The organism is Streptomyces sp. NPDC031379 (genome assembly GCF_055569615.1).
In genome coordinates this window covers 229,932-287,602 of the sequence record NZ_JBVIIT010000009.1, presented here as the reverse complement: position 1 = coordinate 287,602, position 57,671 = coordinate 229,932, and the positions used below count along the sequence as shown (strand labels likewise).

The following is a 57,671-nucleotide window of genomic DNA, read 5'->3' as shown; positions in this document are numbered from 1 at the left end:
GCTTCACCGGGGCCCTCAACTGGTACCGCAACCTCGACCGCAACTGGGAGCTGACCGCTGCCTGGCACGGCGCCGTCGTCACCCCGCCCGCCCTGTACGTCTACGGCGACCGCGACCTGGTCCCCGCCTTCCCCGGCACGCCCGAACTCATCGCGCGCCTGCCCGAGCTGATGCCCAGCCTGTGGCGCGACCCCGTCGAACTGGCGGGCTGCGGGCACTGGACCCAGCAGGAACGCCCGCGCGAAGTGAACGCGGCCCTTGTCGAATTCCTCAAGGCCTGCCCCTGAGCCCGGCCTCCGAATCGTCGGATCTGCCGCGTCATCGCCTGCCTTTCGCGTCGCCCGGTGGGGCAAGCCGCTGCCCGAGCAGCCGACGGAGGTGATATGGGCCGTCCATGGCGATGCCCGACGACGTACCAGATGCCAAGGTCGACGTACGGGCCGCCGGGCTCCTGGACATGGCGGTCGTCGCACGGCGAGGTCTGCCGGCACGTCGAGTCCGCCCGGCAGTGGTGGTGGGCGGGCCACGCACGCCACCTCGCGCCGTCGTCCGCGCCGGCGCCCGCTTCGAACGCGGGCACCTCGTCGAGCGCCGCGAAGTCCCCGCGCATCGAACCATGTCGACTGATCCGCATGCCTTTCCTGCCCACCCTGGCGGTGCCTGACCCGGAAGGGGCTCACCACCGGATCGGCAGGTCCACCAGGGCGAGCTTGGCCGGGTCGATCACGACCTTGATGTCGGTGATGCGGCCGTCGACCACGGTGAACGCGAGGACCGAGAGCGGGGTGCCGTCCTCGCGCCATGAAGCGATCCCGGGCAGGCCGTTGACGAGCACCGCCCGTCCCTGCGCGGCCGTGCCGCCGGCCAGTCGCGCTCCGGCGGCGACCTTGGTGGCGCCGAGGGTGACGACCACGCCATCGGGTGTGTCGACGGTGAGCCTCACCTCGGGGTCGAGTACGCGCAGCAACTCCTCGAAGTCGCCGTGGCGAGCCGCCGCCACGAACGCCTGAACCACCTTGCGCTGCTCCCGCCCGGAGGCCAGCGGCCGCTCGATCGCCTGCACCTTTCTGCGGGCGCGGCTGGCGAGCATCTTGGTGGCGTCGGCGGACTTGCCGAGGATCTGGCCGATCTCGTCGAACGGCACGGCGAACAGGTCGTGCAGCACGAACGCCAGCCGTTCGCTCGGTCGCAGCGAGTCGAGGACGACCAGCAGCGCGAGTCCGACCGAGTCGGCGAGCACCGCGTCGTCCTCCGGCGCAGGGCCCTCGTCGAACGTCAGCACAAGCTCCGGCATCCGGTCGTCGTAGGACGCCTCGGGGCGGGCCTGGCGTGATCGCAGGACGTCGAGGCTGATCCGGCCGACCACTGTGGTCAGCCAGCCGGCGAGGTTGTGAATGGTCGCCGCATCCTGGCGGGACAGTCGTAGCCACGCCTCCTGGACCGCGTCCTCGGCGTCGGCGTGCGACCCGAGCAGGCGATAGGCGACCGCGCGCAGGCGGTCGCGCTGGGACTCGAACGCCCTGGCCGTCGGGTCCGCCGGGCTGGTGTCGGACATGTTGTTACCTTCCTCGGATCCGCTCCGTCATGGGGATGACGGGCCCGGAAGGGCGCAGGTAACCGATGAAGGAGCAAGGACGATGGAAGCACGTACGAAGGGCTCGGGAAACCCCGCGGTGATCACAGCAATTCAGCAGCTCAACAAGGCGATTGACGACGGGGGCGTCGACAAGCGACTGCTGGCGCTGGTGCACCTGCGGGCCAGTCAGATCAACGGCTGCAGCCCGTGCGTCTTCGCCGGGGTCCGGGCGGCGAAGCAGGCCGGTGAGACGGAAGAGCGCCTGCACAATGTGGCCGCGTGGCGCGAGACGCCCTTCTACGGCGACGAGGAACGGGCGGCGCTCGCGCTGACCGAGGCGGCCACCCGGATCCAGGACGGCGCGCCGGGCGTGACGGATGAGATCTGGGACGAGGTCGCCGACCACTTCACCGAGGAGCAGCTGAGCGCGATCATCCTGGAGATCGCGATGACCAACTTCTTCAACCGGATCAACCGCACGGTCCGGGAGCAGGCCGGCAAGACCTGGTGATCCGGGCGGGGCGTCATCCGCCCGGAGGCCACGCCTCCCCGGCGGACGACGGATGACGCCCCGCCGACCGGGACACCTGACGTCGTGTGGTCGACGCCGACGAAGCCCGTGTGCCCGCCGGGGCGGGCGGCGCCGATCGCCTGCGCGGTCGGCTCCTGCGTCCCGACGGCCTCGACCACCGAGTGCGCGCCGAGCCCGCCCGTCAGTTCCTCGATCTTCGCCACGCCCGCGTCACCGGGGTCCTCGACAATGTCGGTCGCGCCGTAGAACCGGGCCGTAAGTGGCGTCAGAGGGTGGTCAGGATCTGCGGCGAGAGGACTTAGATCATTGTGTTGGTCCAGCGGATCTGCCGGACAGTCTGTGGGTGACATTGCGTAGCCAGGGCCAGGAGCGCCTCGTCCTTGGTGGCCCGCGCGACCTGGGCGAGCATCTCCCTCGGACCAGCGGGCGAGGTCGGTGGCGGCGTGGTGCACCCGGGCCTGGTCGTTGCAGGGCCACTGGATGCCGCTTTCGCCGCGCCGCTTGTCGTAGGTGAGGCCGGTGTAGTCGCACGGCCGGCCGGCGCTGCAGCGTTTCCACGCCTCGCACGCGGACTCCGCGTCGTGCCAGGTGATCAGCGGGCCGCCGTCCTTGTCGCGGAAGTCCATGCGGGCGGCGTAGTCGGGGAAGATGTCGAGGTCGGACTTGGCCTCGCCGGGTCGGCGGACGGCCTTGTCGGACAGGTGCACGGTGCGGTCCGCGTCGGTGAACGTGCCTGTCTTCTCACCCCAGGTGGCCGCGGGCAGGACAAGGTCGGCCAGCTCAGCGGTCTCGGTGAGCTGCATGGCGTGGGTGGGCGGTGCGAAGTGGGGGATCGTCTTCGGCTCGACGTTCCACACCCGTGCCAGGTCGGCGACGTGGCTGTCGTTCTGCCAGTTACGGAAACCCGGCAGGTCGCCGTCGGCGCCGCGCTCACGCGTGTTCTCCGCCTGGGTTGCCCGTTCATCTGCAGGACGCCGGCGCCGGGCCGGCCGAGCATCCCGCGGATCAGGTGCAGGCTGTTGATCTGCACGGCCGCGGCCGTGGCCTGATGGGATCCGTAGACCCCTTGCAGCACCGTGGACAGGAGCCTGTCGGCCGAGCCGAGGAGTTCGGCCGCCTCACCGATCCGCGCGGCCGGTACGTCACAGATCGCGGCGGCCCACTCGGGCGTGCGCCGCTCCACCCGCCGCACCAGTTGCCAGGTGCACGTGGGGGATGACGGGCGACCTGCGTGGGCCGCGGGTCGACGCACAGCAGACGGTCGAGGATGCGCATCCACTGCACGGGCTGGGTCTCGGCGATGTTGTGCCCGAACAGCGCGATGACATCGGCGTGGTCGGTGTCGTCGTGGCAGCCGGGCCGGCCGTCGCAGCCGAAGGCTCCTTCAATGCCTCGCCCGCGGTTGCCGTGCACTGACGGGTGTTGCCGTCCAGGTGGTCGGTGCCGATCCCGGCCCGGGCGAGCACGGCGAGGGTGTAGTACTCCTCCAGGAAACCCAGTGGGGGCCCGATGCTCAGAACGCCCACCGCGTATGGGTGTAGACCCCGCTGTCCCGACCGAAGCCGTACGCGGTGGTCGGGGCCACCGCAAACACCACCGCGTCCCCCTTCCGGAACGCATCGCCGATCCCGTGGAAAGTGCCCTCGGGCGACGTGATGTGCGGCCCGTACTTCGCCTCGTACGCCGCGATCACCTCTTCCAGTACCGCTGGATCCGCAACCGGCTCCGCCTTGCCCTCAACCACGAGGTCGAGCCCTTCGGTGAGCGAGTTCCCCCCGGTGGTCAGCGCGCAGTGCGCATGGTGTGCGAGGTTCCTCGCCTTCTGCTCCCCCGGGCCCGTGGAGAAGTACAGCACCCCGTCGTGCCAGGCGGCGATCACGGGCGTGACGTGCAGCCTGCCGTCGGGCCGCACCGTGGAGACCCAGAAGATCTCTGCGGCCTCCAACTGCCTCTGGGCCTGTGCCCACGTGGTGGCGGTGACGTCCGCGGCACCTGGGCGGGGATTGAGTGCGGAGCTGTAGCGGGTGTCCAGCTCGGTCGTGGGCTGCTTATCGGGTCCCTGTGTCGGCATTGCGCGCCTCCTTCTTCTCCTCCCCATAACGACCCGCAGCCCGCGCCGAAATCATCGCCGCGTCCGTTTGGGTCAGTCTGCGCGCCCGATCAGGAACGGCTGGGCCCCGGCGGGCGGCACCGGACGCCCCTGACCACCTGGTCGAGAGCGAAGCCGCCGCGATCCATTGTGAAGGTGGACCGCCAGCTGGATGGGCTACGACGTTTCCATCGACGTCCGTGATGCTGCGCGCCACGGGGGACGACACGCCCCCCAGGGATGTGGCAGCGCGAAGCGAGGGAGCAGGGCGGGAACAGGGCGCAGATCGCAGGGCGCTGGGCGCGCTGGGACCGGCTGTCGTATGCCGTGGCGCGTGAGCGTGCGGAGGGGGCCGCCCGGTCGGACGGGAAGCGTGCCGCACCGCCCACCGGCACGCACGGCACAGCGCCCCGGCCAGGCAAGAGCTGATGTCGCAGCCGTACCCCCCGTTCGGCATCCGCCGGTACGGCGCGGGGCCGCACCGGGACCGCGTGGGGATCACGCGGTCAGATCGGTCCTGGGGGTGCCGCTTGCGGCCGGTGTGACGCTGGTTGCCACCCTGCCCAGGCCCCGGGCGGGGCTCGCGCGGGCGTCAGGCCGGCGCCCGTGGCGTCCTCGGGGCGGCGCGAGTCCCCAGGGGTGAGGTCGACGCTCACCCCTGGGACGCACCCTGATGCTCGCCGTGGATGGCGAGGACGGGAGCCGGTACAGGGGCCCAGCCTCTGCCCGACCGGCCTACGGCTGCCGGTGGGACGAGCTGGCGCGAAGACGAGTCAGCATGCATGCGCGAGTTCTTCGATCTGCTCGGCCATGCGCTGGTCTGGCTGGTGGAACTCGCCGGGGACTCGTACGTGCCAGATGGGTGGGTACGCGTTCGCCGGGTGAAGCTGGAGGCGTGAGCATCAGTAGCGAGCGCCCGGTAAGTGCTGAGCAGATCTACGCAGCGCTGGCCGCTCTGGCGGCTGAGCCGGAGCTAGATCAGAAGGAGCGACCCGAGGGGCCGCAGGAAGAAGACCGCCTGCACCTGCTGGGCAGTCTGCTGGCGAAGACGGAACTCGAGATCACCACCGCAACCCGTCTGACCGAGGAAGAGGAGATCGAGGACGTCCTTGAGACGTTGCTCGGCTGGGGGGAACAGCTGGGAGCGGATCCCGACGTCGCGGTCAACGTCGTGACGAACCGGCTGCAGCGCACCGCAGTGCAGGTCTCCGAACCCGAGGCGGAGGAACTGCCACCCGGGCGGGAGGCCGCCTTCGCTGCAGTCATGACCGCGGTGTACGCGCTCGGCGCCCAGCTGCACGCGGAGCGTGGCGATACGGAGGGAACTCGACGTGCTCTGAGTGGGGCGGAAGAAGCCCTCATCGACATTCTGCAAGGCATGCATGACCTGCGTGTGGCCATCGGCGACGCGGCCGAGCCGGTGGACGAAGCCGGCGGCTGACCCGCAGGCATGTGCCCCGGAAGAGTCAAGAACAGGAGTCGGCACGAGCCCCCAGCCGCTCCCCAGCCGCTCCCCGGCCGGCCGGTGGCGGCCGGGGAAGGAGCTGTCGCGGAAACGGGTCGGTAGGCGTCGGCGAGTTCTTCGAACGGGTCGGCAGGCGCTGGTCGGGGTGGGAGACTCCCCGCAGGCGTCGTCGGTGGTACCGGATGCGGTGGTGACCCGAAGGGGGCGCGGGTTTCGATGAGCAGGCCAGTGCTGGGGACGGCCTGTCGGCGGGCCTTTCGCGGATACTGGCTGACAAGTGGGCCCTCGCGGTGTCCCGTGAGCGCTGGGCGAGGTCAGAACCCTCGCGTCTGGGGCCGCCGCGCCGTTCCTGTACGCCATGGGGACCCGGCTGGCGTAGGCCGTGAGCCGGCGGGCTGCCGCTCGCGCTGCTCGGCCACGGCGAGCTGCTGCTCACGCTCCATGACGGTGGCCTCCTGCGCTGGGGACGGTGTCAAGGGGGAGATGGAGACCGGACCGGCAAGGGCGAGGAGGGCGAAAGTCGCCCCGTCCAACTTCTCGGTACCTTTCGTCTTCGGCCGGTCCCAGCCCGGTCGACCGCGTACGCCCGGGCAGCGAGCTCTATCTCACGGCATGCGAGGCACTCGGTGTGGTCCCGAATCGTTCCGTCGCCTTAGAGGACTCGGCCCAGCCGTCGTCCAATCGCCCGGAGCAAGGCGCGGAACACATCGAATCGATCATGGCCCTGCAGCTCCCTCAGATCCGAAACTCGGCGTCAGGCGGGCCGGACAGCACCGCCTCCGCCCGAGGCACTGGCATCACGACATCGCCCTCGGAGTACTGGCACTTCCGGGAGGCGGCCCCGCCGCTGCCGAAGTCGATGTCCACGAGAGCGGGAGGCATCCCGTTCCTGGCAAGCGTGTTTGTGGGTCCCGGGCCCGTCGATGAGGGTGCGCCGGGCCGGTGGGTTGATCGATCCGCGATTCTTGATCGCCGGCGAGCCTGCTGATTAGCTGGCCGGCATGACTGACCTCGGTCCCGTCGCCTGGCCACCCGCCCCGATCACGACCGCGAGGCTCGTGCTCCGTGAGCCCGAGGCCCGGGACCGTGCGGCGCTCATCGAACTGCTGGCCTCACCAGAGGTGGGCACCTACCTCGGCGGCCCTCGACCGCGTGATGAACTCGAGCGCGCGATGCCCGGGGCGCCTAGCCGGCGCCCCGGCCTTTTCATAGTCGATCTCGACGGAACGATGATCGGCCAGATCACGCTCACCAAAGCAACGGGGCACATTCGTCAGGCTGCCGGGAAGGCCGAACTCGGCTACATGTTCCTGCCGAAGGCGTGGGGGTGCGGGTACGCCGCCGAGGCGTGCGCAGCGGCACTCGACTGGTTCGCCGGCGCTCTTCCCGACGAACCAGTGGTGCTCGCCACCCAGACCGCCAACCTCCGCTCGATGCGCCTCGCGGCGAAGCTGAGGTTCATCGAGGTAGAGCGGTTTGAGGCTTACGGTGCCGAGCAGTGGTTCGGCATGTGGTCCCCGGTCGCGCTGTCCGATTGAGTTCGAGTGTGATGGCCGAGCGCTCGCCCGCCATCTGAAGGACAACCCGGGACTCGATGCGGCGGCTCTACTCGAGCACCACCACGACACGAAGGAATCCGCTGCCCAGGCCAAGGCCTTGGAGAAGGAGGCGGTCACCGCGATCCGCCAGGGTTTGTTGTCCGCGGACAACAAGCCGAAGGTGTCCTCGCAGGCACACCATGAAGACGGGGAGCCGGCACCGGCATCAACTGAAGCAGCCAGTCGGCCTCTCGACGACCGAAAGAGGGACGGGGTTCGAGGCGGTGGCCCGATCAACAACGGCGGCCATCGCCGCCGCCGACTGCTCATCGTGGCGTCTTCCAGGCCATCCAGTACGCCACTCAGGCTGTACCACTCCGGCAGGTCACGCCACAGGGCACCGGTCCGCAACCGCCACGACACCCCATTGATCACCTGTCGGTGATCCCGCCACGGACGACCGACCATCAACACCCGGTAGCAGAGGCGCTGTCCGCTCCCACGCCGCATCCGTCAGCTCACCACGACCCACCGCAAGATCAACTATCAGACGGGTCCTGGCGGCTGGCGAGTGAGGCGAGGAAGGAGTCGACCATCGCGGTCTGCACGTCCAAGGGGAAGCGGTCGGGGTCGAAGAGAGCCTGGACGACGAGGCCGTGGGTGAAGGCGACGGCGGTGCCGGCGAGTTGCTCCGGGTCGGCGGTCGCCGGGATTTCGCCTGCGTCGCGTGCGGCTTCCAGGTGGGGGCGGATCGTCGAGCGCAGCCGGGTGTAGCGGCCGGCCTGCTCCGCGGCGAGGGCGTCGTCGGCGAGGGAGAGGTCCCAGGAGCTGACCCAGATGCGGTTGCGTGCGGTGTCGCCCGGGGTCAACGGCAGGATGTCGAGGAGCATCGCGCGCACCGTGCCGAGCCCCGGCGCCGGGCGCGCTCTGCGGGGCCGCTGCGCGGTGTCCTTCTCCAGCAGGTCCAGGGCGTGCGTGACGAGGGCCCGTTTGGTTGGGAAGTAGTGCATGAGCATCCCGGTCGAGACGCCCATCGCGGTGGCGACGGCGCGCAGAGTCAGCCCGCCGAACCCCTTGTCGGCGAGGACACGCCACACCGCCTCGGACACGTCCTTGCGGCGGGCTTCACGGTCTCCAGGTGCGGGCGGCATGCTGCTAGCTTACGTACCGAACGCTTGTTACGTACCTGGAGAGCGAGGCCCCATGTTCACCCTGCCGCTCGGCGACCGTGCTCAGCTCCGCCCCCTGGAGCCCTGGCAGGCACCGGAGTTCCTGGCCCACATCGACCGGGCCCGGGCCACCGTCGACCCGTGGATACCCTGGGCCTCCCTCAGCACCGACCTCACCTCCGCCACGGCCACCCTCCAGCGCTACGCCGACCGGCAGGCCACGGACGGCGCCCGGATCCACGGCATCTGGCTGAACGGCACCCTGGTCGGCGGCGTCATGTTCCCCCGCTTCGACGCCGCCTCCGGGGTGTGCGAGGTCGGCTGCTGGCTGGAGCGGGCGGGGGAAGGGCAGGGGCTGGTCACGCGGGCCTGCCGGGCGCTGATCGACTGGGCCTTCGCGCAGCGCGGGATGAGCCGGGTCGAATGGTGGGCCGCCTCGGGCAACGCCCGCAGCATCGCGGTCGCCCGCCGGCTCGGCATGAGGCGCGACGGTGTGCTGCGGCGGCACTCCGTCCACCGGGGCGAACGGCGCGACATCGAGGTGTGGTCGGTCCTCGCCGAGGAGTGGCCGACCGCCGGTGACGCGTCCGAGGCCGCCGTCCGCGCGGAACTCGACCGGCTGATGGGCGTGTTCGTGGGCGCCTTCACCAATACCGGCGGCAGGCGGCCGGACCTCGGCGTCATCCGTGACGTCTTCGTACCGCAAGGACGGATCATCGCGAACGTCGGCGACGAACCCGTGATCTACGACCTCGACGGGTTCATCGCACCACGCCAGAAGATGCTCACCGACGGGACCCTGACGGAGTTCTCCGAGTGGGAGGTGGCCGAGCGCACCGAACTCTTCGGGTCGATCGCCCACCGGTTCAGCGAGTACCGCAAGTCCGGTTACCACAACGGCGAGTGGTTCGAGGGCCGCGGCCACAAGACCACCCAGTTCCTCCGCACCCCTGCGGGCTGGAGGATATCCTCCCTGGCCTGGGACGACGCCCCCGCGAGGCCCTAAATGTATTGACCCGCAGGGCTGTTCACGCGGGTGATGGGTGGCTGTCCTCCGAGTGCGGTGTGGCATCGGTGATGGTTGTGGCTGTGCAGGAAGCTGTCCAGTGCAGCGGTGCGCTCGGCATCCGGGCCGCGTTGTGGGTCGGGGCCGGCCTCCGGCCGACCCGTGGCCTCCGCTACGCTCCAGCACGCTCCGGCGTCACTAGGCATGCCACGCTTCGCGCGGCCCACCGGCGTGGCCAAGGCACGGGCCATGGCCGACGCGGCACGGGCAGGAGATCCTCCCTCGCTGGGAGCCTTCCGCACCTTTCAGGTGCCGGTGGCCGGTGTCGCCGAGATCACCGGCTTGGGCCTGGGCCCGCTTCCGGCAACAGACCGACTGTCTGCGCACGTGCGCGCCGGAAAGCGGTGGACCCAATTGGAGACGTTCGAGGACTTCGTCGTGTAAGTCACGAAGCAGCAGCATCCGAGACCGCCCTCGCGTACCCAGCTATCGGCCTGCCCCGGGGGGCAGAACACGATGCAGCAGGAAAGCGAGCACGGCCGGCGCCTGGTCGGAGGAGCGGCGCGAGCAGCCGGACATCGACCCGTCGTGGTGCCCGGCTTGGCCGGTGGAATGGCAGCGGGCCTTCCATCTCACCCGGCTGCACCTGGACGAGGGCGGCACGCTGCCGACCGAGGCGGGTGACGTCATTCGCCAGGGCGAGGATCTGGGGCGGTAGGTGCGGTCGGTGCCGGTCGGCTGCAAACGGCGTGATCTTCGTAGCGGGTCGCGCAGGCGACCCGCCCGGTGCCCGGGACCCGCTCTACCCGATCAGGCGGTAAGTGCGATCGTCGACAAACGGCTTGAGCACGAGACCTGCTTGCGACTACTACGACCATGTGTCACCCGCGCGGCGGACCGTGAGGGCCGAAATACACGCCCTGTCCGGACGGTGCAGCAGGCTGTCCCTGCCGGGCGCTGACAGAGGCGGCCGCCCGCACCGCCCACGGCTGATGGAGCTGACACATGTCCCACGGGCCCGCCGAACTCAAGTACCCCTACGACCACGAGTGGATCCGCACCGACGACGGGACCGTCACCGTCGGCATCACCGACCACGCCCAGAAGACCCTCGGCGACATCGTCTTCTTCCAGCTGCCCTCCGTCGGCAAGGTGGTCGAGGCGGGAGACGCCGTCGCCACGGTGGAGTCGGTCGAGGCGGCGTCCGACCTCTACACCCCGGTCAACAGCGCCCCGTACGGAATGTGGCTCTTCAAGGTCATGGCCGCCAAGGGCTCCTTCGACGTCCTGCTCGATACCGAGGCACACCAGAACTTGTGTCGTCCACATGGAGGAGTCGGCGTGTTCGGCGCCCCGACCACGGCCGCGACCACCGCAGAGGCTCACTCCGCCCCCTAAGGTCCTCATCCTCACGGAAGGCAAGACGACGAAGATCAATCGAGAGCGCCTCGTCAGAACGCTGACGTTCTGGCTGCGGCCTGTGTTCGCGTTGCGGGTCATCAACCGGTTTCAGAAAATCGTGGGTTTCGACCGCTCGATGGCCCTGGCATCCAGCGCCCTGACAGCGTTGGTCCCGGTCTCCATCATCCTTGGCACTGTCTTCGGGCACTACGACGCCGCCGAGCGGATCATCAAGCGCTACAACCTCACCGGTGCAGGCGCCAAGGCGGTCAGCTCACTGTTCTCTCCCGCCGAAGAGACCAGCGCGAGTGTGGGAATCTTCGGCGTCGTGTTTCTGACGATCTCCATGCTGAGTTTCACGCGAGCCTCACAGCGACTCTTCGAACAGGCATGGGAACTCAAGCCCCTCAGTGTGCGCAACACGCGTAACGGCTTGTGGTGGATCCTCAGTCTCGGTTGCTACGTAGCAGTCATCACGTTGCTCTCCGCGCTTCTCGGCGAGCACGGGCTGGGTCTGGCCGCCTTGGTGTGTGAGGTACCGGTGACCGCCGCGTTCCTCGTCTGGAGCGGCTGGATTTTGTCGGCGAAGCGGATCAACTGGCCGGACCTGATTCCGTTCGGCGTCACCGGCGCCGTTCTGACGGCGGCGTATTCAGTGGCCGCGGCCATCTACATGCCACGTCTCTTCAACTCCTCCGCCACACGTTACGGAGTGGTCGGTGCGGTCTTCGCGATGATCTCCGCCCTCTTCACGGCCATGCTCGCCCTGGTCGCGTCGGCGGCACTGGGACGAGAAGTACGAGACGAACTCGGCCGGATCCGTGCGGGCCACCGCACGTCCGACCTTGAGGTGCGCCGGCAGTGGGACAAAGTGGTCGAGCAGACGCGGTCACAGTGGCGCACGGTTCGGGACCAGGTCTCTCATCATCCGACGAAGAACTCGAAACACTGACGCGCGCCACCGCCGGCCTTCCACGTTTCCAGCTCCATCAGCCAGGAAGATGGAGGTGGCGAACGCGACTTGATGATCCAGGTCACAGCACCGCGCAGCCAGCGGGGACGAGGTCCGCCACCCACTGCGCAGTACCGGAGACGGCACCGGATCCGGAATCGCACGCTGCGGCAGACCACGAACACTCTGGCTACATGCTTCGGTGAGGAGCGAAGGCCAGGGTGCGCTCACCTCAAGTCGTCATGCCCGTCCTGTAGGGCGGGAGGCTCCTGCCAGGTCAAGGTGTCCAGGGGCGACAGCAGGCCCCGGGCCGGAGCGGGCAGGGGCCTCATCACGGCGGACGCCTCGTCGCTGAAGAAGACGACGGGCTTGTCCGGGACGCGGACGGGCACGGGCACGGGTGCCATCGTGCGCGAGGTCTTCCTGGCGGTCATCTGTTTCCCCCTGTGTCGGTGCGGGCCATGCCCGGTTGAAGGCCGGCACACGGGCCGGCTGCGAAAGCGTATCCAGATCGGAATCGGCGTCCCGAGGCATTTCTCCGGGCCGTTCCAGCAGGATTGCTCCGCTTCCGCTGGGCAGGGCGTCCCGCCGACGCGTCGTCAGCGCTCGGGCGCATCACCCGGGTGGGGCCTGGCCGCGGACAGGGCAGGACCGGCGGTACGGCACGTCGGGCGCGTACACCGACCACTCCCAGTCGAGCAGGTCGCCGCCCGCGACACGGCAGGCCATGCCGATGGTGTCGGCGGCGATCTGTGGCTCGTCGCCGAGGTCCCAGATGAAGACGTTCTTCCCACTGGCGGTGACCAGGGTGTGTCCGTCCCGGCCGAAGAGCAGGTCGGACACGTCCTCGGGGTGCCTGCCGAGGAGGGTCGCCAGGTGTGGTTCCGTGCGGGAGCCGACGCTCCACATCCAGACGGCGCCGTCCCGGCCCGCGGCGGCCACCAGGCTGCCGCCGGGGTCGAAGGCGGCACGCTGGAAGGTGACCTCCTTTTCGTCCTCCGGGGCGACGCTGCCCAACGGGCGGGGATGGCGTGGGTCCCGAACGTCGAACAGCGCCAGCGTGCGGCGGGGCACCGAAGCGCTGCTGACGCCCGCGCCGACGATGGCGACCGTGCCGCCGTCCGGGCTGAAGGCCGTCGCGCCGTACACGCCGTACGTCGAGACCTTGTCGCTGTACGGATTGACGGTCCTGGGGTCCAGCCGGACGAAGGCCTTGGGGCCGGCCGACACGTCCCACAGGTCGGCGTTCTGGAGGGGCCGGTCCATGTCGATCACCAGACGGCGGCCGTCGGGGCTGAACGACATGTCGGTGAGAGAACCCACTCTGGGCACGTGGGCGGTGCGTTTCGGCCGGGCCGGGTCCGCCACGTTCCACAGGGTGAGGTTCTCGGTTCCTCCGCTGTCGCTGCGGACGGCGAGGAGCGGGGCGCGGGGCGCGAAGGCGAGTTCGTGCGCGTACGACGCCTGGGTGCGGATGCTGCCGACGATGCGCGGACGGGTGCGGTCGGCCACGTTCCACAGCACGACCTGCCCGTTGACGTGGACGCTCGCCAGCAGGGTGCCGTCACTGCTCAGGGCGATGTCGTCGACGATGCTCTGCGGGCCGGTGAGCGACGCCTGCGCCTTGGGGTGGGTGCGATCGGTGATGTCCCACAGGTGGACGTCGGTGATCCCGCCGACGGCCAGCGTTCTGCCGTCGGGGGCCAGGGCCAGGCGCGACGACGAGGCGTCGTTCGGAAGCTTTCCCACGACATGGGCCTTCTGCGCACTGCCCAGCTTCCAGTGGATGACCTCCGCCTCCTCACCACCGTAGGTGTTCACGGAGACCAGGGTGCGCCCGTCCGGGCCGAAGGCCAGCGCGTCGACGTCGACGCCGGAGTTGATCTTCGTCCGTACGCTCTTGTGACCCACCAGCCGGTCCCGCTGCTTCGGCGATCGCCGATCGTGGACGTCCCAGACGCCGACCGTGCCGTCCTCGCCGACGGCGGCCAGTTCGGTTCCGTCCCGAGAGAAGGCGAACCCCTCCACCTCGTCGGTGTAGAGCGGCCACTCGGCCAGCCGGTCCGGGTCCAGCGGCTCGGAGAGGTCTATGAGCCGGGCGGCGCGGCCGTCGACCGTGGCCAGGACCTTGCCGTCCGGGCTGAACCGCAGCAGGCCGTTCGACCCGATGACGCGGCCCCCGCGGCGGGGGTGGCGGGGATGTGAGACGTCCCAGGTGCGCACGCCGGTGACCGTGTAGTTCTTGCCGATGTCGAGGCGGCTGCCGCGGCTGCGGACGACCCGGGACGCGGTGGCGAGCGTACCGCCACGGGGGGCGAAGGCCACGCTGTCCGCCTCGTAGACGCCCCTGGTGACCGACACTCTTCTGGGCCGGGCGGGGTCGGAGACGTCCCAGAGGACCAGCGTGCCGCCGTTCCGCGCCGCCGCGTTCTCGTTCTTCTCGTCCCACCAGCCGGTCGCCGCGAGCGTTTTGCCGTCGCCGCTCAGCGCCAGTGCGTCCAGTGAGCCCGGCAGGCTCGCGGCGCCGGCGTCCAGCGTGGTGAGCCGCCGGGGGGCGGCGCCGGTGCGCAGGCCTGCGAGGTCCCACAACGTCACCCTGTCGTCGGTGCACCGGGCGGCCAGGATGCGTCCGCCGGGCCCGCCGAAGGAGATGTCGTCGCGTGAGGAGGGGGTGCAGTCCAGCCGGGCCAGGGGGCTGCGCCGAGCGGAGCCGGGGGAGACGTCCCACAGGGTCGTGTCGTGCCGGCCCATCAGGGTCAACGTCTGCCCGTCGGGCGCGAGAACCGCGTCCCCGCCCCGCGACGGCAGCAGGGTGCGGCCGCGGAAGGGGCTGTCGTGGAGCGTCTCGAAGATCACCCGGCGGGACTCCCCTGACGGACGCAGCGCGTGTGCGGCCAGTCCCAGTTCCAGGGAGCTGCGCGCATCGGTGTCCCGCAGGTTCTGCGCCTCCGCCAGCAGCGCCCGGTAGGTGGCCAGTTCGCGCTGCCGTTGTGCACTCGTGCGCTGTTCCCTGGCGGTGTCCGCCTGCCGTACGGCCACCACGGCTGAGGTGACCGACGCCACGAGCAGGACGACGAGGGCGACGACCGCCGACTGGAGCAGTCGGACCCGGCGCCGCGCCCGGCGCCGCGCGCTCTCCGTCGCTTCCTCGCTCGCGGTCAGGAACGCTGACTCCCGCTCGCCCGCCAGCCCCAGACCGTCGGAGCGGCGCAGCTGGAGCGCGGCCTGGAGCCGGCTGCCGCGGAGCAGGAAGGCGGGGTCGCGTGCGGCGGTGTGCCACTCGTCGGCGGCGGTGCGCAGTTGCTGCCGCAGCAGCAAGGTGGCGGCGTCCTGGCCGATCCAGTCGCGCAGCCGCGGCCAGGCCCGCAGCAGCGCCTCGTGGGCGATCTGCGCGGTGTCGTGGCCCACGGTGATCAGCCGGGCGTCGGCCAGTCGGTCGCGGATCTCCCGAGCGCTCGGCGGCAGTCCGTCCAGCAGACCGGCGAGCGGGGCCGGGTGACGGATGACCACCGGGGTGCCGGTGCCCTCGGGCGGCAGGTGCACCATGCGCAGCAGCAGTTCGCGCAGGGTCCTGCGGCCGTCGTCGTCGAGCGCCCGGTACAGGTCCTCGCCGGTGGTGGCCACCGACCTCCGAATGCCGCCGGTGGCCTGGTATCCGGTGAGGGTGAGCCGTGCGCCGCTGCGCCGCAGCCAGGTCTCGCGCAGGGCGTGCGCGAGAAAGGGCAGTGCGCCGGTGTCGTCGTCGCCGAGACCTCCCTCGCTCAGGTCGTGCAGAAGCCGGTCGGACAGGCCGCGATCCAGTGTGAGCCCGGCCTCGGCGGCGGGCTGCTCGATCGCGGCGCGCAGGTCCCGCTCCCGCATCGGCGGCACGGTGACCTGCCCGTGCTCCAGAGCCCGTTCGAGTTCGGGGTGGGCGAGGCAGCTGCCGTAGTGATCGGCGCGCAGCCCGAGGACGACCCGAGGGCGGGGGCCGGGGCCGTCGCCCGCCAGGGCCGCGACGAATGCGGCCCGCTCCCCGGCGTCGTGACAGTGTGTGAACAGCTCCTCGAACTGGTCGACGACCAGCAGCCGGCACGCGGGCCGCCCGCCTCGCGGCGGCGGGAAGACGCCTGCCTCCAGCTGCGTGCGCACGTCGTGTGTGTCGCGCCCGGTGGCTCGCGCCCAGGCCTTCGCCAAGAGGTGCATCGGGCGGGGGCCGGGGGCCGGAACGAGCAGCGCGGGCCAGGGTGCCGTGTCGTCACCGGCCGCCTGCCTCCGCTCGAGTCCGGCGAGCAGCCCCGCCCGCAGCAGGGACGACTTGCCCGCCCCGGAGGCACCGACGACGACCACCGGCCCGCCCCGGCCGCCTTCACCGCCGTCACCGCCGCCTTCACCACCGTCACCGCCGCCTTCACCACCGTCACCGCCGTCGGACGCGGCCGTCGGCCCCCCGGTGCCGTCCTCGGCCGCCGGGTCGGACCCGACGGCCTTCAGCAGGCGTTGCACCAGGTCGTCGCGGCCGAAGAAGTGGGCGCTGTCCTCCGCGCGGAACGCGGCAAGGCCCGGGTAGGGGCAGGGTACGTCGGCCGGCGGCTCGGCGGCATCGGTCATGTCCGGGGTCTGGTAGGCGCGGTTGCGGGCGACGACGAGGCCGCCCAGTGTGCCGTCGCTCTGCCGGGCGGGCCTGACGCGCGTGTCGTCGGCGAACTCCCGCTCCAGCGCCGCGTGGAGGCGGTCGGCGGTCAGCCACAGCGGCCCTGCCGGATCGCCCTCGGTGAGCAGCCGCAGCAGCCTCCCGCTGAAGAGGGTGTGCCGCTCGCCCTTCGGCGCGAAGGACAGCTCGTACTGCGAGGCAGAGCTGAGCAGGAAGCTGCCGCGGGGCCGGGCGGAGGCGAACGGCCGCCCGAACGCGCCGTCCCCCCGGGGCACCCGGGCGCGCCCCGAGAAGCAGCAGTCCAGGACGACGAGGCTGCCGTGGGCCGCCTCGCCGAGGAGGTCGCGCAGGGTGCGGTAGGGGACGGCGCCGGCGACGCTGCGGTCGGAGGGGCTGAAGCAGGTGGCCAGGTACAGCTCGTCGCCGGGGCCGAGCAGGCCGTGTCCGGCGTAGTGGAGCAGCACGGGGCCGGTCGCCCCGTCGACCGCGCGTTCCACGGCCGCCACGATCTCGGTGGAGGCGGCCCCGGCCGAAACCCGCGTGATCCGCTCGGCCGGCAGGCCGCAGGCGTCGTGGAGAGCGTGCCGCAGATCGTCCAGCGTGGCGTCGACCGACGGCAGCGCGGACAGCGTCGACTCGGCGACGAACGTGCCCGTGCCGATCAGCACGGCCCGCGCACCGTCGAGCGCCGGTCCGTCGGTCACGACGACGGGTCCCCATCGCCGGTCCCGCCCCGCCGCCGGTCGCCCTGCCCCTCACCCGCCTCGTGCATACTGCCGTGCGGCCGCTCCCCGCCGGGCGGCTCTGCATGGTCCCCGCCGTCCTCCCCGTCCCATGGCCCGGCCAGGCGTTCGGCCAGATCGGCGAGTTCCTGTGGGCTGAGGCTGCGGGCCTGCCGGGTGGAGATCTCGATGGTCGTGCCGTCCGTCCGGGTGATGCTGACGGTGTGGTTGCTGCGCCGGCTCTGCACCCAGGCGACGACCGCCCCGGCGAACACGGCGGCGACCCCTCCCGGCTCCAGCAGGGCGACCAGGGCGTCGGTGGCCGGTCCCATGGCGCCCGGCGGCTCCGCCGCAGGCCGCTGCCGGACGATGCGTCCGCGCAGTTCCGGCTCGTTAAGCAGCCAGCCCCGAAGCTCCTCGACGCCCTCCGGGCGCCCAGCCGCCTGCACTGTCATGACCGTACGCATGCGTCGTTCCCCCCACGACGTCCGCCCTCTCCCGACTGGACCGGGCCATCGGCTCACAGAGGCTACCCATGTGGCACACGGGCGTACCAGAGGCGTACGAATCCCATGACCCACCCCACCGACTCCCCTCTCCCACACGGCCCTTGCCGTCACGCGCGCATCCCTCCGCTCTGCCGCGGCATCATCTCGCCCATAGCAGAGCCGATGACCTCGACCGAGGGCGCGTCCGCGAGGAGGCACCTTCAATGCCCTCCTCGCCACCCGAGGAAGTCTCCTGGGCGAGCTGTACGCGCTCGCCCGGACCGCTGACCTCCCTCCCGCATCGATGGCGGGGCCGCGTCCAGGCGCGGCCCCGCCCCTCCCCCGTTCACGACGTCTAGAGGAGCATCATGACCAACACGGCCACCGGCGCCGAGACGACGAACATCCGAGCGTGGACCGCGTACGGCGCACACCACCTACAGCGCGGCACACCGGTACCCGAAGTCGACCGACTGGCCTGGGGATTCTGGCCCACCGGCCCAGGTGCCGAAGTCCGTACCTCTCCACTTGGCGGACCTGGCGTCCGCCCACCAGATGGCGTGTAACTGAGAGGTGCTCCCCGCCCGTCCGGGGATGGCCCCCAGACCATGCCCTTGGCCAACTGTTCGCGAGCGTGCGCCGGCGGCGGGCGCCGATGCCTTCCGCCGCGTGACCACGGACCCGGCGACCGTCTCCGCATTCGACGCCGAGTTCGGCGCCCCTGCGGTCCAGCCCGCCCTTGGCGAGCGGCTGGTGAGGCATCGTCCTGTACCCGGTCCGCAGACCGATCACCGTCACCGGACGACTCGGGGCGGGGGAGCGGCCGGCCTGAACGACCTGGTCCAGCGCGCCCACGCGGTTGCACAGACGTGCGGGAATCACTGGCGGTGTGCGCACCCAGCCCCCCGTATACGACTCCAAGGATCTCGCGGCCTTGCGTGCCTTCGCCGCCCAGCATGCGGCCGCTCATGCCAAGGCGGCCACTGCCCGCCCCCACGCCTTCTGTCACTGCGGCTCCCAGCAGTGTGCTGCCCACCCCGGCTCGGTGCACTGCTCGGGCGCCGTGGTGATGATCCTCAGGCACGATGCGGCCAGGTCTACAGCGGCGAAGGGGTCTGCGCAGCGTGCGCCCCGCTGATTCCCAACGCCACCGTCGTTGCCCGTGCTGCGCGACCGCGGCGCGTCGACGAGCGGCCTGCCGCCACGCTCCCGCCGCCCGCCTCCCGCAGAGGGGGCACCCACGCCGCTGCGCTCTGGCCGGCGCTCGCTACGGCCCCAGTACCGACGCTCGAGTGAGCAGCGCTGAGGTCGTCGCGTTGATTCAGCCCAGCATTCCGACGAGTATGGCGGCGGTCACCTACGACCACGACAAGTACCGGCGGCTGCTCCGCCAGCGCGGCATCCGTCCCGTGATCGCCGAACGAGACCAGCCACACGGCACGGGCCTGGGCATCTTCCGCCGGACCATCTCCTGGCTCCGCGGATTCCCGGCCAACGCATCCGCTGGGAGCGACGCGACGACATCCACGAAGCCTTGCTCCGGGTCGCCACCTGCCTGATCACCTGCGGCACGTGCAGCGGCTTTGTCAGTACCTCTGAGAACCCGAGCCCGGTCCCTGGGGCTCGGACTTGTGTGTTCACTCTCCTTCCCGGGACGGTGCAAGTTCCTGGAGCTGTCCGTCGTCGTCGATGTAGCGGACGCCGATGCCGTACTGAACGCGCACCCCGGCGCCGCGGAGCTGGGCCGACTCCCGTGAAGGGAAGAGATACCAGACGTCGGTGATGCTGGCCGAGGTGCCGTCGACGGCCTTCAACGTGTGGCCTTTGGCGCACCATTCCAGCATCGCCTGGTAATCCTCCAGTTGGATTTCGTCCAGCCTCGTTCGTGGCGATGTGGCGGCCTTGGTGTCGTGGACGACGCCGTCAGCGAGCTGCAGAAAGTCCAGACGGTGCTCATCGGCTCGCATCTCCAGGCCAGGGTTGTCGGCGGCCCGGATGGTGAGCTGCTTACGAAGTGTTGTCTTTCGCCAGAGGAGGATGTGGTGTTCGACCCATTCCTCGAAGAAGAACCCCTTGCTGCGGAAGTCGAGCTTCTTGAGCAACGCGCGCATGGTGCCTACTGGGCTGATGCCGACAGCCAACGTTCTGGCGTCCTGCCTGGTCATCGGTTCCCGAGCTGGCCGTTCCCGGCTTGCCTGGGGCGGGCGTGTCTTCCCAGGGCGTCCAGGTGGACCTCCAGGGGGCGGCCCTGCAGGTGGACCACCGGAGGGCCCGGCGAGCCGGTTTCCAGTCGATGTGGTGCCGAGGGCGGCTCTGGCGGGCAGCGGGGTGGAACCACTGGGTGGGCGGCCCACAGCCGGTCTGGTGGCGACCGGAGCCTGGCCTGGTGTCAGGGGCTGCTCGCCAGGTGCCGCTCGAAGAGCTGGCCCCGAAGGGGGCTCCGGTTCCCCGCGGCCTTCCGTGCGCCGACGGGTAGGGGCGAGATTCGCCTGGTCCATCTCGATCAGCACGCACAGGTTGTAGACGAGCCGAAGGAAGCCTTCCGGGGTCCGGAGGGACTCCAGGAAGCCCCACCAACCCATTTGATAGATGTCCACTGCGGTATCGACTGCAATCTCGAGGATCTGGAGTAGATCGGGCCACCGTCCGCTGAGTATCAGGCCCTGGATCTGAACGGCGGCGATGCCCCAGAGCCGCCCGAGCGCACCCGCAGCCTTGCCGACGAGTGCGGCGGCCTCAGGTGCGGCGAGAATCGCGATCGAGAAGGCGATCATCGCGTAGCCGAGGATCACCGTGCCCTGTGCCGATACGACTGCCTGTCGCAGAGCTTCGAGGCGAAGTCCGCGCTCGTCGATGTGGAAGAGCCGGCCGTCGGGGCTCATCCATATCTGGTCATGGGGCGCCGACGGCCCACGCGGATAGCAGACGAACATCAGACCGCCAGCGTGGACGCGCCCCGGCTGGTAGGCCCGTGGGTCGGACCTCGCTCGGCTGGCGCGGTTGAGTATGACGGCCCAGGCCCAGAGCACTCGGTCGCCAGGAGGCAGGCCTGCCAACAATTCGCGCGCACTCGTCTTCGGCCGCCCGTGGAACAGCGAGTCCAGCCAGTCCTGCATCTGCGACTCCGCAGTCTCCGATCGTGCGGCGAAGAGCGCGTCCGACAGGAAAAGGCCACTCTGACTTTGCATCAGTCGGAAAGCAGTCTCGTCCACCTGAAGGGGGAACACCTCGCCCACCGCGAGCGGATCCACATCGGCCCAGTCGAGCGTCAAGGTGATGGTGCCGGCATCGGCCATCCGATGGGCTGCCGCGACGATATCCGAATCGTCCGCGTACGGGCTGAGCTGCTGGAGCACGGCCTCGAGGACGGCGACGAAAGCCCGCCTGCGGCTGGCTGCAGGCTCAGGCCCCACCACCATGTCGTGGCGTTTGGGGATCCACATGCGCAAGACGGTGATGTGCTCGCCGCTGCGCGCTGACGGGGCGAAGCCGAGCCGCGGCCGAGCAACCGCGCCCGCGCCTGGTGGTGGTGCAGCGGGGGCTGTCCGTGCGGCGGTGTCACGGGAGCCGGTCGGCCGGGCGCGCGGCCACGGTTTGGCCGGAGACGCAGCCTCGGCGAGTTCCTTCCAGCGGAACACTGCTGTCTCGGTGAAAGGGGAGATGTCCGACAGCTTTCGGGGACGTGCCTCAGTCCAAGGCTGAAGCCCGCGGAACGCGCCCTCGTACAGGAGAACACCATCGCGGTCCTTGCGGGCGACCGCGGCTCTGCTGCTGAGGTGCTGGTGCAAGCCCAACAGGGCCCGCGCCGCCGCTCTGCGGGTGCGTGGGCCGGCGTTGGGGCCGGTCCTTAGATCAAGATTCACGGCGTCCGTGAGTAGACCGGGGATGCCGATCAGCGCTTCGCGCAGGTCGAGGCGGGTTGTACCGGCCTCGATGATGCGTGCCGTGACCTCGTCGATCTTGGACTCCGCCGTGTCGGCGGCGCCCAATCCCCGGTCATTCGTGCCGCGTTGCCCAGCAGGGGGCCGGGCGAGTCCGCGGGGGCCGGTGGTCGACTCGGTGCTCTCGCTGTCAGGAAACGCCACAATTGGGTCCTCGGCTGGCTCTCTGTATGTGTTGCTAGGTGCCGTCCGTCGGGACGATCGTGGAGTCACCGCCCTCTATGATGATCTTCTTGTCGATGTCGGGGTCTTCAAGCTCTTCCGCCACCAGCCGGGCGGCGAGGCGGAGTTGCTGGAGTCGCTTGGTGACAAGATCTGCGGCCACTTGCTGGACGTCCATGGCCCGGTGCAGGAGCTTGAAGTCCTCGAGCACGGGGTGGGCGCCCGGGAGTGCCTCGATGAACAGCGATCCGGTGGGGAGGACTATCTCCTCCGTGTCAGGGCGGGGGTCGGCGATTCTCGCCTTGTAGGCCTCCTCGATGCGTGGCACCAAGGCATTGAACTCAGCTTCGGGCAGATGCTCCTTGAGGCAGCAGACGAGCCGGTCGAAGTCGGCGAGGGTCAGGTTCGCCCAGTCGTCGGGATCGCTCACACCTGTGAGGGCGTTAGACGAAGGGGCGAGCAAGAAGGTGACCAGTGGGTCCCAGGCGACCAGCGGGTAGACGATCGCGTTGCCCAGGTAGCCGAGCGGGGTCGCGAGGTCGGCGATCTCGTGAAGGGGCCGTTCCCCACGGACACTGAGGTTGGCGGTGATTTCGACCTCCAAGGGCGGTAGCCAAGTGGGAGGTCGGGGTGGCCGATCGGACTTTCGCAGCTGGTACTGGACGGACCCCTGCACGCGCGGCACGAGGGTGTCGCGCAGCCGCAGGTAGCGCTGGTCGCGTCCTTCGTGATCCCACAGCGCCTGCTGGTAGTACAGGATGTTTTCCTTGAAGTGCAGTAGGGCGCGCTCGGCTTGCACAGCCTCGGTCGCGTACGACGTGAAGGCAGTGTTGTAGGCATCGGTGGCCTTCTCGAGCCGCCCGGTCTCGCGCTGCAGTTCTGATTCGACCTGCTCCTCTGAGCGCCGGCGCATGGCGAGGCGCTCGGCCACGTCCTCCCCGAAGACCTCACGCACCCGCTGCTCATCCTGCCGCCACTCGGCGGGTCCGTACTTTTGGTCGTAGATCCTTGCCTTGAAAATCTCCGCCAGATTACGGGGATCGGGTACCAACTGGGCTGTACGGAGCGCCTCCAATTGGAGCTGAAGCTTCTTTACCAGGTCTGCTTGTTGGTTCAGGTGCGCTTCCAATTCCTCGACCGCACCGTAGTCCGCGGCCAGCTTCCCGGAGGACATCCAGTCGACGGCAGGCATGAACGTCGGGTCGAGGAGGATACGGCGGAGCACCCAGTCGTTGCGGATCACCCACTCCTCGTTGATGTCGCTGGGCCTGGGAAGCTCTTGTGCGATCAGAACCACGGGCGTGACCTGTTGCAGCTGCTCGGAGAGACGGAACCTTCGCTGCAGCTCGTAGAAGAGATAGGTGACCACCAGTTCGTCGTTGGGGTTGGTCACCTCGCTGGACTCCTGGGCTTCTTCTTCCTCCGTGGCGCTCAGCACGACCTCCGTCGATGAACTCTGCTTGAGTTGCTCGGCGTGCTTCCGGGTCGCTTCGCGGAAGGACTCTTTGGTGGATTCCGACGTTCGCTCGGCACCGGCCTGCCAAACACTCGTGCTGCTCGCCGAGCCAATGCCAGGGATCTCGCCGCCGGCCTGGTTGGTCAGCGTGAAGGAGGTCGTCTGCTTGGCATTCCGGACGATCTTGGCGACATCGCGCTGCACGTCCTGACTCTCATTGCTGTAGGCAGACTCGCTTGCCTGAGCCCTTTTGTCGTTGTAAGACCGTCCGGTTTTCCGTCGCGCGGTGTACTTCACAGTGGACTTCGGACCGAGCGGAACGGTCTTCACCAGCTCGCCCGCCTGGTACCCGCGCGGCTCCCAGCGCTGCCGGTAGCCCAACAGGAGCCCAAAGGTCGCGGCCCCGCCTTCCTCATCGGTGGCGAAGGCAGTGAATCCGTAGTCACTGGAACGCATCCGCTGCAGTTCGACGAGCAGCTTGCGGAGGTCGGCGAAGCGGTCCCGGCCTCGTGGCGATGGCGAAGCGGGGCTCTTCGGGTGCCGGTGATCCCGTGAACCACGTCGCCGGGTGGAGCCTCCAGAGCCTCCGGCCAGGTCCCCCGCGAAGTCGACAGCCTCATCGACTATGTCCTCAACGATGCCCAGGGGGCCGAAGGCGAACATCCGATTGGGCGGTGTCGCACGATCGGCTGCCCAAGGGTCGGCAGCGGCGAGCAGGGCCGATTCGGCCTTGATCGCCTCTACGATGTCGGCTCCGCGGCGCAAGTGGACATCGAGATCACCGCCGAGTTCCCGTATGGCGCGTGCAGCCCACTCGAGTTCGGCGACGACAATGATGTCCGGGTGGTGCCGTACGGGCAGATCCGAGGCCAGCAGCAGCCGGTCGAAGTCGAACTGGGCGACGGAGTCAGCCGGTCCGCTGCGGAGCGTGAGGGCATGCAGATCGTTGCCGATCCGCTGTGCCGTAGCACGCGGCGAGGTGACGCCTTCCGGGATGGCGAGTTCCTCTGTGGCTTTGAGGAGCCGGGCCAGCGACTCCTTGAGCGTGGAGAGCGTGGCCTCGCCGGTGGCTGGCTCGGGCCCGCCGCCGTTGGTCGGGGGACTGCCGTCCTCAGCGGATGGGCAGCGGTCCTGGGGCGGCGTTCGCAGCCGACAGGCCACCTCCAGAATGTCCCGCCGATGACGCGGAGCGGCGCCATGGGTGTGGTCGGCCCCGAACAATAGTCGCTCGATGTCGCCCTGGGACACCGAGGAGAGCGGCTCCCCACTGCTGTCCAGCAGTCGGGCGGCGTCGGCCTCCGTGATGTCCACCAGAGCCTTGGCAGTGACCTGCTGCGCACGTGTTCGCAGGGCGGCATCGAGGAGCGACTCGGCGCGGGGACGCACCCGCTGCCGGGGCTGGAGGACGGTGTCTGGCAGCGAGCCGTCGGACAGTCGCAGCGGGGCCGTGGCCCGATGGGACAGGGCGTCGGCGATGTCGATGAGCCGCTGCTCGTGCGCCCCACGGTTCTTATCGGCTGCTTCCTTTGTGGCGCTTCCCACGCCCTCCCGTACGAAACGCAGGGAGGCAGCCCACTCCGTGGCCGTCCCTAGGGCGGCCGGACCAGAGCCCGGAGAAATACGATCTGCCGACGCGCTGTCAGGCGGCACGTCGCGCAAAGCATCTGGAGGAATGGAGATGACGCTGCTGTGCGTCCCTTCCATGGCCATGCGCACCCTGTTTACGAGGTGGAGCAGGTCCTCGACAGTGCGGCCTCTGTCACCTGAGCGCTGGGCTCGGAATACGGCGGTGGCGAGTGGGACTGTTAAGCGTCCGCCTGGGCCTCGGATACGGAAGGATCCGTCTTCTCCTGTGACGTCCGATCCAAGACTCGGCTGCGTGACGACCCATTCCGCGTCGTCCTTGCGCAGCAAACCTCCATTGCCGAGAGCTCGGCTTGAGTGTGACACATCGAAGATCTCGACAATGACTCCGGCGACAGGTGCTCCTGATCCTTGGACCTCGACCCGACCGGCGATCTCCATCGTGCGCCCCCTCTGCAGCGCAGGTATGCGAGGACGGTCTCGGGATCATTGCCATGACTAGTCACGGCAGATATTTCATCGCTACATGCAGCCTACGTCTGGCGGCCATACACGTCATTTCGGTCTGCCATGCCTCGGCTCGGCAGAGCGCGGCCTCGTCGTTGTCGTGTGACAACGGCTACCACAATGAGCCGAGCTGTCGGTGGGTGATCAAGCAGCAGGCGAGTTTGAGGAATGCTTCGCGGGAGCGTGGCCCACGGCCGTACCGGTCGGGAACGACCCGACAAGCGCTCCCGGTGCGGAACTTGAACACCATCCCGTTGAGGACTCCGCGGTCGTCCAGCCGCTTGCGTCCCCGCAACGTCTCGGGCAGCCACGGCCGGACGAACTCTCACTCGGCGTCGGACAATTCACGGCGCCGTATCACGACCCCATGTTCCGCCTCCCAAGAACATTTGAGGACACCCCCTGGGGGCCGCCGGACGGGCTGGAGTTCGCCCTCGAACGCCGAGCGCGCACTGGAGGGGGCCGGGCCCGGACGTGCCGTCAGTGGCAGAACGGGGCCGCCCCTGGGGGTGTCCCGGTGCCGCAGGGCAGCCAGCGGCGGGGGCGCTCGTGGCGCGGACCCGTCGGGGCCGGCTGCGAGGCGGTGGCGTTCGGGCCGAACCTCCGGCCCGGGAGGGCTTGGACGCGGCCGATGGCATTGCCGAGGAGTTCGGTGAACCAGACGTTCTGGTCAGGCCCGGTCGCGATGTTGAAGGGCACCTTGTCCGCGCCGCCCGGCACCGGGAACTCGGTGATCTCCCCCGTCGGGGTGATCCGCCCGATGTGGCCGAACTGGTCGGCGTACCACATGTTCCCTTCGGGACCGCGGGTGATGCCGTCGGCACCTCCGCCCGGGTTCGGCCGGGGGAAGAGCGTGATGGTGCCCGACTGGGTGATCCGTCCGATCTGGCTGGAGGCGGTGAACCACATCCCGCCCGGGCCGGCCGCGATGTCGGACGGGAACTCGAACCCGGTGGGCAGCGGGTACTCGGTCACGTGGCCGAAGAAGTCGACACGGCCGATCTTGCCTGCGATCAGCTCCGTGAACCACACACCGCCGGGGCCGGCGGCGATGTGGTATGGGAAGCTGTCCGGTGTGGGGATGGCGTACTCGGTGACGGTTCCATCAGGCCGCATCCGTCCGATCTTGTTCGTACCGTTCTCGGTGAACCACAGGGCGCGGTCGGCACCGAGTGTGATGCCCGTGGGAAAGCTGCCCGCTACGGGCAGGGGGAACTCCGTGACCGCGCCCGCGGTCGTGATCCGCCCGATCTTGTCGGCAGCGCCCTCGGTGAACCACAGGGCGCGGTCGGGGCCCTGCGTGATGTCGAAGGGGAAGCTCGACCCGGTGGGTACGGCGAACTCGGTGACGGTGCCACCGGTCGTGATGCGTCCGATCTTGTCGGCACTCGACTCGGTGAACCACAGCGCCCGGTCCGGTCCCGCGGTGATCCCGGCGGGGAAGCTCTCGGGGGTCGTGATCGGGTACTCCGTCACGTCCCCCACGTCGGCCCGGGCGGGAGCGGCCTGCATCGCGATCGCGAGCAGCGCGCCCAGGGACGCGGCGAACAGGCGGTTGAGTCGTCGTCGGATCGTCGGCGTGCCCGGCATGACCAGCCCCTTTGCGGTGAGCGACAGGAGAGTGACCAGTGACGGCTTATCAGCTCACGCTCGGGACCGCCCGGCCCGCGCCACCGAGTCGGCCGCGAACCAGCCGACTGCCGTAGCCGGCCGGGGGGCGGATCACCCCGGCGGCGTGCCAGGCACGTCAGGCACGTCAGGCGTCAGGAGTAAGCCTTTGACGTCGCAGCGCTGCCCAGGTGGGAGCGGTTCGTCGGGGTAGCTATCGACTGGGTCGTGGCCTGGTCCGGCCGGGGCGTTTGATACTGCCGTCGGTCGGCTGCTCCGGCTGCTCGGCGGTCGGCGATGGCGCGGCGGCGGGACTCGGCCTCGCGCCTGGAGGTGGCGCACCGGGCGAGGTTCGCCGGTGTGCGCATCCGCGTCGCCGGATCGGTCGTGCGCCGCCGGACCCGTTGACGCATTGGTCCAGACCTTCTACGTTGTGTGCCTCAGTCAGGTAACGCGCACGCACGGTTCACCTCGCCCCTGTACCACCCCACGATGACAGGGAGAGCCATGTTCCACCGGCGCAGACCACCACGCGCACTGTCTCGCAAAGGCCCGCTCGGAGCACTCTTCGGGAGTCCCGGCACCGGCCCTGGACCCGAGGCCCGGCGTCGCGGTGCCCGGTCGGGGCGGCGGATCGCCGCCCTGGGCACCGCACTGCTCCTGCCGCTCGCGCTTCTCACGACGCTCGCCGCGCCCGCCCACGCGGCCGGGACCCTGACGGCGACGTTCATCCTCCAGGACAACGGCTCCTGGTGGAAGGGTACTTACATCGTCCGCAACAGCGGCTCGGCTGCCGTCAGCGGCTGGAGCTTGGAGTTCGACCTGCCGGCCGGGGTCTCCGTCACCGGCCACTACAACGGTGACGCGACCGTCTCCGGGCGGCACGTGACCGTGAAGAACGCCTTCTACAACGCCAACGTCCCGGCGGGCGGCAGCACCGAGCCGTACAGCTACTGGTTCATCGCCAACGGGCCGATCGGCACCCCGACGGGCTGCACCGTCGACGGCGACAAGTGCGACGGCACCCCCGACCTCCCGCCGACCGCTCCCGGCACGCCGAAGGCAACCGCGGTCACGGCGCACTCGGTCGCGCTGAGCTGGGCCGCCGCGCAGGGCGGCGACCACGCTGTGGCCTCCTACGAGGTGCTCAGCGGCTCGGACACCGTGGCCACCGCGACCAGCACCTCGGCCACCGTCAGCGGCCTGAGGCCGGCGACCGGCTACACGTTCACCGTGCGCGCCAAGGACACGCGTGGCAACGTGGGACCGGCGAGCGCCCCGTTGACCGTCAGGACCGTCGATCCGGCGACCGACCCGACACCACCGACGGCCCCCGGCCATCTGCGGGCCACCGGGAGGACCTCCTCCAGCGTCGGCCTGGCCTGGGACAAGTCCACCGACAACGTGGGCGTGGCCGCCTACGACGTGTACCGCGGCGGCACCCTGGCGAAGACCGTCGGCGCGGACACCACGACGGCCACCGCCGACGGGCTCTCCCCCGCCACCGCCTACACCTTCACCGTCAAGGCCCGCGACACCGCCGACAACACCTCACCGGCGTCGAACACGGTGTCCGCCACCACCGACGACGTGGCCGGACAGGGCAAGCAGCTCAAGGTGGGCTACTTCGCGCAGTGGGGCATCTACGGCCGCCAGTACTTCGTGAAGAACCTGGACACCTCGGGCGCCGCGGCCAGGCTCGACGTGATCAACTATGCCTTCGAGAACCTGGACCCGGCCAACCTCACCTGCCAGGCGGGAGTGACCAAGGGCGTCTCCGGCAACCCTCAGGACCCCGACGAGGGCACCGGTGCGGGCGATGCGGACGCCGACTACGCGCGTCCCATGCCGGCCGGGCAGTCGGTGGACGGGGTCGCCGACGACGGCTGGGGCAAACTCCGGGGCAATTTCAACCAGCTGAGGAAACTCAAGGCCAAGTACCCGAAGCTGAAGGTCGTGGTGTCGCTCGGTGGCTGGACGTACTCGAAGTTCTTCTCGGACGCCGCTGCCACGCAGGCCTCCCGGGAGAAGTTCGTCAAGTCCTGTGTCGACGTGTGGATCAAGGGTGATCTGCCCGTCTACAACGGCGCGGGCGGCCCGGGCACGGCCGCCGGGATCTTCGACGGCATCGACATCGACTGGGAGTGGCCGGGCTCCGAAGGACATCCGGGCAACCACTACGGCACCCAGGACAAGGCCAACCTCACCGCGCTGCTCGCCGAGTTCCGCAAGCAGCTCGACGCGCTCGGCGGTGGGCACCGGCTGCTGACCGCCTTCACCCCGGCCGACCCGGCGAAGATCTCCGCCGGCTGGGACCTGAGCCGGATCTTCGACTCGCTCGACTACGCCAACGTACAGGGGTACGACCTCCACGGCGCCGGCAGCGACAACTCCTGGGAGCCCAAGCGCACCGGCCACGCCTCCAACCTGTACACCGACGCGCAGGACCCGTACTCCTTCCACTTCAGCGTCGAGGACGCGATCAAGGTCTATCTCGATGCCGGGGTCAACCCCCGCAAGCTGACGGTGGGCTTCCCGTTCTACGGGCGCGGCTGGCAGGGCGTGACCGACGGCGGGGTCGCCGGTGAGTGGCAGGACGCGGGCGGTGCGGCGCCCGGCCAGTTCGACACCGAGGCCGGGGTGCGCGGCTACAACAACCTGATCACCAGCTTCCCGGCCATGGCCGTGCGTCACGACGAGCAGTCCGTGTCGACGTACGGCTACACCGGTCCGGGCGGCCAGTGGTGGACGTTCGACGACGCCTGGTCGATCGGGAAGAAGACGGCCTGGATCAAGTCCAAGGGGTTGCTGGGCGGCTTCGTCTGGGAGATGTCCGGCGACACGCCGAACGGTCAGCTGATGACCGCGCTGAACGACGGACTGAAGTAGCCGCACCGAGGTGCCCGGCACGGCGGTGCCCGGCGCCGCGGTGCGGCTCCCGGGCGGGTGGGCGGCGCACCGCCCGCCCGGGTCCCCCACCCCACCGAGCCGGCCTACCTGCGTGACAGCCGACGGTGCACCGCTCAGAAGCAGTCCGCCGGCATGTCGAGGGTGGTGCGGTCGAGGCTTTCCAGCAGCGCGAACTGCGCCTCGGTCCTGGGCAGTTCGTACCGGAAGAAGTACTGGCCCGCCTGGCGCTTGCCCTCGTAGAAGGCGTCGCTGCGTCCGGCGGCGGCCAGCATCTGCTCCAGCCACATCCAGGCGACCACGACGTGTCCCACGGCCTCCAGATAGACCGAGGCGTTGGCGAGGGCGGTCTCGGCGTCCCCGGCCTCCCACAGGCGCCGCGTCACGGCGGCGACGCGGGCGAGGGAGGCGTCCAGCTGCCGTCCGAAGGCGGCGACCTGGTCGTCCGCGGCCGCCGCGCGGGCGGTCGTCGTGGAGACGGTCTCGATGAGCAGGCGGAGCCCCGCGCCGCCGTCCATGACGACCTTTCGGCCCAGCAGGTCGAGGCCGTGGACACCGTGCGTCCCCTCGTGGATGGGGTTGAGGCGGTTGTCCCGGTAGAACTGCTCGACGTTGTACTCGCGGGTGTAGCCGTAGCCGCCGTGGACCTGGATGGCGAGGTTGTTGGCCTCCAGACACCACTGGGAGGGCCAGCTCTTCGCGATCGGGGTGAGCATGTCCAGCAGAAGCCCGGCCCTGGCCCGCTCGTCGGCCGTAGGGGCGGTGCGCTCGTCGTCCAGCAGCCGCCCGCAGTACAGGATGAGAGCCAGCGCGCCTTCGACGTACGACTTCTGGGCGAGGAGCATGCGCCGGACATCGGGATGCCCGATGATCGGGATCTGGGGAGTGGTGGCGTCCTTGGCCATGAGCGGGCGCCCCTGGGGCCGGGTGCGCGCGTAGTCCAGGGCGTGCAGGTAGCCGGTGTAACCGAGCGCTGTGGCACCGAGTCCGACACCGATGCGGGCCTCGTTCATCATGTGGAACATGTACGACAGCCCGCGGTGGGGCTCCCCGACCAGGAAGCCGACGGCACCGGGGGCCCCGCCGGGCCGGAAGACGCCCTCACCGAAGTTCAGCAGCGTGTTGGTCGTCCCTCGGTACCCCATCTTGTGATTGAGGCCTGCCAGGGTGACGTCGTTGCGCTCGCCGAGCGTCCCGTCGGCCCCCACCAGGACCTTGGGGACGATGAAGAGCGAGAGTCCCTTCACGCCGGGAGGGCCGCCGGGGATCCTGGCGAGGACCAGGTGGACGATGTTCTCCGTCAGTTCGTGGTCGCCACCCGAGATCCACATCTTGTTGCCGAACAGGCGGTAGCTGCCGTCGCCGGCCTCTTCGGCGCGGGTGCGCACATCAGCCAGCGAGGAGCCCGCCTGTGGCTCCGACAGGCACATGGTCCCGGAGAAGCGGCCCTCGACCATCGGGCGGACATAGGTGTCGATCTGCCCGGGGGTGCCGTGGGCCAGCAGCAGGTTTGCGTTGCCGATGGTGAGGAACGGGTAGGCGGCCGTTCCCACGTTGGCTGCCTGGAACCAGGCGAAGCAGGCGTTCGCCACCACGCTCGGCAACTGCATGCCGCCCACCTCGTGGTCCATGCCCCCGCCGATCAGGCCGGCGCCGGCGAAGACCTTCAGGGCCTCTTCGACTTCGGGGATCATGTGCACCCGCTCGCCGTCGAAGCGCGGCTCCTGGGTGTCGTTCTTCTTGTTGTGCGGGGCGAAGTGCCGGGCGGCGATCGTCTCGCTGAGGTCCAGTACCGCGTCGAAGGTCTCGCGCGAGTGGTCGGCGAAGCGGGGGCGCGCGGTCAGGGATTCGACGTCGAGCCACTCGTGCAGCAGGAAGTCGAGGTCTCGGCGGGAGAGCAGGAGGGAGGCCATGGTGCTCTTCTTCTCGGGTTCGGGTTGCTTGTGCGAGGGTTCGGGTTGCCTGTGCGAGGGTTCGGGTTGCTCGTGCGAGGGGAGCTGTCGCCGGCCGGTCAGACCGTGGTGCCGAGGCCGCCGTCGACGGGGATGACGGCGCCGGTGACGTAGGCACCCGCACGGCTGGCCAGATAGACGGCGACGCCCGCCATGTCGTCCGGCCGCCCGATCCTGCGCAGCGGAGCCGCCTCGGCGATCGCCTCGCCCACGGCGTCCAGGGTCGCGGCCATCATCTTCGACTCGAAGGGGCCGGGCGCGATGGCGTTCACCGTGATGCCCTGTGGCCCGAGTTCCTTGGCCAGGACGCGGGTCAGGTGGTGCAGGCCCGCCTTGCTGGCCGCGTAGGAGTAGGCCGAGGTCGGGCTGACGTGCAGGCCGTCGATGGATCCGACGTTGATGATCCGCGCAGGGTCCTGCGTCGACCCGCCGGCGCGCAGCTTCGGCAGGAGGGCCTGGGTGAGCAGGAAGGGGCTGCGCAGGTTGAGGTCCATCACCTTGTCCCAGCCGCTGACCGGGAACTCGTCCAGGGGCGCGCCCCAGGTGGCGCAGGCGTTGTTCACCAGGATGTGCAGCCGCTCCTCCCGCTCGCCGATGTCTGCGGCGAGTCGGTGGCACTCCTCCTCGCGCGACAGGTCGGCGGGCAGCGCGACCGCCTGGCCGGGACCGGAAAGCCCGCGCACGGCCTCCTCGCAGGCTTCCGCCTTGCGGGAGCTGATGTAGACCTTGGCTCCCGCTTCGACCAGGCCCCGGGCGATCATCAGGCCGATGCCCCGGGAACCGCCGGTCACGAGGGCGGTCTTGCCGGACAGGGAGAACAGTGAGGTCACGGTGGACTCCTGAGGGGGAGGGGCGGCGCGGGCAGGCTGTTCCCGACCCAGGCCAGATACTAAGCAGTCGCTTAGCAGCTGTCCAACCCTTGCACCCTCCCCCGGCGCCCGTGAGGACGGCCGGCACGCCCCGCGATGAAGTGTGACCTCAGGTGCTCGCCGGTGCCGGCAGCGTGTCCGCGCCCTTGTGCGTCTGGTCCGCGCAGACGGCGCGAACCTGGCCGGCATCCTCGGCGGTCAGCTCCCGGGCGACGGCCTTGATGTTCTCCGGCACGAGGGTCGGAAGGTCCGCTACCGGCGGATGGGCGGGGTAGGCGCGCTCCATCCCGGTGATGATCGTTCGCTGTTCGTCGGCGGTGACCGTGCCGCCCTCGGGGGAGTCCGGGGCAACGGCCGACCGGACGAGGCCGCGGACCCGCCGGAGATAGCGGCGTTGGTCGTCGATCAGCGCGCGGGCTGGACCCGGGGCCCCGTGCCCCGGGTACATCGTTGCGGCCCTGGGGAAGCGCCGGCGCAACTGGGCCAGGATCCCGAGCCAGCCGCAGCTGTGCCCCTCGATCAGCGCGGGCGTGACCTTCCTGGCCGCCAGGTCACCGGAGAAGAGGTCGCCGGTGTCGGGGCGGTAGTAGACGGTCGCGGTGTCGGACTCACCCTCGGAGAAGTCTGCGGTCTCGAAGCGGAGACCGCCGACCCGCAACGGTGTGCCGTCCTCGAAGGTCCGGTCGGCGTAGCTGAGTTCGGAGGGGAAGCGGGGGTTCGCCGAACGGGCCAGCGGGTAGAAGCCGCGCCTGTCCTCCCGCATCGCCCTGTCGGTCGCCCTGGACGCGTAGACGGGGGCATCGGGGAAGGCCACGTGGAAGGCGCCCGCCCCACCCACATGGTCGGGATGGGAGTGGGTCAGCAGAATGGCTGCGACGGGTTCGCCGGTCTTCCTGATCTCCGCTATCGCCCTCCGGGCGTCGGCCGGCGTGCGCAGGGTGTCGACGAGGACCAGGCCTTCCGGCGCCTGGATCCAGTAGGTGTTGACGGAACCCGGGTTGGGTGAGGCGAACCGTCCAGGCCGCGCCGCCTTCCCGGCGGCCGCCTCGGAGATGTCGCCGCTGGAACAGCCCACCACCGACGCGAGCGCGCATACGGTGGCGGAGGTCGCGGCCAGCAGGCGCCGCAGTCGCTGGTTCATCGGGAGCCTTCGTGATGTCGGGGGTGCGAGGGCACGGTGAAGGCCCCGCGGTGGGCGAGGGCCCAGACACGAAAGGGGCGGGGCGGACCACCGGTCACCTCCTCCACGGTGGCGTGGACCCGGGACTCGTCCAGGGTCCCGTCGCCGTAGAAGCTGAAGAACGCGTGCACACCTCGACCACGGCTTGGCGCTCCATGTGGTGAAGCAAGTCCGCCCCGAGGGCGGGACGGTCGGTCGTGCTCACTGGGCCTCCCCTGTCACAGCGTTGAGCTGTCGTAGCGTTGAGCTGTCATGGCGTTGAGCTTGTCTTCGATGGCTTCCGCCTCAGGCCGCGGCGACCGGCGCGCCGCACCGGGCACTCATCCGCGCTGCGGCGCATCAGCCCGCTGTTCCGGTAGCGCGCCGTTCCGGTCTGCAGGAAGATTCTGAATCGGCAACGCTCTTGGAGGAAACAGCGAAATCTTGTGCCGGGCACCGTAGATCGTTGTGGCCGTTAGGGTGTTCGACGTGAGCGACATCGACCTTCGGCACCTGCGTTCGTTCCTGGTAGTGGCCCACAAGCGGTCCATCACCGGTGCCGGGGCGACGCTGCATCTGACACAACAGGCGGTGTCGACACATGTGCGGCAGCTGGAACGCTCCCTGGGCGTAGACCTCTTGGTGCGCACCTCACGCGGCGTGCTGCTCACTGCCGCCGGAGAGCAACTCGCCGCCGACGGCGCGACCGTCATCGACGACGTCGCCCGCCTGGCAGCACGGGTCCGTGCCGTGGCCAACGCCGAGACCGGCACCCTTCGTCTGGCCTGCTGTCCCGCCGCCACCACCTTGTTCGCCGTCGATGTGGCCGACGCTCTCGAGGCGGCGGTCCCCGGGCTGCAGGTGACATTGAACGGCGTGCGAAGCCCCCGGCAGGAACTCGAGCAACTCGTGGACGGGAGTGCGGACGCGGCCTTCATGTGGCTGCCGGTCGGTGACTTCGGGCTGCACACCGCGGTCGTCCGCACTGATCCCCGAGCCGTGGTGCTGTCCACCCGCCATCCGCTGGCCGACCGTCCCACCCTGACGCTCGCCGACCTTGCCGACGATCCGGTCGTACGTCCCGATGTCCTCGCGTCGCCGGAGGCCGAGCGGTTCTGGCTCGCGGACCCCCGACCCGACGGCCGCCCCGCACCATACGGCCCGGTCGTGCCCCACATGGAGGACTGCCTGCTGGAAGTCGGCCGCGGCCGCGGCATCTGGTTCGCCCCACAACCGCTGCACGCTCTGATGCCCGCCGGCAACGTGCGCTGGATCGAGGTCGCGGACGCGAAGCCCTTCGACCTCGCAGTGGTGTGGAACGACGGCGCTCCGCAGTCTCTGATCACGCGCCTGATCGCCGAGGTCCGCGCCGCCATCGAACGCGCTTGACGACTCAGGTCGCCTGCAGCGGCGACGCCGATCACCGGGTTGGCCAGTTGACGCCGGCCCAAAGAGAGAGCCGGGGCGACAGATATGCCCCTGAATTTCGCTGAGCAAGTCGTCGATGTGACCGCAGCCGCTCACGGGACAAGCGTGCCGCGCCCCAGATTCGCATGCTCTGCCTGATCCGGGGGCGAGAGCCGGCGACGGGAACCACCCCGGATCATTTCCCCAGTTCAGCGGTTGATTCAGGTGCGTATCAACCTGGGCGACCTGCCCCGTGCGGCAGCCGGCCCGCAGGCGCGGGCCCTGGAGCCGGGTGAACCTGTCGCGAATCCTCGCGAATTGCTGCGGTTCACCGGACCATCGCTCGTTAATTAACTCCCCCCTGCATAAACATTTACCACTCTTCTGAATAATTCCCATCCCCTTCATTATGGATTCACGTTCGGAACCAGGACGGTTCCCGAAAGGAAAATCAGGAGGGGGCAGCATGTCTTTCTTTGGTGTGCACGCATCATCGTTTTCCTCTTGCAGTCGGCGCAGCACCAAGGTGCTCCGCGGGTGGGTGTGTGCCGCGGTCCTGGCCGTAACCGGTCTGGGGCTCGCTGCCCCGGCGGCGGCGGCGACGCCGGAACCGACGGCAGTCGAGTCCACCGTGTCTGCTCCACAGGCCCCGGTCCAGGCGCCGGTCACTGTGGAGCAGCCCCCGGGGGTGAGCGGCTACATCCCGGTGGAGTACCTCCTCCCCGTCGTCGTCGCGTTCCTGATCGTGTATGCGGCTTCCCGGCCCGGGGGGCGTGAGGCGGTCAAGGCTCTGATGGAGCTGGTTCGCGGCCGGGGTGGTGGGGGAATGCCGCCCTTGGGGTGATGTCCTGGGCTGGTGAGAGGCGGGGGGTGCGCGGTGGCCTCCCGTCTCTCACCGGCAGGTGCAGTACCTGGCGTGGATCGGGTGCGTGGGGAGGTCGGTGCGGCGGGGTTGGCGGAAGTGTCTGCGGGCGGCAAGCCCATCGAGCATGCTGGGAGCTCCTGATCGGCGGTCTCCGACTTCCGGGTGAGACTGTCGGTAGGGGCATGTGAGTCGGCCTCGTCCACCTTTGACTGGCTTGAGTCGTCGGGTGCGGGAGGCTGTGGGGGTGGGGGCATGGTGGAGGTAGCGCCGGGTGACGGGCAGCCTGGTGAGATCGAGGTGCGGCCGGTAGGGCGGCCCCCGGCTGAACTCGATCCCAAGGTCGTGCCGAAGTCACGCTGGGAGCTGGTCCAGCTGATGCGTGAACTCATGTTCGACCCGCTGAAGAAGCGGGGTTTCACGCAGAGGAAGATCAGCCTCGCGCTGGGGGAAGAGTTCAGCACGGCTGCCGTGTCCCGTATCTCGTCGGCGAAGAAGCTGCCCACGTTCGCCGAGGTCGACGCCCTGTTGAGGCTCGTCGAGGGCGAGCCGGGCCAGGCCCTGGAGCCCGCTCGGCGCCAGGAATTGCTGCTCGCTCATCTGCGGGCGGTGGAAGCCGAGGATTCCGCTCTCTTCCAGCTGTTCATGGCAGAAAGCGCATGTCAGGCCTATCAGGCCGAGTGCGAGCGAAGGCGGGATACCGAACGCTCGCTCAAGGGCGAGCTGGTCCAGACTCACTGGGTCCTGCACTGCTCGAACCAGACGACCGCAGCGGCGAGGGCGCGGCTGGCACGTCTCGAGCGCGACAAGAGCCGGGATGTCGCTCGGCTGGCCCAGATGCGGCAGCTGCTCGTCGACACGGAGACGGAACTCGCCATCCACAAGGCGGCGCTGAGTGAACAGGCCCTCAGACTGCGGGCAGAGGTGGCCACCGCACATGCCGCGCGTAGAGCCGCCGAGCAATCGGCGGCGAAGGCTCAACGTGAACGTACCGAGGCCGAGCAGCGGCTGCTGGAGGAAGTGGCCAGTGCCGAAGCTCTGGCGGAGGAACTCAGGGTGGTCAGGGCCTCCCGCCAGGAAGCGCTCCGGGAACGGGACGAGCTGCAGCAGGAACTCGAAGCCGCCAGAAGTGAGGACGCCGTAGTCTCCGCTGCCAAGGCCGCCGTACGCCGGGCGCAGGACCAGTTGGCCGAGGAGGAGTTGCTGGTAGGGGCTGAGACGGCGGGCCCGGCCGGGGGCGGTTCGTTCTCGGAGCAGGAGGACGGCCGGCACCGGGGGCTGCTTGAGAAGGCGCTGCTCGGCGCCGAGACGGCGGTGGCCGATCTCGTGGCCGATCTGGCTGACGCTGATGACAGCGAGGCGGTGACCTTCGTTCTTTCCACTGCTGCCGGGCGTTCTGGCGAGCAGGTCGCCGCTTTGATCCAGGCCCTGGGAGATGCTGGATACTGGCCGCAGAGGGAGGAACTCTTACGCCACGCGGGCCAGAAGCCGCCCCAGGTCGTGGCCGACCTCCTGCAGGCCCTGGAACGCGATGACGCGATCACGGAGATGGGGCTGCTCTTCGATGCCGCCGCCCTGGCCGATGTGCCCAGCCTGCTCAACCATCTGCTGCACCTGGAGCAACAGGTACAGGCCATGAGGCTGCTGGACGCCGCCGTGCGCCGGCGGTCCATGGCCGACGTAGCGGGCCTTTTGGCCCTGCTGGCAGAGGGCGGGCGTCTGCAAGAGGCAGAAAGCCTGCTGAGGGATGCCGTTACGCACCGCAATCCCCGAGAGATCCTGCCCCTCCTGCAGAGCTTCGCCTCTCTGCCTGACGGCAGCCGTTTCACCGCGCTCGCCCTCGAGGCCGCGGCTGAGCGCAAACCGTCCGCGGTAGTGGCCCTCTGCCGCGCTCTGCTCATGGCCACCGAAGACGCCCGGACGGGTGCCATGGCGGCCGAACTCCTCGCATGCGCCGCACGGGCCCCCATCACATCGGTCGCGGAGACGGCCAGCCTCCTCGCCGGCCATACGGACGTCAGTCGATCGCTCCCGTACTTCCTGACCGTCTTCTTCGATCAGCGCAGTGAGCATGCGTGGCAGCTGATCACTCACGTGACGGTTCAGTTTCCCGCCGCCCTCGGAGCCTTGCTCGCCGCGACCGGGGCGTCAGCACCGGCAGGGTTGCTGGCGGCCCTCACCGTCCAGGCCGCCGCCTGGCTGCCGCCGGCGACGCAGGAGGGGGAAAGTGACGCCGTCACCGCGCTGCTTCTGAGCGGGGCACGACGCGAGAGCGAGTACGTCGTCGCTCTGTTCCGTGAACTCGGCAATACGGACGGCGACCTGGCTCGCCAGCTGCTGGGCCACACCGTGCGGCAGTCCACGGAGAGGGCGACGGACGTGGTCGCCACACTTCTTCGAGCCGGATATGAGGAAAGCACCCTGCTCTCCTACGTCAGTATGGGGGCGCCGTCGCTGGCAGCGGTCGTGCGGGTGGCAAGAGATCTCAACGAACGCCGTTATCACCATGCCGCCTCGACCTTGCTCCACGACGCCGGCTCCCGGGCTCGCTTCCCCGCCACCGAGATGGCGGCCGCCCTGCACCAGCATCTTCCAGGCTGGGCCACGCAATGCCTCCTGGCCGGCGCCTGCACACGGTCCGCCAACCTGACCGCGGAACTGGCCGTCGAACTGCACCAGCAGGGCCGCTCCCTCTTCGTGCAGCTCATGCTCACCACCCTGCCGATGGAGCCGGCGAAGACCGTCGACCTCGCCGACCACCTGTGGGTCGGCAACCTGCGTCACGACGCCACCTGGCTGCTGGCCCGGCTGGCCGGTACGGCATCGGCAGCCGAACTCGGCACAGCCCTGCACCTGGCATCCCCGTCGGCGCAGGACGAGCTGATCACGCAGATCGTGCAACACAGCAGCGCTGCTCAGTACGCCCTCCTCGTCACGGCCCTCTCCGCCCAGGGCCAGGGCCATCTGTCCTTGGCCCTCGTCCGCGCGGCAGGCACAGACCCTGCGGGCGCAGCTCGTGCCAGCGCCGGCACCCTGGCCCGGCATGGACACGACCACCAGGCCCGCTGGCTGCTCGCTCAAGCCGCGGAAGACTCCGGCACAGCGCCGTGGCCTCCGGCGGAAACCCCGCAAGAGCTGGCCCAGGCGCTCACCTACTACGCGGCCCAAGGTCCCGACACACGGGCAGACGACATCCTGCTGTCGACCATCTACAGCAACCACGCCATGCCCTGGAACAAAGTGCTCCCCCAGATTTCGGGAGCGGTGCTGGAACGGACACTGCTCACCGTCCTGGAGCATCTCCCGCACAACCTGATCGCGCAGACCAGCAAGCCCCAGGTCACGGCCATTCTTCGCGTTCTCACCTCCGCCCCGTCAGCGCTGCGTGCCCGGCTGCTGCAACCGCCTGAGGACCATAAGGTCGCCCACCTGACGAACCTGGTCATCGCCCAAGCCGATCTCCCAGAAGGCTCGCAACTCGCCCGCGAGATCCTCGGCATCGCCGCCACGCTGCCGGAGGAACGCGACATCCTCGTCATTGCCCGGCAGACCCTCTCCGAGGGGGCCAAGGCAGCGGCCTCCCAGCTCATCCGGGCCGCTCTGCGGCAACGTCCTCTTGCGGATCTCCCGCCGTTGATCCGGTTCGCCGTCTCCAACCAGCTGTCCGGCGGGCGTGCCGAGATCGGGACCCTGCTCAAGGAACTCCACCCTCAACACCGCGACGACGTCGACACATGCCTGGCCGAGGCCTTCCGCCCCGAGTTCGATCCGGACATCACCCGCGCGGGACGGCCCCTGCCCGGCGCCCTGGTAGCGGTGACACTGCCGACCCTGGGTGAGAACGTCACCGAAGGCACGGTCACCCGCTGGCTCAAACAAGAAGGCGACCACGTGGAGATCGACGAACCCCTCGTCGAAGTCTCCACCGACAAAGTCGACACCGAGATCCCTGCAAACGCCACCGGCACCCTCCGCCACATCGCCGTACCGGAGGACGAAGACGCCGAAGTCGGAGCCGCCCTCTGCTACATCCAGCCGCCGGCTGCCTCCGCCGAGGACTGCACACCGCCTGACGACCTGGTAGCGGTGACACTTCCGACCCTGGGTGAGAACGTCACCGAAGGCACGGTCACCCGCTGGCTCAAACAAGAAGGCGACCGCGTAGAGATCGACGAACCCCTCGTCGAAGTCTCCACCGACAAAGTCGACACCGAGATCCCCGCAAACGCCACCGGCACCCTGCACCACATCACCGTGCCGGAAGACGAGACAGTCGAAGTCGGAGCCGCCCTCTGCTACATCAGCCCGGGCACCGGGCAGGCCAGCGACGACGGCGTTCCTGTCACGACGCTGGCACCTGGCATCACTGCGGTCACCGTCGGCTTCGGATGGCACCTGAACACCGTCTTCTTCGCACTGGACGCGTGCGCGATCGCAGTCGACACCCGCGACCAGGTCTACTCCACCGACCACTTCGTCTCCGGCAGCAGACAAACTCCCGACGGCACCATCGTCCACGCCAGCGGCAACCGCCTGCGTCACACCCGCGACAAACAGGCCGTCTACATCAACCTCGCCGCTCTGCCCGACGCCATCGAAAGAATCGTCTTTCCGACGTACATCTACAACGCCAGGAACCGCAACCAGCACTTCGGTCAGCTCCGCACCGCCTACGTCCGCCTCATCGACCAGGCCGACGGGACTGAGATCGCCCGCTACGACCTCCCCGAGCACACTCCCGCTGACACTGCCTTGATCTTCGGCGAGCTGTACCGCAGCGGCGCCCGGTGGAAGTTCCGGGCCGACTTCCAGGGCCACCCCACCGGCATGGCCGGCATCGCCCAGCACTTCGGCGTGGACGCCCTCCTGCCAGGGCAGCCCCTGTGACGCCTCCCTCGCCGACGCGGACGGCCCCGGACCCGGCCGGACATGGTCTTGGCCCGCCGGCTGCTCTCCGAAGTCGACAGGCCGAGAGGGGTGTCCTCGAGCGCCGCCCCGGCCGGCGAGCGAGCCGGCCGGGGCGCTCCGGATGATGTGGCCTCCGCGCCTGATGGGTGTGGGGGTCGGCTTTCCTGCCCTTGCCTACTCCTGTCCGGCCGACACGATGTCGTCGTCGCGGCTCGTGTCCCTGGAGCTGATCTCCCACTGCGGCCCCGTCGTGTTCACCGTGACGGTGAACGTGATGATGTTGTGGTCGCACCAGGGGCCGAACTTGGTTCCCAGGCAGGTCTTGTGCTCGACGTTCTGTTGCAGGACGTACTGGCTGTCCGTCGCCTTGACGATGGCGGGGGTGGTCTCCGGGGTGACCGTGACCCCGTAGAGCGCGTCGCCGGCTGTCGTCGTCGTGGCGAAGATGCGCGTGGTGGTGCTTGCCGTCAACTTGCCGGAGGAGTCGACGCACCGCGTGATGCGGATCCTGAGGTCGGCGGTCTTGATGTTCACCACGTGGTTGCGGACCTCGTAATGCGAGGTGGCGGTCCTGCAGCCGGCTTCCTCGGCCGGCCGCGGGTCTCCCGCGGCAGCGTTGACGACCGTGTCGGTGCCCCTGGCTGAGGAGTCGGTGATGGATCCGTTGGCGGCAACGGCGGCGGCGCCGACGGCGAGCAAGCTGCCGACGAGAGCCCCGATCACCACAGGACGGTTCCGCCGGGTTCGTGTGCTGCGCATGCTGATGCTCCTTCTGTGAGCAGGTGGAGTGAGGTGCGCTCGAGGCGCGGCCCGGCACCCGCAGCGGGGGGCGCCTGAGCGAGGCGCCGGCCGGGTGGTGCGGGGCGGTGGAAGAAGCGTTTCCCAGCGGTCGCAGGCACGGCAATGCCCTGTGGCGTCCCGGACGGTCCTGGGTTGTCTTCGCTGGTCACAGGCGGTGTCTGGGGCCGGGACACGGCCCGTTCGCCAGGGCTGGCGCAGCGCGGACGGGCCGGGACTGTCCCGGACGCCCGAAGATCTGGCGGGACACCCTCGAGGCGGATCAGCCTCCTTGTCGTGCCGCGAACTCCGCGGCCCGTGAAGGAGGTTGTGATGGGACAGCAGACCGTGCTCTCGCCCTCGCGGCAGGCACCCCGTCAGCAGAGCGCGAGGAGGAAGCCCCGGCCGGCACCGACGTCGCACCGCAAGCCGCGCACCCCCGGCTCGGGTGCGAAGAAGATCCGTCACGGCATGTGGGCTGTGGTGGGACTGGCCGTGGGGTTCGTGCTCTCGCTGCTGGCGGGCGCGCTGCTGGCCGTACACGGCCCCTCGGACTCAACGGCGGCCGGTGGGCCGTCGGTCACGCTCCGGCCCGAGGCGCCGGCCGTGTCCCAGCCCGCGCCGGCCAAGCCGGTCAAGCCGGCCAGGCCGGGCACGACCGAGGCCAAGCCTGTGAAGGTCGAGAGGATTCGCCTGAGGCCCGGTGACACGCTGTGGGCGCTGGCCCGTACCCACGGCACGACCGTGAAGGCGCTGCAGCGACTCAACCACCTGGGATCGTCGACCCTGGTCTACGCCGGGCACACGCTGCGCCTTCCCGCCCAGCCGGACGCTCGCGAGTCCGCGCGGCAGCCGCGAGTCACACCGTCGGCGACCGCGCACACGCCGGGCCGGCAGCCCAGCGCGGCACCCCGCACCAAGCCCGCCAAGCCTGCCAAGCCCGCGGCGAGCGCCGTCATCGGCTACGCCCAGGACCAGTTGGGCAAGCCCTACGTGTGGGGCGGTACCGGTCCTCGCGGCTTCGACTGCTCCGGCCTGGTGATGCGGGCGTGGCAGGCCGCCGGAGTGACACTGCCGCGCACCACCTGGGGACAGATCCACGCCGGGACCGCCACCACCCGCAGCCGCCTGGTCCCCGGTGACCTCGTCCTGTCCTACGGCGGCGGCCACGTCGGCCTGTACATCGGCAACGGACGGGTCATCCACGCCCCCCGGCCCGGCACCGTGGTCACCACCGCGCCCCTGCCCGACCCCGGCCACATCGTCGCCTACCGCCACATCCGCCCGTGAGCCGTGTGGAACGCGACGGGGATGCCGTGGCCTCATCGGCAGCCGGCACCGGTCCCCGAACTTGGCTGAACGACGTTGGAGAAGAGCCTGATGTACGGATCAACTGCCTTTACGCTCCCTTGGTACGCGAGAGACAAGGGAGTGGTGATGGGACACGGGCCCGACCCGGCAGGCGCGCACAACCCGGCAGAGTTCATGGAGCTGATGCGGCAGTTACGCCGCTGGGCGGACCTGAGCTACCGGCAGCTGGAACGCAACGCCACCGACGCCGGCGACGTCCTGCCACGCGCGACGGTCTCCGCCGCGCTGAGTCGCGACGAACTGCCCCGCACGGAACTCCTGTCCGCCTACGTACGGGCGTGCGGCGGCGACGACGCAACCGTGTCCGCATGGCTCGACGCCCGACGGCGCCTGTCCATATGCAGCACGACCACACCGGCACCAGCCGGCGAAAGTGCACCGCTGACCGCCAGCCGGCAGGACGACCGCACAGCTCCGGAGACAACGCCGGGACCTGAGGCTGCAACCGGCCAGGAGCACGGCCCGGACACCGGCCCAGCCGGCGCAGCGGCCTCTGCCCCCGGTGGCGGACCGGTTGCTGACCCGGCCGGCGAACCGACCTCAGGCCCGGTCGAGGACACCACCCGCCCACCGGCCGCTCAGTCGGCGTGGCGACGGCAGGGGCCGCTGGTCGCGATCGCCGCCTGCACCGTCGTAGGCATCCTGACGCTGGCGCTCTGGCCGTCCGACGACGGCCCCGGCAATCACGTCAGCGGCCCGACACAGAGCACCTCGCCCGGCAACACCGCTCCCACCACACAGCCGAGGCAGCCCACCTCCTCCCCCACCAAGAGGCCCGCATCCGACGCCGAACCCGCAGCATCTCCCACCCCCGCACCGGCCGCACGTGAGAAAACACCGACCCCCCGAGCCAGCCGCACCCCCACCCGCGCTCCCGCGCAGATGCCGACGGCCGGCTGGACCCATATCCACCCCGCATCCGCTCCCTCCCTCTGCCTCACCGAAGGCCGCGAACGCAACGGGCGCACCGACCGAGAAATCGCCGTCCAGCACCCCTGCTCCGACGCCCCGCTGCCTCGCGTCTACCTCGAGAAACTGAGCGGGCAGACCTACCGCATCCAGTGGCACAACCCCGACCCCGGCAAAGGCACCGGCTGCCTGGCCGTCGACGGAGCCTCCACCTCCCCGGGTGCTCTGCTCGCACCTCGGGACTGTGCGGACGAAGACAACCAGAAGTTCCGCCTCGAGGCCTCCGGCAGCGGCTTCCGGCTCCGGCCGGTCCACAGCGACCTGTGTGTGGGGTTCCTCCCTCCGATCACCGACGGCGCCGAAGCCGTGCAGACCGAATGCACCACAACCTCAACCCAGGCGTTCACCTTTACCGCAAGCTGAGATGGAACCGGACGCTGGGGCTCCGTGCGGCGCGTAAGGCGCGCCCGCGCCGAGGACCGGCCCCGACCGGCAACTTTGTGACTCGCTCAGAAGTCGAGGGACCAATCCTGATTTACGTGCCACGGAGCGTTCGGCTTGGCGATGCAGTCCCAGATCTGCAGGCGCGCACCGGCCGGCGGAGGGGTCGGGAAGGCTGGGTTCCTGGCATCGAGGCATCGGCCACTGTTGCTGTGTACCAGCAGGTATGCGTCGAGGTCGGCGCCTGGGCCGTAGAAGCCCTCTATCTTCCAGAACTGACTCGTCGTGCCGTCACAGTCCGCCAGGACCACAGGTGTCCCGTTCATGGAGCCTTTCGCGTCCAGGCACTTGGTCGAGGACCACCTGATCTGGCTTCCGCCGGTGACGTCCACCACGTTCATGGTGTGACCGGCGGCGCTCAGTACGAAGCCCTTGCCGTTGAGACAGGGCTGGTTCTGGCAGGTGTTGGGTTCCAGCCTCACGTCGAGTCCGGAGGCCCTGTTCGTGAGGTACGTCGACACGTGCCAGGTTTCGGCCTGGGCCTGTCCGGGAGCCAGGACGGTGACCGAGAAGAAGGACGCGGTGAGCGTCGTCAGCAGCACAGTTCGTCTACTTCGCATGGTGCTCTCCCCCGCGGGGACGTGTGTTCCTGTCGCCGCCGGTACGTGTCTGGCGGCCCTCACGATCCGCTGCGTCACCTCCACGATCGCATGCGTGTACGCCAGCCGCGACCTGCCGAATGGCGCGATCAGAGCCCCCGCCCGGACGCGCGCCGCAAGCGCTCACATCCGGTAGACCTCGAAGCGGCATTCCACGTCGACGCGCCGCTCGTCGGGCTCTTCCTGTCCGTCCGGGGTCGTGGCGCTGAGTTCGCCGTGCACCTCGACGTCCATGCGGGCGCTGCCTCCCGCCAGGTCCCGGAGGATCTTCGCCACCGCCTCCGCGCGCCTCCGCGCGAGGGCCTGGTTCTGCTGGACGGTGCCGGTGGTCGACGCCCGCCCGACGAGGCGGATCGGCTGGGTGCCCTTGCGGATCTCCGTTCGCACCGCGTCCGGCAGCCCCGTGTACCAGGAGTGGATGTGCCGGATCTTGTCCTGGGGCAGCGCGGAGCTTCCCGAGGGGTCGAAGTGGACGGTCGTGACGTGCGACGAGATGGCAGGCCGGGGGACCGCCCCGCCGCCCGACTGGGTGAGTTCGCCGTGACGGACCCACTGCTGGGACGAGGAGATCTGGAGCCCGGTGAGGTTTCCGGCCGCGTCCACGACGAAGTGGCCGCTGAAACTCTCGTCGCCGCTGCCTACCGGGTCCCAGCGCCCGTTGATGGAGTATGCGACCGCCGCCACCGGCTCGTTCGGCGCCGTGTAGGCGGACGGCGAGAAGACGATCGAGAAGGTCGAGGAGTAGAGCGAGCTGGAGCGGCCGCGGTCCTCCGTGACCGACACGCGGCGCACGTTGAAGCCGTCGTACTCGAGTACGACATCGAACCAGAAGGTCTGGGTGTCGACGAAGTAGCGCGGGTGGTGCGCGGAAATGGGGAACCGGAAGGACCGGCGCTGGATCGTCAGGCCGGTCGGACTCGGACTGTGGATGTAGGAGGCCGGCGTCGAGGTCACTGAGAAGTCCCCGTTGAACACATGCTGCTCCAGAGTCCCGAAGGCCCCGAGCCCCAGCTCGGCGGCGGGGATCAGGGCCCCCGCGAGCGCGATGAAACCCACCTCGGGCGAGGCGTCACCGTCCCAGCCGGGTTCGACGTGCTCCCACACCTGCCGGGGCACGGCCGGCTCCCGACCGAGCGCGGGGCCGGACGCGGTCCAGGCTTCGGCCGCACCCGGGCCGACGTGCGGGGAGACGACGGCGTGCGGCGCCGTCGTGCGCACCAGAGCGTCGAGCAGCACCGGGATCGCCTCCAGCAGGGAAGGCACCACCTGTAGAGCCTCCAGGGCGGCTGCGGTCGACGCGGGGGCTGCCTCCGCCTCGGTCAGCCAGGCGAGGGCGTCGTCCTCGCTGTAGCTCGTGCCGTAGTGCGTGCTCTCATCCGCCAGAAGGTCGTCATCCATCGTCGGTCACCTCGTCCGGTGCTCGATATGTGCTGTTCGGTCTCGTGGCGGCGGTGTAGGACGTGCTGCTTGTCGTCGGCCCTTCGGATGGTGCTTTGGGTCTGAGCCCTGCGAGCCGCGCCAAGGCGGCGCCGACGTCGAGCAGTCCGTGGCCCGTGCGCTCGCGTCCGGCGGGGGACAGTCGCGCCGTACTGCGCAGCAGGTCGGTGACCTCGTCCGAGTGCAGCGGCCGCCCCGCCGCCTCGAACAGAACTGCGACCGCTGCGGCGACGTGCGGCGCCGCCATGCTCGTGCCGGTCATCGTGGTGACACCGTCCCGCTCACGCCGCCCGTTGACGAGCACCGCGGAGCGGGCCGCCGTGATCGCGACCCCGGGCGCGGCGAGGTCGGGTTTGAGGCGCAGGTCCCTGGCAGGGCCTGCGCTGCTGAACCCGCCCGGAGGCTCGGCGGACGCGCGGTGGTCGTAGGCCGCGACGGCGAGAGTGCGCCTGCCGTTGCAGAGGGTGTTGGTCGTGAAGAGCGGGTCGGGCGCCGTGAAGCGGCTCTGGTGGCCGCGGTGTACGCGCTCGATCCAGCCGTGGACCTCGCCCCGCTCGATGTGCGTCGGCAGCAGCCGCACCCGCCACGTTCCGTGGGGGGCGCCCGGCCACAGGAACAGGTCCACGACGTGGTCCCTGCTGCCGGGATCCGTACGCCGGTGGAAACCCGAGAAGATGACCCGGTCCCCGTTTCGGACGATCCGCTCTGCACCGGGCGGGAGGCGAGCGAAGACAGCACCGTCGGGCGCCATCAGCTCGACCGTCAGATCGTCCGCCGCTGGGTACCACAGCTCCATCTCCGCGTTGTCGGCCACCGGCGGCTCGACGGTCCAGCCCCAGTCGACCGCGGTGCCCTCGGTGAGCTGGGCACTGCAGTGCTGGGCGGTGCTGAAATAGTTGCCCGCCGAGCACACGATCTGACGGCCGGGCGCCTCAAGCAGGGCGTCGAGGGCGCTGACGACAAGTGACGATCCGTCATGTGGGCCCCCGCAACGGCCGAGACTCATGCTGAGGACGACGGGCCGGTCACCGGCGGTTCGGAAGATCCAGTCGACCCCTTCGAGGATCCGTACGGAGTCGCCGAGGGTGTCGTGCGGGGATGTGTCGTCGCCGCGTAGGTGGACCGCGAGAATCGAGGCGTCCGACGCGAGGCTTCTCGGCGCCCCCGACCGGCCGTTGCCGCACGCGATGCCCAGGGTGTGCGTGCCGTGTGTGCCCTGGCCGTACGGGTCGACCTCGGCCGGGTCGTAGCCCAGGGCCGTATAGGGATCCGGTTGCTCGAGCGCCCGGTCCACAGCGGCGGCGTCGAACACCCGGCCGTATCCGTACGCCGACGGGCTCAGCTGCGTACGGCCGCCGCGCTGGTCCCACAGCGCGAGAAAGCGTGTGGAGCCGCTGCCGCTGCCGCTGCCGCTGCCAGCACAATTGCCGCTAGGCCGAATGAAGTCGGCGTGCGCCACGTCGAAACCCCAGTCCAACACCCCTACGACGACGCCGCGTCCGGTCCACGGCCACGGCGTACTCGGCGGCGCCGCGGTCCTCGTGTCCTCGGCCGCGGCCCCGGCGGCTGCCCCGTGCACGGACGCGGGTACGCCGTGCACGACGACGTCATGGGGCAGATAGTGGTGCGTGCGCTTGAGGCTCAGCACGTCGGGGTGTCGCCGCACCTCTGTGATGGCATCGACGTCCACGCGCCCCGTCACGATCGAGCCGGCGCGCACCACCACCTTGAGGCCGGGAACCTCGGCGTCGGCTGTGCGGAGGCGTGCGATGACCCCCACGCGATGCGGGCGCGCCGCGAGCGGCTGCCGCTGCGAGGTCTCGAGCAGGAGTTGCCGCAGGTGCGGGTCGAAGTCGACGGCCATAGTGATCCCCGCTGTGCTCTGTTCACCGTTGCACGGCACTCGTCATGCCCGGGCCCGTGGTCCTTATGACTTGGGGGTTGACTTCTTGGCCGCGGTGGTGGCCGGCGGCGGCGTGGGACCCGCCCCCGTCGGCGTCGGCGTGGATGGTGGCGTGGAACCGGATGCGGTGGCCGGCGGGGTCGGCGGCGGCGTGGACGGCGGCGTCGGCGTGGATGGTGGCGTGGAACCGGATGCGGCGGCCAGCGGGGTCGGCGACGGCGTGGACGGAGGCGTGGAACCGGATGCGGCGGCCAGCGGGGTCGGCGACGGCGTGGACGGCGGTGGGGTTGAGGTCGCGATAGCCGCCTGGAGCAGGGCGAGCGCCCGCTGGAGATCTTGGGCCGAAGCCCCTGCGAGAGAGCCCGTGCCCAGGATGGCCGGATTCGCCGCCAGGACCGTCTGGGCCAGTGGAATGTCCTTGAGGTCGTCGGCCGTCAGGTGTGCTCCCTTGGCGACCGCCGTGGCGATCAGCTTGGTCACCGCGGAGGTGGCCTCGGCGGTGACCTCTTTCACTGCGGCGGCCCCCGCCGCGATTGCGGCGTTCCCCTCGCGGCGGGCGGTGCCGTCAGCCGAGATGACCGCGAGCGCGCCCGCTTGGGCGGCCGGCATGCCAGAGGAAGCGGCCACGGCCAGCGGCAGAAGCTGACGGCGCCGGTTCTTCGGGACCGACATCAGCGCGACGAACGGCAGGAGGCTGTTCATGTCAGAACCCTCCAGACATGGCCATCGCCATGGCCATCATGAGCATCGGGTTGTCGCCGCCGCCGTCCGACTGCGGCATCATCATGAACATCAACGGCAGCATGCTGTTGTCGTCGCCGTCCGTGTTCGACGGCTTGTCAGTGTTCGTGCCGTTCACGGCGTGGGTGTGGTCGTCGAACCTGCCGCTCAGCTGCTGCTGCATCATCAGGCTCATCATCATGTTCGTCATCTGCTGCTGTTGCTGATCCGCTCGGGTCTTGCGGAGTGCGGCCTGGGTCTCGTGCCGCAGTTTGCGCACCGCAGCCTGCTGCTTGGCGATCGCCGCCTGGGTCTCGCCGACGACGGTGCCCACGCGGGTGCCCAGCGTCGTCAGGTCCTTCTGCAGCGTGTTGATCCGAGCCGAGTCGGAGTTGAGCACCGCCTGAAGACGCGCGACAGCAGAGTTGAACTCGTCGCGGTGCACCATGGGGGTCTGGAGCTGTACTTGAGCCGGGCCCCGTGGCGTGTGCACGGTGGCACTGGTGACACCCTGTGCAGGCGCCACAGAGACGCGCTGCGCACTCGGCCGCGTCGGTGGCTTGAGGGCGTTGCCCACGGCTCTGATTCCGGCCCCGACCGGGTCGATGAACCCGAGCTGCGGAATGACGGCGCCAAGGCCGGGGAGGAACTCGGCCTCGTCGTCCCAGTCGGGCAGGTCCTCGGACTCGGCCACCGTCTCCGGCTCGTCCAAGAGGTCGTCGAATGCGTTCATCACTCTCCTCGGTTCGCAGTGGTGGTGCCGGGCGCGCTCATGGACGCCCGAGCGGGCAAGGGGGCGCAGGCATCGCCGGGGCAGACGACGGGCCCCCGACTCTTCTGCGCGACGCCGGGACCAGGACCATGTACGAGCGCCGGTGCGAGCCACTCGCGCAGCTGCGGGTCCGGGGGGAAGTGCCCGGGTGAGCCGTGTCCAGCACAGGTCGCGCAGCCGGCGTCGGTGCCCCAGCAGCCCGCGCAGCAGCCGAGCTTGGCGGCCAGCTGCTGGAGCACATGGAGGGCCGCGTCCCGCTGCTGCCGGACCGCGGAAAGGCGCCGCGAGGTCTGAACGAGCCGCGCCTGGAGGAGGTCCGTGGCGGACGGCACGTCGAACACGTCGGACTCGGCCGCCGGCAGGTCGTCCGACTCGTAGGCGAACCCGTAACCCAGCCCGCCGTCCGATGCGTGGTCCGGTACGACGTCAGTCGCCATACCGTTCGACGAGGGGGGTGTGAGGGCGGGTTCGGGGCCGGCCGACATTTGCCCGGCCAGAAGGGCCGCGTAATCTCCCCGGCGCAGCGCGTCGAGCTGGCTCCCGCTGAACCCTGCGCGCTGGGCGGCCAACCGCAGCACGAACTCACGGTCGATGGCCATCAGAAGACCCCCTCGTCGATCCAGCGGTGCACAACTTCCGCACCGACCTCGAAGTGGACGGCGTCCTCGGGCTGAAGCACCACGCCCCAGAAGATGCCGAACCGGCTGAACACGTCGTGCAGCGTGAGCAGACCCCGCTCAACCTGGCCGTCGCCGCGATTGCGGACGGCCCGATCGTCGAGCGTCACGTCGAGCGCGAGGCCCAGCGCGTGGTTGCTCAGGACGTCCGGGCGTCCCTGGACATGGCGGACACAGAGCATCCCGCTCGTGCCCGTCCGGGCGTACAGCTCCGGGTCGGCTTGCTCCAGCGCGGCGAACGCGTCGCGGAAGAGGGCGACCGCCTGCCGGTGCCCGCGCACCCGGAACGCACCGACCTGGCCCGTCACCATCCGTCCCTCCCAGAAGGGCGAGGTGAGCGCCTGACACTCGTGGGTGACCAGGTCACGGGGCCGCCCGAACCGGGCGACAAGCAGACTCGTCGGGCATGGACCGACACCGGCGTTGAGCGCGCTACGGTCCGGCATCGGCACCAGGTCATCGCCCGAACTCCGCGGTGCGGCGACCAAGGCGGGGGCACCGTCCGACTCGGGCAGACCGTACCGGGCGCGGCTGTCCTCGGTCGTGCGGCCGGACTCGGGAGCACCAGAGGGGTCCTGTTCCGAATCGGCAGGCGGCTCACGCTCGCCAGGCCGCGCGACGAGGTCCGCCAGCTGGGGAAGGAGCACCGCGAGCTGCCGCAGGACGTCGGCCGCGCTGCCGAGCGCAGGCGGTGGTGCTGTCGGCGGCGCGGCGGTGGGCGGTGCCGAAGCAGGCGGGGCGGGCAGCGGGGGTGGTGTCGGCTGCGCGGCGGCGGACGGTGCCGAAGCAGGCGGGGCGGGCAGCGGGGGTGGTGTCGGCTGCGAGCGCACGGGTGCGGTGGCGGGCGGCGGGATTGGGCGGGCGGGCCCCGGGACCGGTGCCGGTGCCGGTGCTGGTGGCTTGCTCGTGAGTTGCTGGACCGCATTGATGATTGCCGGTGCGGCGCTGATGACGGCTGGGATGATCGCGGCAAGCGCGGGCAGGACCGCGGCCTCGTCGATGCTCGGCTCGTACGGCCTCGGCTTATACGCCTCAGCCAGCCACCTGGCCACGGCGTCGTCGGTCCCGGCACCGAAGTCGTCCGTCTGCCGTCCCGGACCCACCAGCCACTCGGCCGCGCTACCACCATTACCCCAGGCTGATGCTGCACCGTCCACGGTGCCGCCTTCCCGTTCAGGCGCCATCGGCGCCTCCCTGTGCCTGAATGTCGACTTTGAGAGCATCCGGGTCAGATCGTGCGCCAAGGGCGACATCGGTGTCCACAGACAGGGCCGCATCCATGCGGGGGACGCCACCGCTCGGATGCCGCGCTTGCGCAGGGACACAGTGTGGCCGGGGGCGTGAATGCCGCGGCAGCCGACAGGGTCGGTGGCTGGGTCGGCGCCATGCCCGAAGCACGGCCAGGACGGCTTTGGGGTGTGCTCATGGGACGGCTCCACGGGTGTGTCTGGCACCGCGGATGGTCCGGGAAGGCAGCATGGCGGAGCCGGCGGCGGCTATCGCCGGCTTCGGCGCGGTCAGTCGTCAGCAGTTTCTGCGGACGAGGGCGAGGTGGCGGCGTCCCTGCGCTATGCGGACAACCGCCGCGCCACCATTAACTCCTCGACGCGTTCCCTCATCTGCTCCGACGGAGAGATGCTCAGCTCGCGTTGGATCAGTTCCTTGTAGTTCTGATAGCACCTGAACGCGCTCGCCACGTTTCCCTCCGCGATATGCACCTCCATGATGATGCGATGCGCGGTCTCGCGCACAGGGTCGATGCCAACCGCGGCCAGAGCCACATTCAGCGCGGGCACGAAACGCTGCGCCGTCTGAAGTTGCTGGGCCAGAGTCTCCAGGGCGTGCAACCGCACCTGGTCCCACCGTTCCCGTTCGAGGACCAGCCAGTCCTCCGACCACTCCGGCAGGAGTTCCTGGCGCAGATCCTCGATAAGCCCGGCTTCGGTTCCGGGCGGCGGACTGAGCCCTGCGGTGACCTCGTCACCGGCCTTGCACACCGTGTGCAGGTCGACGCTGACCGCCGGCGCCAGGCGCAGGCTCTGGCCGGTGGCTTCGACGACCATGGCGGTACAGGCGCGCCTGGCGTGGCACAGGGCAGACCGGAGATTGCCCGCTGCCCGGTACGGCGTGCAGTTGGGCCACAGGTGTTCGGCCGCCCAGGTGCGATGGGCGCCGTCCTTATGCAGGGCCAGAAAGGCCAAAAGTCGCTGGGCGCCCATGGGGAGGCAAATCAGTCGGCCGCTATCTGAAAGTTCGAACGTCTTCAGTAGCTGAAGGTGCACATCGCTTCCAAACACTCCACCACTGTGCCGTCAGCATGGGACGGGCGCATGTGCAGCGAACATCGGCCGCAGGGCGACACGGACTAGATCCGTGCAGGTCATGCCCCTGCCGATACCCATCGGAATGCGCCGGTAACGCTCGAAGAACACAACTCGAACGCCGCGGACAACGCGAGATGGGCGGGGCTGGAAACGGCTGGTGCGCCCGCCCGCTCTGTTGTTGGTTCAATGACACGGAATTTCCGGGGACCCTCCCTCCTCGGGTCGGCCGTTCGCTCACCTGACCGGCGGAAATTTCCGCTCTTGCCGGGACCGGTCCTGACCAGAGGGGTCCACAGTCCGGGCAGCCTCCTGCCACGCCTCGCCGACGCAGCCGTGACGTCCGGTCAACGCGCCGGGAACGGCATGGTGCGACGGTCGAAATCGGGCAACGCTCCAGAACCGGGGCCAGGACTTTCACGGCAGCCCCGATTCCTCCGCTCCCCTCTCTTGTTCCCGCGTACATACCACTCGGCAGCTGCCGGTGCACGGTGGAGAAGTGGACCGATGAAAGTTCGTTCGGTACTCGATGGCCTCGCCTCCGAGAACGACCTCCTCGGAGACGCCCGGGTCTGCGTCGCGGTGCTGGACGGACCGGTGGATCTGTCCCATCCGTGCTTCGCGGGTGCGCGTCTGACGAGAATCGAGACGCTCGTCCAGGAGGAAGCCGGCCAGGGGCTGATGTCGCTGCACGGCAGCCATGTCGCCAGTCTGCTGTTCGGCCGGCGGGGCAGTCCGGTGAGTGGCATGGTCCCGGGCTGTCGCGGGCTGATAGTGCCGATCTTCCGGGACACCTCGGAGGGACGTATCCCTCAGCTGGACCTGGCCCGTGCGATCGAGCAGGCCGTTGAGCACGGCGCGCATGTCATCAACATCAGCGGTGGTCAGCGCACGACCGACGGACAGTCCGAGGGCATGCTCGAACGGGCGCTCAAGCTCTGTGACGACAGAGGCGTCCTGGTGGTGGCGGCGGTCGGGAACGACGGATGCGACTGCCTCCAGGTCCCGGCGGCAACCCCGTCCGTTCTCGCCGTGGGCGCGTCGGGAACCGATGGAGAGCCCCTGGAGATGAACAACTGGGGTGCGATGTACCGCAGCAACGGTGTCATCGCCCCGGGACAGGACATCGAGGGAGCCGCCCCGGGCGGCGGTGTCAAGGCGCTGACGGGGAGCAGCTTCGCCACCCCGGCGGTCGCCGGCACCGCCGCCCTGCTGATAGCGGCTCAGCTACGGCAGGGGCGCCGGCCTGATCCCAAGGCGGCAGGCCAGGCCATCCTCGCCACTGCGCAAGCCTCTGCCTGCGTCCCGGAGGACGCACCCCGCTGCCGCCGCTATCTCGTCGGCCGGCTGGACGCGCCACGGGCCTACGAGCAGATCACCGGCGGCAAGGCGGGTGCCGCGCCCGCAGTCCCGGACAACGAATCGCGAGCCGCCTCGGCGCGGCCTCAGGAACCGGTACCGGCCGCTCACCACCAGCACGACGGTCAGGGTGAAGACGACGTACGCGAGGGAGCCTACGCAATGGAAACGAACCACCCGAACTCGGTTTCACCGCAGGACAGCGCCCTGGTGGGCCAGGGTGCGAGCCCCGCCGCGAGCACACCGCCCGGCTTCGCAGCGGGCGGCGAGGCCGCGCCGCCCGCCGTAGCCCCCGCCTGTGGCTGCGGCTGCGGCGGCGCGGGAGCCGGGGCGGGGGCGCAGGCGGGGGCGGTAGCGGGCGGCGAAGCCCAGAGTCGGCAGACGGCAGCGGCCGCGCCCACCGGCACCGGCGGTGACGGAGGATGGGGCACAGCGACCGGGACCATACCGGCGCCCGAACACGAGGCGGCCGGCGCGATTCCCGCATCGTCCGGCGCCGGCGTGGCTGCCGCGTGTGCGCCGCCACCGGCCCCTGGGACGCCTGCGGCCTACGCACCGGCACCCGCCACGGGGATGCCTGCCGCCTACGCACCGGCACCCGCCACGGGGATGCCTGCCGCCTACGCACCGGCACCCGCCACGGGGGCGCCCACCGCCTACGCGCCGCCACCCCCCACGGGAATGGCTGCCGCCTGCGCCCCGCCGCCCGTGAGCGCCCCGCCGCCCGTGAGCGCCCCGCTGCCCTTGGTCTATGCGATCGGGAGGATCAACTTCGACTTCGGAACCGAGGCGCGCCGCGACAGCTTCCGTCAGCTGATGGGGTTCGACGTCCTGCCGGAACCGGACAGTGAGGGCAGGCCGATCTACCGGGAGGCGAACCCGTACGACCCGCGTCAGATGCGCGACTATCTCTCCGCCAATCCGTGGGCTTCCGACAAGCTCATCTGGACCCTGGAGATCGACCGCACCCCGATCTACGCGCTGGAGGCCGAGACCCCCTTCGGGATGGACTGGGGCGGGCCGATCAAGGCACCCGAGCCGAGTCGTTCCTCGTCGTCGTACGGTGAGCCGGAGAGCCTCACCGACAGTTACTACCCGCCCGTGTCCCGGGTCTACAGGATGTTCCGTGACGCGATCTGGGGACAGGTCGGCGAGGAACCCGTGAAGGCGCCCGACGAGCCGGATCAACCGCAGGGCCGGACTGCCGCGCAGAAGGGCGGAGGGGACACCGGGGGGCCGCGGCGGGACTACATCTCCCGGGTGTCGGTCCCCGGGGTACTGACCGGGGAGACCGTCAGGCTCTTCTCCGGTCAACGCGTCCCGAAGGTCCGTGTCGACGCGCGAGGAGTGTTCCTCTGGAACGAGACCGAGCTGGTCAAGGCCGTGCTCAGGGCGATCCACGACCATAACCATGATCACCCGGAGATGATCCTGCCCGATGAGGACGTGGAGATGACCGTCCGCGTGTTCATCGACAAGGTCTACCACGCGTTCCGGAACCTGGGGCAGACCTCCGCCGACCGCGCGCTCAACTACGCCGGGACCAATGCGTACAACGTCGGCAAGGAGATCGCGAACGGGCTGTTGTCCTCCACGTACGTGCCCGCGCCCGCCGAGGCCAGGAACCACCTCTACACACTGGACACCATCACCGTCAGGAAGAGCGCCTTCGAGCGCATGGGATCGGACTGCCAGGACGTGATCGTCAGCTTCATGGACCCGGAGAACGACCGGCGGGCACGCGTCTCGTACCTGTTCCCCGTCGACGTCAACGAAGCGATCCCGATCACGCTCGGACCGGTCCACCGCTTCCTCGGTGACTTCTGAACGGTCCGGCAGCCACCAGAACCGAGGTCCGCCATGACAGACAGGAAACCGTCCCCGACGCTGCCACTCCAAGCCCCGCCGATCCTGCGCACGGAAGGAAGGGATCCTGCCGTGCGGGCATCTGGCCAGGGTGTCGAGGCAGCTGCCAAATGCAGTCAACTCACCGGCGCAGCACGTCAGATGTGCCTCGCCTCACGCGGCGTCTACATCTGACCGAGGTGACAAGACGCCCTTTGGTACCCGCGAAAGGAAAGAACCATGTGGGAACGCACCGAGCAGAACGAGCAGGACAAGCGCGCCAGGCCGCCCGCCTCGCCGGCGATGCCGCAGCAGGCCCCGCCGGTCAACCGCACCCGCACCACGGCCCCCAACCCTGAAGAGGGCTCCGGCGTCGAGGCGAACGGCCTCCTGCGGATGATTCTCGGCATCTGATCTCCCCACACCGTCCTGACGGATGAGACGGCCGCCCGGCCGGCCTCGCCGAAACGGAAAGGAGAACCACCATGTTCGAACGGACCGAGCAGAACAAGCACGACGAGCGCGCCAGGCCGCCTGCTTCGCTGGCGATGCCACAGCAGGCCCCGCCGGTCAACCGCACGCGCACCACGGCCCCGGACCGCGAGGACGGCTCCGGCGTCGAGGCCAGCTTCGATCTGGGAGGCTTCCTGAAGAACGTGCTCATCTGACACCGCCTGTCAGGCCGCGCCGGGCCGTCCGGGTTCGCACCGGCCACCGGCGCGGCGCCCCTGAGCGTCCCGTGCGGGCAGCGGGACAAGAAGGTGACCCCCCATGGAACTCAACCTGCCGGTTCAGGGAGTGATCGACCGCCGCGATCAGCTGGTGCCATTCACCGTGCGCACGGCATTCAAGGACGTCGACGACACTCCGAGCGTGATGGAGCACCAAGTAGGCGGTGCGCATGGGCACGATCCCAATGATCCGAGCCCCTGGTTCTGCGGGCCCGCACTGGGCTTCGGTTGCGAACCGGCACCCGGTGCCGACTGAGCCGGCCTCCCGGAAACCTCTGACGGAGGAAAGATGAACAACGACCACTGCGCACGAGAACTGCCCCGTCCTGCGCCTGTCGTGCTGCTGCTGCCGCAGCAGGCACCCGCGGTCGACCGTACGTCGGCCCCAGCGCAGCGCCACGACGACACCGCCGGCGTCGAGGCCGACTTCCTGCCCCTGATCGGGGTGCTGAGTCGCCTGCTCGTGTGAGGCGCTGCCCCTGGATGACGCCCGGCCGCGCGACGCGGTCGGGCGCCCCTCTTACACAAAGCCCCTGCTTGCCGAGGAAGGGGAGAACGATGGCTTACGCGGGAATCGACCGGCTCGCATATCCGGGCAACGCGTTCTTGGAAGGTCTCATGACGAACACCAACCTTCTGTGGACCGGCTTCTACCTCGCGCCCGCCCCCTCGCAGGGAAACACCAGCTGGATGGCCCACCGGGAGCACCTGCGGACGATGGGCCCGGGCTGGGGAATAGCACCGATCTTCGTGGGGCAGCAGCATCCCTCCGGGCCGGGTTCCCACATCCTGACCGCGGCCCAGGGCAGACAGGACGCCCTGCTCGCCGCGGAGCTGGCCGATACGGCCGGATTCT

Annotated in this window: 39 protein-coding genes and 5 pseudogenes (2 of these 44 cut by a window edge); 20 read left to right on the top strand and 24 right to left on the bottom strand. The window is 69.8% G+C overall.

Features of this window, described 5'->3' with window-relative positions; genetic code table 11:
- A protein-coding gene (locus tag ACZ5CW_RS16130) for an alpha/beta fold hydrolase (RefSeq protein WP_468601584.1) crosses the window boundary here: on the top strand, positions 1-287 show its final stretch. Its footprint begins 676 nt before the window's first position; only the last 287 of its 963 coding nucleotides appear in the window; the start codon falls outside the window, past its left edge; the stop codon is at positions 285-287.
- Between the two features lie 389 nt (positions 288-676).
- Here ACZ5CW_RS16130 and ACZ5CW_RS16125 read toward each other — a convergent pair whose 3' ends face one another.
- Entirely contained in the window at positions 677-1,555 is an 879-nt protein-coding gene (locus tag ACZ5CW_RS16125; RefSeq protein ID WP_468601582.1) for a sigma-70 family RNA polymerase sigma factor, read from the bottom strand.
- A gap of 82 nt (positions 1,556-1,637) precedes the next feature.
- On the opposite strand from ACZ5CW_RS16125, the gene ACZ5CW_RS16120 reads away from it, so the two are divergent.
- On the top strand, positions 1,638-2,087 hold the full coding sequence (locus ACZ5CW_RS16120; RefSeq protein WP_468601580.1) for a carboxymuconolactone decarboxylase family protein: 450 nt from the start codon (positions 1,638-1,640) through the stop codon (positions 2,085-2,087).
- Between the two features lie 428 nt (positions 2,088-2,515).
- On the opposite strand, the pseudogene ACZ5CW_RS16115 reads toward ACZ5CW_RS16120, so the two are convergent.
- Together ACZ5CW_RS16115 and ACZ5CW_RS16110 are read right to left on the bottom strand one after the other, a co-directional pair.
- Positions 2,516-3,601, bottom strand: a pseudogene (locus ACZ5CW_RS16115) (molybdopterin-dependent oxidoreductase); the annotation flags it as partial.
- A gap of 20 nt (positions 3,602-3,621) precedes the next feature.
- Complete coding sequence (locus ACZ5CW_RS16110; RefSeq protein WP_468601578.1) at positions 3,622-4,179, bottom strand: pyridoxamine 5'-phosphate oxidase family protein; 558 nt, start codon at positions 4,177-4,179, stop codon at positions 3,622-3,624.
- Between the two features lie 913 nt (positions 4,180-5,092).
- Between ACZ5CW_RS16110 and ACZ5CW_RS16105 the strand changes: the two genes are divergently transcribed.
- Positions 5,093-5,638, top strand: a complete 546-nt coding sequence (locus ACZ5CW_RS16105; RefSeq protein ID WP_468601576.1) for a hypothetical protein — start codon at positions 5,093-5,095, stop codon at positions 5,636-5,638.
- Positions 5,639-6,663: 1,025 nt separating this feature from the next.
- Entirely contained in the window at positions 6,664-7,200 is a 537-nt protein-coding gene (locus ACZ5CW_RS16100) for a GNAT family N-acetyltransferase (protein ID WP_468601574.1), read from the top strand.
- Between the two features lie 369 nt (positions 7,201-7,569).
- Here the strand turns inward: ACZ5CW_RS16100 and ACZ5CW_RS16095 are convergent.
- Positions 7,570-7,732, bottom strand: a pseudogene (locus ACZ5CW_RS16095) (transposase); the annotation flags it as partial.
- A gap of 7 nt (positions 7,733-7,739) precedes the next feature.
- The gene (locus ACZ5CW_RS16090) at positions 7,740-8,351 is read right to left on the bottom strand and encodes a TetR/AcrR family transcriptional regulator (RefSeq protein ID WP_468601572.1); all 612 of its coding nucleotides are present in this window, start codon (positions 8,349-8,351) and stop codon (positions 7,740-7,742) included.
- 52 nt (positions 8,352-8,403) lie between these two features.
- Here ACZ5CW_RS16090 and ACZ5CW_RS16085 point away from each other — a divergent pair, with 52 nt between their 5' ends.
- A complete protein-coding gene (locus tag ACZ5CW_RS16085) occupies positions 8,404-9,375 on the top strand; it encodes a GNAT family N-acetyltransferase (RefSeq protein WP_468601570.1) in 972 nt (323 codons plus the stop codon).
- On the opposite strand, the pseudogene ACZ5CW_RS16080 reads toward ACZ5CW_RS16085, so the two are convergent.
- Positions 9,372-9,497: pseudogene (locus ACZ5CW_RS16080) on the bottom strand (IS481 family transposase); the annotation flags it as partial. The gene ACZ5CW_RS16085 and the pseudogene ACZ5CW_RS16080 sit on opposite strands and share 4 nt — an antisense overlap.
- Positions 9,498-10,380: 883 nt before the next feature.
- On the opposite strand from ACZ5CW_RS16080, the gene ACZ5CW_RS16075 reads away from it, so the two are divergent.
- Together ACZ5CW_RS16075 and ACZ5CW_RS16070 are read left to right on the top strand one after the other, a co-directional pair.
- Positions 10,381-10,773 carry a biotin/lipoyl attachment domain-containing protein gene (locus ACZ5CW_RS16075; RefSeq protein ID WP_468601568.1) on the top strand — a complete coding sequence of 131 codons (393 nt, stop codon included), beginning with the start codon at positions 10,381-10,383 and terminating at the stop codon, positions 10,771-10,773.
- Between the two features lie 82 nt (positions 10,774-10,855).
- Positions 10,856-11,728, top strand: a complete 873-nt coding sequence (locus tag ACZ5CW_RS16070) for a hypothetical protein (RefSeq protein ID WP_468601566.1) — start codon at positions 10,856-10,858, stop codon at positions 11,726-11,728.
- Positions 11,729-11,955: 227 nt separating this feature from the next.
- Here ACZ5CW_RS16070 and ACZ5CW_RS16065 read toward each other — a convergent pair whose 3' ends face one another.
- The 3 genes from ACZ5CW_RS16065 to ACZ5CW_RS16055 all read right to left on the bottom strand — a co-directional run bounded on the left by ACZ5CW_RS16065 (position 11,956) and on the right by ACZ5CW_RS16055 (position 17,538).
- Entirely contained in the window at positions 11,956-12,162 is a 207-nt protein-coding gene (locus ACZ5CW_RS16065) for a hypothetical protein (protein ID WP_468601565.1), read from the bottom strand.
- Between the two features lie 181 nt (positions 12,163-12,343).
- Entirely contained in the window at positions 12,344-17,065 is a 4,722-nt protein-coding gene (locus tag ACZ5CW_RS16060) for a caspase, EACC1-associated type (protein ID WP_468601563.1), read from the bottom strand.
- On the bottom strand, positions 17,062-17,538 hold the full coding sequence (locus ACZ5CW_RS16055; RefSeq protein ID WP_468601561.1) for an effector-associated constant component EACC1: 477 nt from the start codon (positions 17,536-17,538) through the stop codon (positions 17,062-17,064). Before ACZ5CW_RS16055 ends, ACZ5CW_RS16060 begins: the two co-directional genes overlap by 4 nt.
- Before the next feature lie 1,391 nt (positions 17,539-18,929).
- On the opposite strand from ACZ5CW_RS16055, the pseudogene ACZ5CW_RS16050 reads away from it, so the two are divergent.
- Positions 18,930-19,135 (top strand): annotated as a pseudogene (locus ACZ5CW_RS16050) (IS5/IS1182 family transposase); the annotation flags it as partial.
- Between the two features lie 73 nt (positions 19,136-19,208).
- Here ACZ5CW_RS16050 and ACZ5CW_RS16045 read toward each other — a convergent pair.
- The 3 genes from ACZ5CW_RS16045 to ACZ5CW_RS16035 form a co-directional block, all read right to left on the bottom strand.
- Positions 19,209-21,560, bottom strand: coding sequence for a hypothetical protein (locus ACZ5CW_RS16045; protein ID WP_468601559.1), 2,352 nt, complete (start codon positions 21,558-21,560; stop codon positions 19,209-19,211).
- A gap of 130 nt (positions 21,561-21,690) precedes the next feature.
- A complete protein-coding gene (locus tag ACZ5CW_RS16040; RefSeq protein WP_468601557.1) occupies positions 21,691-24,840 on the bottom strand; it encodes a hypothetical protein in 3,150 nt (1,049 codons plus the stop codon).
- Positions 24,841-25,701: 861 nt separating this feature from the next.
- Positions 25,702-26,811, bottom strand: a complete 1,110-nt coding sequence (locus tag ACZ5CW_RS16035) for a Vgb family protein (RefSeq protein ID WP_468601555.1) — start codon at positions 26,809-26,811, stop codon at positions 25,702-25,704.
- A 525-nt stretch (positions 26,812-27,336) separates the two neighbouring features.
- Between ACZ5CW_RS16035 and ACZ5CW_RS16030 the strand changes: the two genes are divergently transcribed.
- Complete coding sequence (locus ACZ5CW_RS16030) at positions 27,337-29,718, top strand: glycosyl hydrolase family 18 protein (RefSeq protein ID WP_468601604.1); 2,382 nt, start codon at positions 27,337-27,339, stop codon at positions 29,716-29,718.
- Between the two features lie 134 nt (positions 29,719-29,852).
- Here the strand turns inward: ACZ5CW_RS16030 and ACZ5CW_RS16025 are convergent, their stop codons facing one another.
- From ACZ5CW_RS16025 to ACZ5CW_RS16015, 3 genes are all read right to left on the bottom strand, one after another.
- Positions 29,853-31,649 (bottom strand): acyl-CoA dehydrogenase, encoded by a 1,797-nt coding sequence (locus ACZ5CW_RS16025; protein ID WP_468601553.1) that lies wholly within the window; start codon positions 31,647-31,649, stop codon positions 29,853-29,855.
- A gap of 98 nt (positions 31,650-31,747) precedes the next feature.
- Positions 31,748-32,518, bottom strand: a complete 771-nt coding sequence (locus ACZ5CW_RS16020) for an SDR family oxidoreductase (RefSeq protein ID WP_468601551.1) — start codon at positions 32,516-32,518, stop codon at positions 31,748-31,750.
- A 148-nt stretch (positions 32,519-32,666) separates the two neighbouring features.
- Positions 32,667-33,698, bottom strand: a complete 1,032-nt coding sequence (locus ACZ5CW_RS16015) for an MBL fold metallo-hydrolase (protein ID WP_468601549.1) — start codon at positions 33,696-33,698, stop codon at positions 32,667-32,669.
- A 507-nt stretch (positions 33,699-34,205) separates the two neighbouring features.
- On the opposite strand from ACZ5CW_RS16015, the gene ACZ5CW_RS16010 reads away from it, so the two are divergent.
- From ACZ5CW_RS16010 to ACZ5CW_RS16000, 3 genes and pseudogenes are all read left to right on the top strand, one after another.
- Positions 34,206-35,105, top strand: coding sequence for a LysR family transcriptional regulator (locus tag ACZ5CW_RS16010; protein WP_468601547.1), 900 nt, complete (start codon positions 34,206-34,208; stop codon positions 35,103-35,105).
- 1,135 nt (positions 35,106-36,240) lie between these two features.
- A pseudogene (locus ACZ5CW_RS16005) lies at positions 36,241-40,227 on the top strand (biotin/lipoyl-containing protein); the annotation flags it as partial.
- A 57-nt stretch (positions 40,228-40,284) separates the two neighbouring features.
- A complete protein-coding gene (locus ACZ5CW_RS16000) occupies positions 40,285-40,872 on the top strand; it encodes a TerD family protein (RefSeq protein WP_468601602.1) in 588 nt (195 codons plus the stop codon).
- 195 nt (positions 40,873-41,067) lie between these two features.
- On the opposite strand, the gene ACZ5CW_RS15995 is transcribed toward ACZ5CW_RS16000, so the two are convergent.
- Positions 41,068-41,652 carry a hypothetical protein gene (locus ACZ5CW_RS15995; protein WP_468601545.1) on the bottom strand — a complete coding sequence of 195 codons (585 nt, stop codon included), beginning with the start codon at positions 41,650-41,652 and terminating at the stop codon, positions 41,068-41,070.
- Positions 41,653-42,003: 351 nt separating this feature from the next.
- On the opposite strand from ACZ5CW_RS15995, the gene ACZ5CW_RS15990 reads away from it, so the two are divergent.
- Both ACZ5CW_RS15990 and ACZ5CW_RS15985 read left to right on the top strand, forming a co-directional pair.
- Entirely contained in the window at positions 42,004-42,960 is a 957-nt protein-coding gene (locus ACZ5CW_RS15990; RefSeq protein ID WP_468601543.1) for a C40 family peptidase, read from the top strand.
- A 75-nt stretch (positions 42,961-43,035) separates the two neighbouring features.
- On the top strand, positions 43,036-44,373 hold the full coding sequence (locus ACZ5CW_RS15985) for an RICIN domain-containing protein (RefSeq protein WP_468601541.1): 1,338 nt from the start codon (positions 43,036-43,038) through the stop codon (positions 44,371-44,373).
- A gap of 86 nt (positions 44,374-44,459) precedes the next feature.
- On the opposite strand, the gene ACZ5CW_RS15980 is transcribed toward ACZ5CW_RS15985, so the two are convergent.
- The 8 genes from ACZ5CW_RS15980 to ACZ5CW_RS15945 all read right to left on the bottom strand — a co-directional run bounded on the left by ACZ5CW_RS15980 (position 44,460) and on the right by ACZ5CW_RS15945 (position 52,778).
- A complete protein-coding gene (locus tag ACZ5CW_RS15980) occupies positions 44,460-45,011 on the bottom strand; it encodes an RICIN domain-containing protein (RefSeq protein WP_468601539.1) in 552 nt (183 codons plus the stop codon).
- 162 nt (positions 45,012-45,173) lie between these two features.
- Positions 45,174-46,448 (bottom strand): OmpA family protein, encoded by a 1,275-nt coding sequence (locus tag ACZ5CW_RS15975; RefSeq protein WP_468601537.1) that lies wholly within the window; start codon positions 46,446-46,448, stop codon positions 45,174-45,176.
- Positions 46,441-48,351: a S8 family serine peptidase gene (locus tag ACZ5CW_RS15970; RefSeq protein ID WP_468601535.1), complete on the bottom strand. Its 1,911-nt coding sequence runs from the start codon at positions 48,349-48,351 to the stop codon at positions 46,441-46,443. Before ACZ5CW_RS15970 ends, ACZ5CW_RS15975 begins: the two co-directional genes overlap by 8 nt.
- A gap of 63 nt (positions 48,352-48,414) precedes the next feature.
- On the bottom strand, positions 48,415-49,092 hold the full coding sequence (locus tag ACZ5CW_RS15965; protein ID WP_468601533.1) for a hypothetical protein: 678 nt from the start codon (positions 49,090-49,092) through the stop codon (positions 48,415-48,417).
- 1 nt (position 49,093) lies between these two features.
- On the bottom strand, positions 49,094-49,843 hold the full coding sequence (locus ACZ5CW_RS15960; RefSeq protein WP_468601531.1) for a hypothetical protein: 750 nt from the start codon (positions 49,841-49,843) through the stop codon (positions 49,094-49,096).
- Positions 49,843-50,481 (bottom strand): hypothetical protein, encoded by a 639-nt coding sequence (locus tag ACZ5CW_RS15955; RefSeq protein WP_468601529.1) that lies wholly within the window; start codon positions 50,479-50,481, stop codon positions 49,843-49,845. Before ACZ5CW_RS15955 ends, ACZ5CW_RS15960 begins: the two co-directional genes overlap by 1 nt.
- Positions 50,481-51,803 carry a M15 family metallopeptidase gene (locus ACZ5CW_RS15950; RefSeq protein WP_468601527.1) on the bottom strand — a complete coding sequence of 441 codons (1,323 nt, stop codon included), beginning with the start codon at positions 51,801-51,803 and terminating at the stop codon, positions 50,481-50,483. Before ACZ5CW_RS15950 ends, ACZ5CW_RS15955 begins: the two co-directional genes overlap by 1 nt.
- 324 nt (positions 51,804-52,127) lie before the next feature.
- On the bottom strand, positions 52,128-52,778 hold the full coding sequence (locus ACZ5CW_RS15945; RefSeq protein WP_468601525.1) for an AfsR/SARP family transcriptional regulator: 651 nt from the start codon (positions 52,776-52,778) through the stop codon (positions 52,128-52,130).
- Between the two features lie 609 nt (positions 52,779-53,387).
- On the opposite strand from ACZ5CW_RS15945, the gene ACZ5CW_RS15940 reads away from it, so the two are divergent.
- The 6 genes from ACZ5CW_RS15940 to ACZ5CW_RS15915 all read left to right on the top strand — a co-directional run.
- Positions 53,388-56,066 carry a cyanobactin maturation protease PatG family protein gene (locus tag ACZ5CW_RS15940; RefSeq protein ID WP_468601523.1) on the top strand — a complete coding sequence of 893 codons (2,679 nt, stop codon included), beginning with the start codon at positions 53,388-53,390 and terminating at the stop codon, positions 56,064-56,066.
- 258 nt (positions 56,067-56,324) lie between these two features.
- On the top strand, positions 56,325-56,498 hold the full coding sequence (locus ACZ5CW_RS15935) for a hypothetical protein (RefSeq protein ID WP_468601521.1): 174 nt from the start codon (positions 56,325-56,327) through the stop codon (positions 56,496-56,498).
- A gap of 71 nt (positions 56,499-56,569) precedes the next feature.
- Entirely contained in the window at positions 56,570-56,752 is a 183-nt protein-coding gene (locus tag ACZ5CW_RS15930) for a hypothetical protein (protein ID WP_468601519.1), read from the top strand.
- Between the two features lie 103 nt (positions 56,753-56,855).
- The gene (locus tag ACZ5CW_RS15925) at positions 56,856-57,071 is read left to right on the top strand and encodes a hypothetical protein (protein ID WP_468601517.1); all 216 of its coding nucleotides are present in this window, start codon (positions 56,856-56,858) and stop codon (positions 57,069-57,071) included.
- Between the two features lie 33 nt (positions 57,072-57,104).
- Complete coding sequence (locus ACZ5CW_RS15920) at positions 57,105-57,284, top strand: hypothetical protein (protein WP_468601515.1); 180 nt, start codon at positions 57,105-57,107, stop codon at positions 57,282-57,284.
- Between the two features lie 149 nt (positions 57,285-57,433).
- A protein-coding gene (locus tag ACZ5CW_RS15915; RefSeq protein WP_468601513.1) for a glycoside hydrolase domain-containing protein crosses the window boundary here: on the top strand, positions 57,434-57,671 show its 5' portion. Its footprint extends 476 nt past the window's final position; the window shows 238 of its 714 coding nt (coding positions 1-238); its start codon is at positions 57,434-57,436; its stop codon lies beyond the right edge, outside the window.

What these genes read in the sequence shown, in the direction of transcription:
- ACZ5CW_RS16025 (WP_468601553.1), bottom strand. Translation starts at nt 31,649, where the DNA reads ATGGCCTCCCTCCTGCTCTCCCGCCGAGACCTCGACTTCCTGCTGCAC.
- ACZ5CW_RS15980 (WP_468601539.1), bottom strand. Translation starts at nt 45,011, where the DNA reads ATGCGAAGTAGACGAACTGTGCTGCTGACGACGCTCACCGCGTCCTTC.
- ACZ5CW_RS16075 (WP_468601568.1), top strand. Translation starts at nt 10,381, where the DNA reads ATGTCCCACGGGCCCGCCGAACTCAAGTACCCCTACGACCACGAGTGG.
- ACZ5CW_RS16120 (WP_468601580.1), top strand. Translation starts at nt 1,638, where the DNA reads ATGGAAGCACGTACGAAGGGCTCGGGAAACCCCGCGGTGATCACAGCA.
- ACZ5CW_RS16110 (WP_468601578.1), bottom strand. Translation starts at nt 4,179, where the DNA reads ATGCCGACACAGGGACCCGATAAGCAGCCCACGACCGAGCTGGACACC.
- ACZ5CW_RS15960 (WP_468601531.1), bottom strand. Translation starts at nt 49,843, where the DNA reads ATGAACGCATTCGACGACCTCTTGGACGAGCCGGAGACGGTGGCCGAG.
- ACZ5CW_RS15970 (WP_468601535.1), bottom strand. Translation starts at nt 48,351, where the DNA reads ATGGCCGTCGACTTCGACCCGCACCTGCGGCAACTCCTGCTCGAGACC.
- ACZ5CW_RS16040 (WP_468601557.1), bottom strand. Translation starts at nt 24,840, where the DNA reads ATGGCCATGGAAGGGACGCACAGCAGCGTCATCTCCATTCCTCCAGAT.
- ACZ5CW_RS15995 (WP_468601545.1), bottom strand. Translation starts at nt 41,652, where the DNA reads ATGCGCAGCACACGAACCCGGCGGAACCGTCCTGTGGTGATCGGGGCT.
- ACZ5CW_RS15965 (WP_468601533.1), bottom strand. Translation starts at nt 49,092, where the DNA reads ATGAACAGCCTCCTGCCGTTCGTCGCGCTGATGTCGGTCCCGAAGAAC.
- ACZ5CW_RS16030 (WP_468601604.1), top strand. Translation starts at nt 27,337, where the DNA reads ATGTTCCACCGGCGCAGACCACCACGCGCACTGTCTCGCAAAGGCCCG.
- ACZ5CW_RS15975 (WP_468601537.1), bottom strand. Translation starts at nt 46,448, where the DNA reads ATGGATGACGACCTTCTGGCGGATGAGAGCACGCACTACGGCACGAGC.
- ACZ5CW_RS15935 (WP_468601521.1), top strand. Translation starts at nt 56,325, where the DNA reads ATGTGGGAACGCACCGAGCAGAACGAGCAGGACAAGCGCGCCAGGCCG.
- ACZ5CW_RS16035 (WP_468601555.1), bottom strand. Translation starts at nt 26,811, where the DNA reads ATGCCGGGCACGCCGACGATCCGACGACGACTCAACCGCCTGTTCGCC.
- ACZ5CW_RS16015 (WP_468601549.1), bottom strand. Translation starts at nt 33,698, where the DNA reads ATGAACCAGCGACTGCGGCGCCTGCTGGCCGCGACCTCCGCCACCGTA.
- ACZ5CW_RS15945 (WP_468601525.1), bottom strand. Translation starts at nt 52,778, where the DNA reads ATGGGCGCCCAGCGACTTTTGGCCTTTCTGGCCCTGCATAAGGACGGC.
- ACZ5CW_RS15925 (WP_468601517.1), top strand. Translation starts at nt 56,856, where the DNA reads ATGGAACTCAACCTGCCGGTTCAGGGAGTGATCGACCGCCGCGATCAG.
- ACZ5CW_RS16090 (WP_468601572.1), bottom strand. Translation starts at nt 8,351, where the DNA reads ATGCCGCCCGCACCTGGAGACCGTGAAGCCCGCCGCAAGGACGTGTCC.
- ACZ5CW_RS15955 (WP_468601529.1), bottom strand. Translation starts at nt 50,481, where the DNA reads ATGGCCATCGACCGTGAGTTCGTGCTGCGGTTGGCCGCCCAGCGCGCA.
- ACZ5CW_RS15930 (WP_468601519.1), top strand. Translation starts at nt 56,570, where the DNA reads ATGTTCGAACGGACCGAGCAGAACAAGCACGACGAGCGCGCCAGGCCG.
- ACZ5CW_RS15940 (WP_468601523.1), top strand. Translation starts at nt 53,388, where the DNA reads ATGAAAGTTCGTTCGGTACTCGATGGCCTCGCCTCCGAGAACGACCTC.
- ACZ5CW_RS16125 (WP_468601582.1), bottom strand. Translation starts at nt 1,555, where the DNA reads ATGTCCGACACCAGCCCGGCGGACCCGACGGCCAGGGCGTTCGAGTCC.
- ACZ5CW_RS15920 (WP_468601515.1), top strand. Translation starts at nt 57,105, where the DNA reads ATGAACAACGACCACTGCGCACGAGAACTGCCCCGTCCTGCGCCTGTC.
- ACZ5CW_RS16065 (WP_468601565.1), bottom strand. Translation starts at nt 12,162, where the DNA reads ATGACCGCCAGGAAGACCTCGCGCACGATGGCACCCGTGCCCGTGCCC.
- ACZ5CW_RS16100 (WP_468601574.1), top strand. Translation starts at nt 6,664, where the DNA reads ATGACTGACCTCGGTCCCGTCGCCTGGCCACCCGCCCCGATCACGACC.
- ACZ5CW_RS16085 (WP_468601570.1), top strand. Translation starts at nt 8,404, where the DNA reads ATGTTCACCCTGCCGCTCGGCGACCGTGCTCAGCTCCGCCCCCTGGAG.
- ACZ5CW_RS15990 (WP_468601543.1), top strand. Translation starts at nt 42,004, where the DNA reads ATGGGACAGCAGACCGTGCTCTCGCCCTCGCGGCAGGCACCCCGTCAG.
- ACZ5CW_RS16055 (WP_468601561.1), bottom strand. Translation starts at nt 17,538, where the DNA reads ATGACAGTGCAGGCGGCTGGGCGCCCGGAGGGCGTCGAGGAGCTTCGG.